The organism is Solibacillus daqui (assembly GCF_028747805.1).
Taxonomy (GTDB): Bacteria; Bacillota; Bacilli; order Bacillales_A; family Planococcaceae; genus Solibacillus; species Solibacillus daqui.
Map to the genome: position 1 here is coordinate 2,309,013 of NZ_CP114887.1, position 57,671 is coordinate 2,366,683.

60 protein-coding genes, 1 pseudogene and 1 riboswitch (1 of these 62 only partly in view) are annotated in these 57,671 nt (G+C 36.0%); of the genes and pseudogenes, 16 read left to right on the plus strand and 45 right to left on the minus strand.

Going from position 1 to position 57,671, the window contains the following annotated elements; translation table 11 throughout:
- The first annotated feature begins 60 nt into the window (after positions 1–60).
- A complete protein-coding gene (gene hmpA, locus O7776_RS11175; RefSeq protein WP_274307145.1) occupies positions 61–1,233 on the plus strand; it encodes an NO-inducible flavohemoprotein in 1,173 nt (390 codons plus the stop codon).
- 41 nt (positions 1,234–1,274) lie between these two features.
- On the opposite strand, the gene O7776_RS11180 is transcribed toward hmpA, so the two are convergent.
- The gene (locus tag O7776_RS11180; RefSeq protein ID WP_274307146.1) at positions 1,275–2,216 is read right to left on the minus strand and encodes an MBL fold metallo-hydrolase; all 942 of its coding nucleotides are present in this window, start codon (positions 2,214–2,216) and stop codon (positions 1,275–1,277) included.
- Between the two features lie 401 nt (positions 2,217–2,617).
- On the opposite strand from O7776_RS11180, the gene proC reads away from it, so the two are divergent.
- The gene (gene proC, locus O7776_RS11185; RefSeq protein WP_274307147.1) at positions 2,618–3,424 is read left to right on the plus strand and encodes a pyrroline-5-carboxylate reductase; all 807 of its coding nucleotides are present in this window, start codon (positions 2,618–2,620) and stop codon (positions 3,422–3,424) included.
- A gap of 53 nt (positions 3,425–3,477) precedes the next feature.
- Here the strand turns inward: proC and O7776_RS11190 are convergent, their stop codons facing one another.
- The 7 genes from O7776_RS11190 to O7776_RS11220 all read right to left on the minus strand — a co-directional run bounded on the left by O7776_RS11190 (position 3,478) and on the right by O7776_RS11220 (position 8,549).
- Positions 3,478–3,708 (minus strand): acyl-phosphate glycerol 3-phosphate acyltransferase, encoded by a 231-nt coding sequence (locus O7776_RS11190; protein ID WP_274307148.1) that lies wholly within the window; start codon positions 3,706–3,708, stop codon positions 3,478–3,480.
- Positions 3,709–3,817: 109 nt separating this feature from the next.
- A complete protein-coding gene (gene rnz / locus O7776_RS11195) occupies positions 3,818–4,756 on the minus strand; it encodes a ribonuclease Z (protein ID WP_274307149.1) in 939 nt (312 codons plus the stop codon).
- Positions 4,757–4,877: 121 nt separating this feature from the next.
- The gene (locus tag O7776_RS11200; protein ID WP_274307150.1) at positions 4,878–5,480 is read right to left on the minus strand and encodes an alpha/beta hydrolase; all 603 of its coding nucleotides are present in this window, start codon (positions 5,478–5,480) and stop codon (positions 4,878–4,880) included.
- A 49-nt stretch (positions 5,481–5,529) separates the two neighbouring features.
- Positions 5,530–6,513: a ring-cleaving dioxygenase gene (locus tag O7776_RS11205; RefSeq protein WP_420802115.1), complete on the minus strand. Its 984-nt coding sequence runs from the start codon at positions 6,511–6,513 to the stop codon at positions 5,530–5,532.
- A 51-nt stretch (positions 6,514–6,564) separates the two neighbouring features.
- Positions 6,565–6,999 (minus strand): MarR family winged helix-turn-helix transcriptional regulator, encoded by a 435-nt coding sequence (locus tag O7776_RS11210; protein ID WP_274307152.1) that lies wholly within the window; start codon positions 6,997–6,999, stop codon positions 6,565–6,567.
- A gap of 166 nt (positions 7,000–7,165) precedes the next feature.
- On the minus strand, positions 7,166–8,098 hold the full coding sequence (locus O7776_RS11215) for a TRM11 family SAM-dependent methyltransferase (RefSeq protein WP_274307153.1): 933 nt from the start codon (positions 8,096–8,098) through the stop codon (positions 7,166–7,168).
- Between the two features lies 1 nt (position 8,099).
- A complete protein-coding gene (locus O7776_RS11220) occupies positions 8,100–8,549 on the minus strand; it encodes a protoporphyrinogen oxidase (RefSeq protein ID WP_274307154.1) in 450 nt (149 codons plus the stop codon).
- 243 nt (positions 8,550–8,792) lie between these two features.
- Here O7776_RS11220 and O7776_RS11225 point away from each other — a divergent pair, with 243 nt between their 5' ends.
- Positions 8,793–10,535 (plus strand): protoglobin domain-containing protein, encoded by a 1,743-nt coding sequence (locus O7776_RS11225; RefSeq protein ID WP_274307155.1) that lies wholly within the window; start codon positions 8,793–8,795, stop codon positions 10,533–10,535.
- A 42-nt stretch (positions 10,536–10,577) separates the two neighbouring features.
- On the opposite strand, the gene O7776_RS11230 is transcribed toward O7776_RS11225, so the two are convergent.
- The 8 genes from O7776_RS11230 to O7776_RS11265 all read right to left on the minus strand — a co-directional run bounded on the left by O7776_RS11230 (position 10,578) and on the right by O7776_RS11265 (position 19,644).
- Positions 10,578–12,041 (minus strand): MFS transporter, encoded by a 1,464-nt coding sequence (locus O7776_RS11230; RefSeq protein WP_274307156.1) that lies wholly within the window; start codon positions 12,039–12,041, stop codon positions 10,578–10,580.
- 135 nt (positions 12,042–12,176) lie between these two features.
- A complete protein-coding gene (locus O7776_RS11235; protein ID WP_274307157.1) occupies positions 12,177–13,412 on the minus strand; it encodes a DNA polymerase IV in 1,236 nt (411 codons plus the stop codon).
- A 165-nt stretch (positions 13,413–13,577) separates the two neighbouring features.
- On the minus strand, positions 13,578–15,248 hold the full coding sequence (locus tag O7776_RS11240; RefSeq protein ID WP_274307158.1) for an FAD-binding protein: 1,671 nt from the start codon (positions 15,246–15,248) through the stop codon (positions 13,578–13,580).
- A gap of 220 nt (positions 15,249–15,468) precedes the next feature.
- A complete protein-coding gene (locus tag O7776_RS11245; protein WP_274307159.1) occupies positions 15,469–16,389 on the minus strand; it encodes a hypothetical protein in 921 nt (306 codons plus the stop codon).
- Complete coding sequence (locus tag O7776_RS11250; protein ID WP_274307160.1) at positions 16,382–16,882, minus strand: RNA polymerase sigma factor; 501 nt, start codon at positions 16,880–16,882, stop codon at positions 16,382–16,384. Before O7776_RS11250 ends, O7776_RS11245 begins: the two co-directional genes overlap by 8 nt.
- A gap of 168 nt (positions 16,883–17,050) precedes the next feature.
- Entirely contained in the window at positions 17,051–17,989 is a 939-nt protein-coding gene (locus O7776_RS11255) for an ABC transporter permease (RefSeq protein WP_274307161.1), read from the minus strand.
- Positions 17,976–18,881: an ABC transporter ATP-binding protein gene (locus O7776_RS11260; protein WP_274307162.1), complete on the minus strand. Its 906-nt coding sequence runs from the start codon at positions 18,879–18,881 to the stop codon at positions 17,976–17,978. Before O7776_RS11260 ends, O7776_RS11255 begins: the two co-directional genes overlap by 14 nt.
- A gap of 211 nt (positions 18,882–19,092) precedes the next feature.
- Positions 19,093–19,644: a GNAT family N-acetyltransferase gene (locus O7776_RS11265; protein ID WP_274307163.1), complete on the minus strand. Its 552-nt coding sequence runs from the start codon at positions 19,642–19,644 to the stop codon at positions 19,093–19,095.
- A gap of 211 nt (positions 19,645–19,855) precedes the next feature.
- On the opposite strand from O7776_RS11265, the gene O7776_RS11270 reads away from it, so the two are divergent.
- From O7776_RS11270 to O7776_RS11280, 3 genes are read left to right on the plus strand one after another with little or no spacing between them, the layout of a single operon-like run.
- Positions 19,856–21,127, plus strand: a complete 1,272-nt coding sequence (locus O7776_RS11270; RefSeq protein WP_274307164.1) for a helix-turn-helix domain-containing protein — start codon at positions 19,856–19,858, stop codon at positions 21,125–21,127.
- 9 nt (positions 21,128–21,136) lie between these two features.
- Positions 21,137–22,333: an MFS transporter gene (locus tag O7776_RS11275; RefSeq protein ID WP_274307165.1), complete on the plus strand. Its 1,197-nt coding sequence runs from the start codon at positions 21,137–21,139 to the stop codon at positions 22,331–22,333.
- 5 nt (positions 22,334–22,338) lie between these two features.
- Positions 22,339–22,512, plus strand: a complete 174-nt coding sequence (locus tag O7776_RS11280; protein ID WP_274307166.1) for a hypothetical protein — start codon at positions 22,339–22,341, stop codon at positions 22,510–22,512.
- A 70-nt stretch (positions 22,513–22,582) separates the two neighbouring features.
- On the opposite strand, the gene O7776_RS11285 is transcribed toward O7776_RS11280, so the two are convergent.
- The 4 genes from O7776_RS11285 to O7776_RS11300 form a co-directional block, all read right to left on the minus strand.
- Positions 22,583–23,464, minus strand: a complete 882-nt coding sequence (locus O7776_RS11285) for a DMT family transporter (protein ID WP_274307167.1) — start codon at positions 23,462–23,464, stop codon at positions 22,583–22,585.
- 505 nt (positions 23,465–23,969) lie between these two features.
- Complete coding sequence (locus O7776_RS11290) at positions 23,970–25,307, minus strand: amino acid permease (RefSeq protein WP_274307168.1); 1,338 nt, start codon at positions 25,305–25,307, stop codon at positions 23,970–23,972.
- 149 nt (positions 25,308–25,456) lie between these two features.
- Positions 25,457–25,533, minus strand: a riboswitch (glycine riboswitch).
- A gap of 882 nt (positions 25,534–26,415) precedes the next feature.
- Positions 26,416–26,943 carry a dehydrogenase gene (locus O7776_RS11295; protein ID WP_274307169.1) on the minus strand — a complete coding sequence of 176 codons (528 nt, stop codon included), beginning with the start codon at positions 26,941–26,943 and terminating at the stop codon, positions 26,416–26,418.
- 204 nt (positions 26,944–27,147) lie between these two features.
- Positions 27,148–27,903 carry a GNAT family N-acetyltransferase gene (locus tag O7776_RS11300; protein ID WP_274307170.1) on the minus strand — a complete coding sequence of 252 codons (756 nt, stop codon included), beginning with the start codon at positions 27,901–27,903 and terminating at the stop codon, positions 27,148–27,150.
- 381 nt (positions 27,904–28,284) lie between these two features.
- On the opposite strand from O7776_RS11300, the gene aspA reads away from it, so the two are divergent.
- A complete protein-coding gene (gene aspA, locus O7776_RS11305; protein ID WP_274307171.1) occupies positions 28,285–29,700 on the plus strand; it encodes an aspartate ammonia-lyase in 1,416 nt (471 codons plus the stop codon).
- A gap of 50 nt (positions 29,701–29,750) precedes the next feature.
- On the opposite strand, the gene O7776_RS11310 is transcribed toward aspA, so the two are convergent.
- The 3 genes from O7776_RS11310 to O7776_RS11320 all read right to left on the minus strand — a co-directional run bounded on the left by O7776_RS11310 (position 29,751) and on the right by O7776_RS11320 (position 31,281).
- Positions 29,751–30,053 (minus strand): DNA primase, encoded by a 303-nt coding sequence (locus tag O7776_RS11310; RefSeq protein ID WP_274307172.1) that lies wholly within the window; start codon positions 30,051–30,053, stop codon positions 29,751–29,753.
- Positions 30,050–30,175 carry a hypothetical protein gene (locus O7776_RS11315; protein ID WP_274307173.1) on the minus strand — a complete coding sequence of 42 codons (126 nt, stop codon included), beginning with the start codon at positions 30,173–30,175 and terminating at the stop codon, positions 30,050–30,052. The genes O7776_RS11310 and O7776_RS11315 overlap by 4 nt, the downstream gene beginning before the upstream one ends.
- 440 nt (positions 30,176–30,615) lie before the next feature.
- Positions 30,616–31,281, minus strand: a complete 666-nt coding sequence (locus O7776_RS11320) for a reverse transcriptase-like protein (protein WP_274307174.1) — start codon at positions 31,279–31,281, stop codon at positions 30,616–30,618.
- A 126-nt stretch (positions 31,282–31,407) separates the two neighbouring features.
- On the opposite strand from O7776_RS11320, the gene pgeF reads away from it, so the two are divergent.
- The gene (gene pgeF, locus O7776_RS11325; RefSeq protein ID WP_274307175.1) at positions 31,408–32,166 is read left to right on the plus strand and encodes a peptidoglycan editing factor PgeF; all 759 of its coding nucleotides are present in this window, start codon (positions 31,408–31,410) and stop codon (positions 32,164–32,166) included.
- A 58-nt stretch (positions 32,167–32,224) separates the two neighbouring features.
- On the opposite strand, the gene O7776_RS11330 is transcribed toward pgeF, so the two are convergent.
- The 5 genes from O7776_RS11330 to O7776_RS11350 all read right to left on the minus strand — a co-directional run bounded on the left by O7776_RS11330 (position 32,225) and on the right by O7776_RS11350 (position 36,752).
- Positions 32,225–34,624, minus strand: a complete 2,400-nt coding sequence (locus tag O7776_RS11330; protein ID WP_274307176.1) for a heavy metal translocating P-type ATPase — start codon at positions 34,622–34,624, stop codon at positions 32,225–32,227.
- Positions 34,625–34,756: 132 nt separating this feature from the next.
- Positions 34,757–34,963: a copper chaperone CopZ gene (gene copZ, locus O7776_RS11335; RefSeq protein ID WP_274307178.1), complete on the minus strand. Its 207-nt coding sequence runs from the start codon at positions 34,961–34,963 to the stop codon at positions 34,757–34,759.
- Positions 34,964–34,976: 13 nt separating this feature from the next.
- Entirely contained in the window at positions 34,977–35,300 is a 324-nt protein-coding gene (locus tag O7776_RS11340; RefSeq protein ID WP_241369037.1) for a metal-sensing transcriptional repressor, read from the minus strand.
- A gap of 247 nt (positions 35,301–35,547) precedes the next feature.
- Positions 35,548–36,333, minus strand: a complete 786-nt coding sequence (locus O7776_RS11345) for a class I SAM-dependent methyltransferase (protein WP_274307179.1) — start codon at positions 36,331–36,333, stop codon at positions 35,548–35,550.
- On the minus strand, positions 36,321–36,752 hold the full coding sequence (locus O7776_RS11350; protein WP_274307180.1) for a BrxA/BrxB family bacilliredoxin: 432 nt from the start codon (positions 36,750–36,752) through the stop codon (positions 36,321–36,323). The genes O7776_RS11345 and O7776_RS11350 overlap by 13 nt, the downstream gene beginning before the upstream one ends.
- Positions 36,753–37,178: 426 nt before the next feature.
- Here O7776_RS11350 and O7776_RS11355 point away from each other — a divergent pair, with 426 nt between their 5' ends.
- Positions 37,179–37,748 (plus strand): Ltp family lipoprotein, encoded by a 570-nt coding sequence (locus O7776_RS11355; protein WP_420802179.1) that lies wholly within the window; start codon positions 37,179–37,181, stop codon positions 37,746–37,748.
- Positions 37,749–37,791: 43 nt separating this feature from the next.
- Here the strand turns inward: O7776_RS11355 and O7776_RS11360 are convergent, their stop codons facing one another.
- From O7776_RS11360 to O7776_RS11370, 4 genes and pseudogenes are all read right to left on the minus strand, one after another.
- Positions 37,792–38,043: a hypothetical protein gene (locus tag O7776_RS11360; RefSeq protein WP_274307181.1), complete on the minus strand. Its 252-nt coding sequence runs from the start codon at positions 38,041–38,043 to the stop codon at positions 37,792–37,794.
- 336 nt (positions 38,044–38,379) lie between these two features.
- Positions 38,380–38,559 carry a DUF4083 family protein gene (locus O7776_RS11365; RefSeq protein WP_274307182.1) on the minus strand — a complete coding sequence of 60 codons (180 nt, stop codon included), beginning with the start codon at positions 38,557–38,559 and terminating at the stop codon, positions 38,380–38,382.
- Positions 38,560–38,823: 264 nt separating this feature from the next.
- Positions 38,824–39,000, minus strand: a pseudogene (locus tag O7776_RS20405) (YhjD family protein); the annotation flags it as partial.
- Between the two features lie 243 nt (positions 39,001–39,243).
- Complete coding sequence (locus O7776_RS11370; RefSeq protein ID WP_337999441.1) at positions 39,244–39,390, minus strand: hypothetical protein; 147 nt, start codon at positions 39,388–39,390, stop codon at positions 39,244–39,246.
- A 281-nt stretch (positions 39,391–39,671) separates the two neighbouring features.
- On the opposite strand from O7776_RS11370, the gene O7776_RS11375 reads away from it, so the two are divergent.
- The 3 genes from O7776_RS11375 (at position 39,672) to O7776_RS11385 (ending at position 40,595) form a co-directional block, all read left to right on the plus strand.
- Positions 39,672–39,950 carry a hypothetical protein gene (locus O7776_RS11375; protein WP_274307183.1) on the plus strand — a complete coding sequence of 93 codons (279 nt, stop codon included), beginning with the start codon at positions 39,672–39,674 and terminating at the stop codon, positions 39,948–39,950.
- 61 nt (positions 39,951–40,011) lie between these two features.
- On the plus strand, positions 40,012–40,230 hold the full coding sequence (locus O7776_RS11380) for a hypothetical protein (RefSeq protein WP_274307184.1): 219 nt from the start codon (positions 40,012–40,014) through the stop codon (positions 40,228–40,230).
- A gap of 65 nt (positions 40,231–40,295) precedes the next feature.
- Complete coding sequence (locus tag O7776_RS11385; RefSeq protein ID WP_274307185.1) at positions 40,296–40,595, plus strand: hypothetical protein; 300 nt, start codon at positions 40,296–40,298, stop codon at positions 40,593–40,595.
- Positions 40,596–41,401: 806 nt separating this feature from the next.
- Here the strand turns inward: O7776_RS11385 and O7776_RS11390 are convergent.
- The 3 genes from O7776_RS11390 to O7776_RS11400 all read right to left on the minus strand — a co-directional run bounded on the left by O7776_RS11390 (position 41,402) and on the right by O7776_RS11400 (position 43,008).
- On the minus strand, positions 41,402–41,587 hold the full coding sequence (locus O7776_RS11390; protein ID WP_274307186.1) for a hypothetical protein: 186 nt from the start codon (positions 41,585–41,587) through the stop codon (positions 41,402–41,404).
- Between the two features lie 334 nt (positions 41,588–41,921).
- Positions 41,922–42,482, minus strand: a complete 561-nt coding sequence (locus O7776_RS11395; RefSeq protein WP_274307187.1) for a hypothetical protein — start codon at positions 42,480–42,482, stop codon at positions 41,922–41,924.
- A gap of 238 nt (positions 42,483–42,720) precedes the next feature.
- Entirely contained in the window at positions 42,721–43,008 is a 288-nt protein-coding gene (locus O7776_RS11400; protein ID WP_274307188.1) for a hypothetical protein, read from the minus strand.
- Between the two features lie 353 nt (positions 43,009–43,361).
- On the opposite strand from O7776_RS11400, the gene O7776_RS11405 reads away from it, so the two are divergent.
- Positions 43,362–44,402, plus strand: coding sequence for a DUF418 domain-containing protein (locus O7776_RS11405; RefSeq protein ID WP_274307189.1), 1,041 nt, complete (start codon positions 43,362–43,364; stop codon positions 44,400–44,402).
- Between the two features lie 105 nt (positions 44,403–44,507).
- On the opposite strand, the gene O7776_RS11410 is transcribed toward O7776_RS11405, so the two are convergent.
- Positions 44,508–46,337, minus strand: a complete 1,830-nt coding sequence (locus O7776_RS11410) for a DNA ligase D (RefSeq protein ID WP_274307190.1) — start codon at positions 46,335–46,337, stop codon at positions 44,508–44,510.
- A 111-nt stretch (positions 46,338–46,448) separates the two neighbouring features.
- Between O7776_RS11410 and ku the strand changes: the two genes are divergently transcribed.
- Together ku and O7776_RS11420 are read left to right on the plus strand one after the other, a co-directional pair.
- On the plus strand, positions 46,449–47,267 hold the full coding sequence (gene ku / locus O7776_RS11415) for a non-homologous end joining protein Ku (RefSeq protein WP_274307191.1): 819 nt from the start codon (positions 46,449–46,451) through the stop codon (positions 47,265–47,267).
- Positions 47,268–47,673: 406 nt separating this feature from the next.
- A complete protein-coding gene (locus O7776_RS11420) occupies positions 47,674–47,817 on the plus strand; it encodes a YjcZ family sporulation protein (protein ID WP_274307192.1) in 144 nt (47 codons plus the stop codon).
- A 168-nt stretch (positions 47,818–47,985) separates the two neighbouring features.
- On the opposite strand, the gene O7776_RS11425 is transcribed toward O7776_RS11420, so the two are convergent.
- The 5 genes from O7776_RS11425 to O7776_RS11445 form a co-directional block, all read right to left on the minus strand.
- Positions 47,986–48,624, minus strand: coding sequence for an IucA/IucC family C-terminal-domain containing protein (locus tag O7776_RS11425; RefSeq protein WP_274307193.1), 639 nt, complete (start codon positions 48,622–48,624; stop codon positions 47,986–47,988).
- Positions 48,621–49,415, minus strand: coding sequence for an ABC transporter ATP-binding protein (locus tag O7776_RS11430; RefSeq protein WP_274307194.1), 795 nt, complete (start codon positions 49,413–49,415; stop codon positions 48,621–48,623). Before O7776_RS11430 ends, O7776_RS11425 begins: the two co-directional genes overlap by 4 nt.
- A 13-nt stretch (positions 49,416–49,428) precedes the next feature.
- Positions 49,429–50,463, minus strand: coding sequence for a FecCD family ABC transporter permease (locus O7776_RS11435; protein WP_274307195.1), 1,035 nt, complete (start codon positions 50,461–50,463; stop codon positions 49,429–49,431).
- Complete coding sequence (locus O7776_RS11440; RefSeq protein WP_274307196.1) at positions 50,460–51,464, minus strand: FecCD family ABC transporter permease; 1,005 nt, start codon at positions 51,462–51,464, stop codon at positions 50,460–50,462. Before O7776_RS11440 ends, O7776_RS11435 begins: the two co-directional genes overlap by 4 nt.
- Positions 51,465–51,534: 70 nt before the next feature.
- Positions 51,535–52,509 (minus strand): ABC transporter substrate-binding protein, encoded by a 975-nt coding sequence (locus tag O7776_RS11445; RefSeq protein WP_274307197.1) that lies wholly within the window; start codon positions 52,507–52,509, stop codon positions 51,535–51,537.
- A gap of 323 nt (positions 52,510–52,832) precedes the next feature.
- Between O7776_RS11445 and O7776_RS11450 the strand changes: the two genes are divergently transcribed.
- Positions 52,833–53,678: a DegV family protein gene (locus tag O7776_RS11450; protein WP_274307198.1), complete on the plus strand. Its 846-nt coding sequence runs from the start codon at positions 52,833–52,835 to the stop codon at positions 53,676–53,678.
- Positions 53,679–53,762: 84 nt separating this feature from the next.
- Here the strand turns inward: O7776_RS11450 and O7776_RS11455 are convergent, their stop codons facing one another.
- The 4 genes from O7776_RS11455 to O7776_RS11470 all read right to left on the minus strand — a co-directional run.
- A complete protein-coding gene (locus tag O7776_RS11455) occupies positions 53,763–55,691 on the minus strand; it encodes a GTP-binding protein (RefSeq protein WP_274307199.1) in 1,929 nt (642 codons plus the stop codon).
- 141 nt (positions 55,692–55,832) lie between these two features.
- Positions 55,833–56,459, minus strand: coding sequence for an ABC-2 transporter permease (locus O7776_RS11460; RefSeq protein ID WP_274307200.1), 627 nt, complete (start codon positions 56,457–56,459; stop codon positions 55,833–55,835).
- Positions 56,456–57,316 (minus strand): ABC transporter ATP-binding protein, encoded by an 861-nt coding sequence (locus O7776_RS11465; protein ID WP_274307201.1) that lies wholly within the window; start codon positions 57,314–57,316, stop codon positions 56,456–56,458. The genes O7776_RS11460 and O7776_RS11465 overlap by 4 nt, the downstream gene beginning before the upstream one ends.
- Positions 57,316–57,671 carry the 3' portion of a GntR family transcriptional regulator gene (locus tag O7776_RS11470; protein WP_274307202.1) on the minus strand. Its footprint extends 22 nt past the window's final position, so only the last 356 of its 378 coding nucleotides appear in the window; the start codon falls outside the window, past its right edge — the gene reads right to left on this strand; its stop codon occupies positions 57,316–57,318. The genes O7776_RS11465 and O7776_RS11470 overlap by 1 nt, the downstream gene beginning before the upstream one ends.

The following is a 57,671-nucleotide window of genomic DNA, read 5'->3' on the forward strand; positions in this document are numbered from 1 at the left end:
ATTCAGCAGCAGTATATTGAAATCACAAAGAACGTACAATAAGTTCTTGTAAATAGAAGGGTGGAATTCCTTATGTTAACGAAACAAACAATCGACACAATCAAAGCAACTGTACCAGTATTAGAAGTACACGGATTAGCGATTACTAAAACATTTTACAAAAACCTATTTAATGACAACCCACAATTATTAAACATTTTTAATCACACAAACCAAAAGAAAGACCGTCAACAAACAGCTTTAGCAAACACAGTATACGCAGCTGCAATTCATATTGAAAACTTAGAAGCAATCGTACCAGCAGTTGTACAAATTGCGCATAAGCACGTAAGTTTAGGTATTTTACCAGAGCATTACCCAATCGTAGGAAAATATTTATTAGCTGCAATTAAAGAAGTATTAGGTGACGCAGCAACAGACGAAATAATTGAAGCTTGGGGTCAAGCATACGGCGTAATTGCGGATGTATTCATTTCAGTAGAAGAAGATCTATACAAAGCTTCTGAAAATAATGGTGGCTGGCGCTTATTTAAAGACTTCGAAATTGCTAAAATTGTAGAAGAAAGCGATGTTGTTAAATCATTCTACTTAAAACCAGCTGATGGTTCAAAATTACCTGCATTCTCAGCAGGTCAATACATTTCAATTCGCGTTCAAGTTCCTGGACAAGAGTATTTAATGAATCGTCAATACACAGTTACAGAAGGTACTGAAGAATATTTCCGTATTTCTGTTAAACGTGAAAACGATGAAAATCCAAATGGCGTAGTTTCTAATTTCTTGCACGATTCGAACGTTGGCACACAAGTACAATTAAGTGCTCCAGCTGGTGTATTCACATTATCGGACAATAATAACCCTGTATTATTTATCGCGGGTGGTGTAGGTGTTACACCATTACAAAGTATGCTTCAATCAATCGATGATCGCAAAGCTTCGTTCCTTCAATGTGCACGTAGTAAGAATGTTGCAGCATTCACAGAAACAATCGAAGAAAAAGTTGACGCATTAGGTGGTATTTACACAGCAGTTTATAGTGATACAGAAGGCTATGTTACAAAGGAGCAAATTGCATCATTACTTGAAGACGGTACTGAAGTTTATGTATGTGGTCCAATCGCCTTCATGGAAGCAGTTATTTCAAACTTAGTTGAATTAAATGTTCCTTCAGAAAATATTCATTACGAATTCTTTGGCGCTGCCATGGCATTACAAATTCAAACAACTAGATAATATGTAATAAGCGTGTTGAGTCCTCACTCAACACGCTTTCTTTAAACCTTTTTATAATAATAAATACCATCGCGTATCTCAATTTCAGCTAAGCCTTCATCAACTAAGTAGTCCATTTGGCCGATTGTTTCTGAAAGTGTCAGCCCTAGCTGTTGCTGATAAATCCGTTCAAAGAGCAGCGTTGTTGCCTCATAATTTGTTTTCGGATGTTCAATCATGTCTCGTACCTTTAGCGCTCGTTGTTTTTGCTTTTCTAAGCGCTCGTCAATTAATTGAACGATATTCGTCACTTCTCCGCCATGCCCAGTATACATTTTTGTAACTTCTAAATCTCGCAACCTCTTTAATGAAGCATTATATTGAAGTAATGATTTTGGACGCTCCATTGTGAGTTCAACTGGAGGCTCAACTAATGGATTCGATGATGTGCGTTCTAATAATAGATCACCACCAATACATTCGCGCGTTTCTTCGTCTATAAAAATTAAATGACTTTGCGCATGCCCGAGTGTTTCATAGACTTTTAAGCCAGGGTGCCCCGGTACTTCATCCCCTTCTTGTAAAAATTGCGTTAGCGGGGTTGTCCCAAATAGCTCTACTTCACCCTTCACTTTTAAAATACGTGGAATATATTTTTCTGGAACCCCTTGCTCGATTAAATGCTTTGTGTAAAAGCGGTCGTAATACGCTAAGAATTCATGTGTTTTGCGCATCCAATGATCAACATAGCGATGCCCTAAAATTTCTGTACCAACAAAGGCATCTACCCAACCTGCATGATCGGGGTGATGATGCGTTAATACGACTTGCTCAACATCTTTCAACTCATAACCTGCACCGCGCAAACCCCATTTTAACGCTTCATATGCTTCCTCGGTTTTTGGTCCTGCGTCAAATAACGTCAATGTATCCCCTTTTACTAAAAATGCGTTTACATCTCCAACCGCATATGGAGTTGGAATAACTATTTTGTGTACTTCCATTACTGAATCCCCCTTATACTGCTCGTATATGTACAAATGAATGAATATTCATTTATTTTACACCTTTTTTTTATTTTCGTCACGTCTTTACTTGACAGTTTTTCATTACATAACTATAATTTTTGATAATTATAAATTTATATGCAATGAAAAAGCTAAGTACATTATTTTATGGTTATAGAGAGTGTCGTCTTTGCTGAAATCGGCATAGCCCGCTAAAATAATCGAACCTCCTTTTGAGCTGTTATGACAACATAACCGTCCCCTTCGCGATAAGAAGGTTGAAGCTGCACACAATATGTGTGAATTTAGGTGGTACCGCGGAAACTTGAAGCGTTTTCGTCCTTATATATAGGACGAGAGCGCTTTTTATTTTTGAAAAAAGATGTGGAGGAAGTACTATGCAAAAAATTATCTTTATTGGTGCGGGTTCAATTGCGGAAGCACTTATACATGGATGGGTAGAAAATAATGTCATTCAACCTGAGTGTGTCTATATATCTAATCGTTCCAATCAACAGCGATTACAACAATTATCATCAAAATACGGCGTTCAAAAATTAGTAGGCTATGAACAATTAACAGGGGCAGATTTAATTATCTTAGCGGTGAAGCCAAAAGATGCACGTCTTGCAATGGATGCTATAAAGCCATTTATTGAACCTAACGTTTCTATCCTTTCTGTTTTAGCTGGCATTAGTATTGCTACAATAGAAGAACATCTAGGTGAGCGTCCGATTGCTCGTGTCATGCCTAATACATCTGCAACTATAGGTATGTCAGCCTCTGGAATTGCGTTTAATAAATTAATCAATGATGAACAACATGCACAATATATTCAAATGCTCGAAGCGGTTGGCATTGTTATTGAAGTGGAAGAAGATAAACTACATGCAGTTACCGCACTTTCCGGTAGCGGTCCTGCTTATTTATACTATTTAGTTGAAGCATTTGAACGTGTAGGTGCTGAATTTGGTTTATCTAAAGAAATTGTTCGGGAGTTAATGATACAGACGATTGCTGGCTCTGCAGAAATGCTAAAATCCGTAAATGAAGAACCTGAGGTACTGCGCAAAAAAGTAACAAGTCCAGGAGGTACTACAGAAGCAGGTATAAAAGCGTTAGAAGCGATGGCATTTAATGATGCAATTGCCAACTGTATTCGTAGTGCCGAAAATCGCTCTCGTGAATTGGCACGTGGAGAATAGATAAGAAGGCTTCATTCACTCACATTTATTTGTGAATGAATGAAGCCTTCTTTTTATATAGAACCATTACGAATACGTTTAACAATACTATATGTAGTATAAATTGCAATTGGACCAAGCAATGCAGCAAATACTACCCACATTGTTAATCCGCCTGTTGCCTTTAAAAATTCTAAATTTGTTCGAATATAAATAACTACGCCAAATAGTAAAATATAGCTCATTACATTTGGAAAAATCACAAGTAGTCGTAAGAGCTTTGGTGTAATTGTTGGTTGTTGCATAATTCATCCCCCTTTTACTCATTATAACGTAATTTTACGCGATATTACTATAATTTTCTAAATATAAAAAGAGGTACTTCGCTATTGAAGCACCTCTATCCTTTATCTGTTATAGTTCAAGTAATTGATGTTGGCGCAATTCATATTGCGTTTGATCGTTGGCGATAAATGTATTTGGGAACTGCTCTTGTGCTTCCTTTAAAAACGGAATTAAATCACTTTTTAAAAAGCGCGCACTAATATGATTTAATATTAAATGTTTGGCATTTGCCAACTGCGCTACTTTTGCAGCCTCTGTATTCGTTGCATGACCATACTGTGCCGCAAGTTCAATGGTTGAATGGTCAAATGTTGCTTCATGAATAACGATATCAGCTTTTTCTGCTAATGTAATCGCATTGCTACAAAACTTCGTATCGCCTAAAATTGTCACGGTAAAGCCTTGCTTTAGTTCAGTCGTAACCTCTTTACTAAGGACAACTGAGCCGTCATCTAAAGTTATATCAACGCCGGCCTTTAGTTTTCCTAGTAACGGACCTTTTGGCACACCAAGTTGAATAGCTTTGTCGATTAACAGTTCACCTGGCAGTGCTTTTTGTTCTATACGATATCCAAAGCATTCAATAACATGCTCAAGCGGCATCGCACGAACGATAAATTGTGAATCTTCAAAAACGATTCCTTCTTCAACTTCAACAAACGCTATCGAATAAGTAACATGTGTTTTTGATAACTTCAACGTTTGCTCAACCCATTGCTGCAACCCTTTTGGCCCATAAATCGTTAGTAATTCTTCTCCGCCTAAAAAAGAGCGTGAACTTAAAAATCCAGGTAAGCCGAAAATATGATCTCCATGTAAATGCGTAATAAAAATTTTGTCAATTTTCCGTGGTTTTATCGTAGTGTGTAAAATTTGGTGTTGTGTTGCCTCACCACAATCAAACAGCCAAATTGAGCCACGTTCTTCTAATAATTTTACTGCTAGTGCACTTGTATTGCGGTCCTTTGACGGCATCCCTGCGCCAGTACCTAAAAATTGTAATTGCATTGTCGTCCTCCAATCACGAGAATACGTATTGTGCCTCATGAATGAAGCGATTATTGCTTTTTATTATAAGTGCGAATACTAAAAAAAGCTAATACGAATTAACAGTATTAGCTCTTTATTATTATGCAAAAGACTGTTCATACCAGGCTTTTGCTTTTTGTACTTCACTCATTGTTAGTTGATGACCATTGGATTCCCACTCCAGCGTTACATCGGCCCCCGCATTTGCAAGGATTGTTTGTAAATCAGTTGCCTCATGCTGAGGACAAATCGGATCGTTCACCCCTGCAGCGATAAATACCTTCGACTGTTGAGTTGGGATTTTCACATTTCGGTTAGGAACCATTGGATGATGCAAAATCGCACCTGTTAACGCATCTTCAAAATCAAATAACAAGTTTGCGGCAATATTCGCCCCATTTGAATAGCCAATGGCAATGACATTCTTTCGTTCAAATTCATAATTTGTAGCAGCTTCATCTAAAAATTCATATAGCTCTTTTGTGCGCGCAGCTAAATCTTCCATATCAAATACACCTTCTGCAATACGACGGAAAAATCTTGGCATGCCATGCTCTAATACATTTCCGCGGACACTTAATACAGAAGCTTCTTGGTCAATAATTTCAGCTAATGCAAGTAAGCTATTTTCGTCACCGCCTGTACCATGTAACAATAAGAATACTGGTTTTTGCTTGTTACCCTGTTTAAAAATGTGATGCACCTATAACCGCTCCTATCCAATATAAAATTTTTTACATTCACACTACGATTTATTCGTATTCTTTTTCAATTGTTTTTGTTGATCGTACTGTATCAATTGGTCGAACAACACTTTCGATATAGTCACGTTTTGATTCTAGGAACGGTGGTAATGATAAAATTTCACCGACTGTTTCATATGGCTCGTCTCCCATAAATCCAGGACCGTCTGTAGCCCATTCAAATAAAATGCCTGGTGCAACGCGTGCATATAACGATTCAAAGAAGAATCGATCTACATAACCTGATGTACCGAAGCCAAAGCTTTCCATACGGTCAATCCATTCATGTAATACTGCTGTATCTTCTACACGGAATGCCGCATGGTGTACTGTACCAAAACCTTGACGTCCTGGCGCTAATTTTGTATTTTCTTCGACGATAACCGATGCACCATTACCACCCTCGCCTACTTCGAATAAATGTAAATCGCCTTCTACTGCTACTTCACGCATAACCATTACTTTTTCAAGAACCTCTTTAAAATAATCGAAGCGAGAAATACGAATTTGAACTGGTCCTAAGCCTGTAATCGCAAATTCTAATGGAATCGGTCCTTTTTGCCAAGGTGTTCCAGATGCAATACCTTTATTGTTTTCATCAGAAATAAGCATATATTGTTGATCATCAAAATCTACAAAGGATAACGTTTGCTTTCCAAAATGCGTTTGAATTCCTTCATGTTCTACATTTAATCGATCAAAGCGTTTTACCCAATATTCAAGTGCAGCATCTGTTGGAACTCGGAATGCCGTTTTATATATTTCATCAGTTCCGTGTACCCCCTTTGGAATTCCTGGGAAATCAAAGAATGTCATGTCTGTCCCAGCAGAGCCTTTATCGTCGGCAAAGAATAGATGATATGTTTGAATGTCATCTTGGTTTACAGTTTTTTTTACAAGACGCATTCCTAATACATATGTGAAAAACTCATAATTTTTTTCTGCACTGCTTGTAATTGCTGTTACGTGGTGTATACCTTTAATATGGTTCATTTTTGTTTCCTCCATTTTTCTCGATTTCGAGATATTTAATCAAAAAATTTTTTATATGCTACTTGCATGATGTCCAATTCGTTTTAAAAGTATGATTAGTGTTTCCATTTCTTCGTTTGAAAGCACTTCGAATATTTCTGAAATTTTTTGTTCATGTGTTGGAAATATTTCTGCTATTTGTTGTTCACCTAAATCTGTCAATTCCGCATAGGTTACTCGTCGGTCATTTGCACATGATTTTCGATGTACAAAGCCTTTTTGTTCGAGCTTATCTACGACATACGTAATACTGCTACTAGCGATTAATACCTTTTTGCCGATAATTTGAATAGGTTGCTCACCTTTATGATAAAGAAACTCCAAAACTGCAAATTCTGTTAAATTTAAATTGCTTGCTAAAGCATGTTTTTTAGTTACTTCTTGACTTGCATTTGCAGCACGGTTCAAAACTGTAAATGCCTTTAACTGCAAATCATACTGGCTCATCACTGCCCCTCCTTTTAAATTAACTTCGATTTCATTTATCTTTAATTCGAGATAAATATATCATGGATTTAACATCATGTCAACCTATGTAAGATTAATTAGTGCTCGATTTATTAAAAAAAAAAGCACTTCATCCCATATTAAATTAGAATGAAGTGTTCTATTGTTATTCACAAATTAATACTTGGCGTTCAAATGTACCCTTTTTTAATATTGCCTGATCGGTAATCGTTAAATTAGCACGAGTAATTTTGTCGTCCATCGCTTCAATTGTCACGATAATGACACGTTTTGCAATGCGTCGTGCATTCGTAATAATGCTTTGCTGTAAATCTTCTGATATGTGCGTAAATAAATTATATGGCATATCAATAATGGCCACATCATAGCCTTCACTTGCTTCTTCAATTGGTCCAACTTCCACTCTTGGCTCATATCCGAAGTGTCGTAAATTAATGCGTGAACCCCAAACAACACGCTTATTAATGTCTCGCCCCTCTATAGGAATCCCCATGCTCATTGCTTCGACTAACACAGTACCAATACCACAGCATGGATCAATCACTTTTAACCCTTGTGGAAATGGAGCCGCAATATTTACAATTGCTCGTGCATCTCGTGTACTTAGTGCCGTTGAATACATTTCAGGCTTTTGCATATGGTGCAGCCACACTGCTTCGCCATGCACCAACTCACCTAAATAGTAGACATCCTTATACAGTACTAATCCAATTAATAGATCTGGATTATCTAAATCAGGCTCAGCATCAATAGCAAAACCAATTTTTCTCATCATATCGTTACGAACTGTACGTGTAAGCTTTGGTAAAATTGCATCTTCACTATTATTTAAAGCGTGAATTTTAAATGATTTGTCACCAAGCTGTATTTGTTTTGCAAAGCCAACCAACTGTTCAATTGTTGTACCTTGAGCCCAAATATCTAAACGCTCTCGCACAAACGGACTACGACTTGGTTCTATTTTTTGCTCGCTAATTAAAACATTGTCTTCCACGTCGAAGTTAAAAAACGTGCGCATTTCTAAACGTGAAATCTCAAATTCGTCCTTTTGCCAAGCAAAGCTATACAAATATTGCATATTAGACGTCAACTGTCGTTAATAATTGCGCAACAAAATGATACAGGAATTCACATACTTCCTCGATTGACATCGAATCATTAAATCCTTCAATGCAATCTACGGCTATATTTAATTCCCAAAGTCCTTCTTGACCAGAGAATGCCGCGCTGCTACTACCTAAAACTGATTTCACGTTGGCTTTTAAATATTTTCGGATTGCCTCGCTATGTTTCTTTTGTAGCTTCAATCCAAATAATGCGGTATATAGATTAAAGGCGTCATCAAATTCTAACGCAACTGCATCGATACGAATATCTAAAAATTGAGTGCATTCGACATAAATAAACTCACCTTGATTTTCCTTTAAATATGCAATTGGCGTTGATGCAAATGCTAATCCTTCTGCAGTAATTGTATCTTCAGTTTCTTTACTGCATCTTTCCAATACTTCTAAATGTAACTTCACCATGATTCTAAGTCCTTTCAGTTTGTTCAACGTTTCTAAATTTTCACCTTGTTTAGTATACACGACAATTCATTTCATTGCATTACAAACACAGGTGATAAATAGCATATATGAATTTGTCTTTTCATTGATAATTATGTCGTTTTGTCACAAATAATAAGTAGTGTTCACTAATTCCAGTAGCTTCCAAATATGATTTAAATTATAATATTTTATATATTATTCAAATGGAGCGTGAAGTTTTACATGTCCAACAAAATGAATTACTCCGATTATTTTACAACTGCAGATAATTCCGATATTCAATCAAATGAACGCTTCAAAGAAAAACTCGACTTTTTAGCTTTAACTCGGGAACGCCGGGAATCTGTTGGTATTTTAAAAGAAATATACATAGAAAATCGCGATTATATTTTAACGAGTTTTTATGATCGTTTGTTACAAACAGAAATTTTTCGCACAATTATTTCTGCAAATTCTACCGTTGAACGATTAAAAGTAACCTTTGATAAGCATTTTATGAGCTTATTTAATGATGATCTCGACATTGATTATGTATTTAAACGTCGCCAAATTGCATATACCCATGCACGAATAGGTGTATTACCAAACTGGATGATCGCTGCTTACACATTAATCAATCAATTAATTCGCCCTGCGATTGTAAAAAAACTCTATAAAAATCAAGCGAAAATGACTGATGTATTGCTTGCCTATGAAAGCTTAGTGACGATTGATCAACAAATCATAGTAGAAACTTATATCGAAATTCAAGCTAATTCAGTTGTCACAGGACTTGGTGACATTATTTCATATAATACTAAACTTGAATCGATAAAAGAGCTTGTTCATTTCCAACGTAATCAAAGTTACGAAATTTTAGAAACTGAACGTGCTATGCAGCAACTTGATATCAGTATCGAACAAATTGCATCCACTGTTAGTGATATTAACGAACAGACTGGTACGCAAATCTCGAAAATGGCAGAGCATCTATCAAAATTACAGCAAGTTTCCGAAATTTTAACGACCGCTGACAAAGGGCAAATAGCCATTCAACTTGAAATCGAGCAGCTTGTAAAACGTGTTCATAATGTAACTCGTCTAGCTGATACTATTAAAGCATTTGCTGAACAAACTAATCTTTTAGCGCTTAGTGCGTCGATTGAAGCAGCACGAGCTGGTGATGCCGGTCAAGGCTTCTCAATTGTTGCTTCAGATGTACGCCGCCTTTCAGATGATATTAAACAATCGATTACAACCATTACCTCTGATATTCAGCAGCTTTTAAAAATCACATTAACTATCCGTTCACTAACGACAAGTTTATCAGAGGATCTACATAAAGGTGTAGGTAACACCGTGCACATTTTTGAAACGCTACGCCAATTAAATGAATCCTTCCATATACAAGGTGAACGTTTAAACGAAATTGTAAAAAATACAAAGTCACAGTCAGTAGCGGCAAATACAATTACTGACAGCAACAAAAACGTTACGAAAAATATGGAGTTCAGCCAAACGATTGTACACGAAACCGGCTTAGCGATTTACCAACTAAGTAAAATGATTGACCATTTTCGTACGAATACAATTGCCAAAAATGCAATCATTAGTCAAGAAGATATTATAGAATTGGCAATTACGGATCATTTATTATGGCGCTGGCGCATTTATAACTTAATGCTCGGATTTGAAAAAATGACTGTCGATCAAGTAGAATCACCAAAGCAATCACGTCTCGGTGAATGGTACTATGGAAAAGGGAAAAGTTTACTTGGGAATGAACCTTCTTATCGTGAATTAGAACAGCCATTCATTCATATTCATGAGCTTGCCAAGAAAGCCGTACAAGCATTCCATAATAGCGAAGAATCACGCGCTCAGCAATATTTAGAAGAGATTACAAATAATTCACAAATCGTAATTGAAAAACTACGTGAATTACAACGGATTTTAATCAGCAAGAAACCAAATGTCATAAAATAAAGCGAAAAGAGGGCTACCAAATCATTGGGTGCCCTCTTTCGTTTATGTACGTGCTTTTAATAACGGTACTTTGGTTGCAATTAATGTAACCAATACAAACAAACTAAAAATAAATAACACTGCTCCGGTAAAAAGAAAACCTGGCTTTCCAACCAAATTGAGCGTCCCTAATATGGCAGATCCAGCAACCACACCTATTGAAAAGAATGCATAAAAATAGCCATATGCTTTTCCACGCGTTTTTTCAGTTGTAGCCTCAATTAAAACAGCATTAATCGATGGAAATAAAAATGCAAAGCCTACCCCATACATTGCTAACGTCCCATATAACCACAATATGTCTTCAGCGAATCCGATGCCAATTTGAGCAATCCCTAAAAGCACTACACCTATTAACAATGTGATTTGTGCATTGACAAAATCAAAAATTCGATTTGTTGGCAAAATGAATATTAACACAGCCACAATACCAAAAACACTTAATAATGTGCCGGACATTCGTGAACTATATCCTAAATTTTGAATATGAATGGGCAGTAAATATGCCAGAACACCTTGCGAAAACATTAAGAAAAATGCCCCACCATAAGCTTTCATAATACCTAAATTCCATTTCAGCTTTTCATTAACTCGTTTCTTTACACGCATTGGCAACGAAATTTTACGTAAAAGCAAGAACAAACCTATTAATAAAATGATGCCATAAACTGCCACAAAGCTTAAAACATTCGGAACTGAAATTTTACTTGCTAAAATGCCGCCTGTAGCCGGACCAATAATTGCGGCGATGCCCACAAATGCCCCTGTAACAGCACTACCACTTCCTTGCTCATCTGCACGTCGAATATTGGCAAGTAATGTAAACGCAGCGGGTGTAATAAAGCCACTACTAAAGCCGTGAATACAACGGACAAATAACAATATTTCAGGACTATCAACAAATTGGTAGCAAAAAAGGGAAATTGATGAAGTAAATAAGCCAAAAACTAAAATACGAATCGCCCCAATTTTATCCGTAAATACACCTGAAAAAATATTGCCAAACGTATTCATAAACGAATACAACCCAACAACTATACCTGCAATAAATGTTGTCGCACCAACAGACAACGCATATGTACTCATAATCGGTAATTGAACAAATAAATCAAAAAACGAAAAGAATATTATCGCATAAACTAACCAGTGTGTAGGAAATGGTTTGACACGCATTGTTTTTTCCATTTTTCTTAGCTTAACATCTAAAACAAAATTGCCAAATGGAATAAAGGCAGCTAAAACGGAAAGTAACGACCAGCTAACTCCCCACTGAATACGCAGTTGTACAATTGCAATTGCCAAAACATACAACATGAATATGCCACCATGAACACTTCCGTTCACTGTAACAAATAACGGTAAATCAGCAAAATATTTTAAGGGCATTGATATAAATAATAATGTAATAAGTGAGAGTCCATCAAGTACACCTATTATGCGTAAAATTCGTAGCGGATGAATCTTCATTTTCTCCTCCTGATACGTAAAGATCCTTTCTATTATAGCATGCTGTTTTGCCAGTTCTCTACTCAAATGATAGTAATTCTCACAAAGATCAATTTTCTATTACAAAAAGAGCACAAATGCAATATTGCACGGTGCTCATTTTTGATGATGATCTTCTAAAAAATCTTTACTAAAGCTTGTATTTGACGCATAGCTTTTCTTTTTAACACGAACGCCGCGCTGAATTACCCCTTTACCAAACTTTTTCTCCATATTATCTACTAATGTCACAATTGGCTCATCTTTAATATGTTGTTCAAAATTAAATAAATTTAGCTGCTTTGTTAAATCCGCCTGATCCACAACATTAGAAACTGTAATCCCTATTAAATGCACCGGCGTTTCATCCCAGTGCTCTAAAAATAGACTCCATGCGATTTCAAAAATTTCATCCGCGTGCTGTAAAGCCGTTTTTAACGATTTACTACGAGTTTGGTTTTGCCATTCAAAATTACGAATTTGAATGCTTACGGTAGTACCTGCTAAATATTTTACTTTCAAACGTTCCGCAACACTACGACTAAGTTTTTCAAATGTTTCTTTTAAAATATAATATTCCGTTTCATCACGTGGTAAAGTTGTGGAGTTTCCGACACTTTTTGTATCAAAAATTGCGTTGGGATCTACTTCACGCCCATCTTCTCCATTTGCGCGTTTATGCAGCCGTACACCGTTTTTTCCGAATTCTTTTTGTAATACTCGTTCCTGTGCATTTGCCAAGTCACCTATTGTATAAATACCGAGTGCTTGTAATTTTTTTGACGTGCTTTCCCCAACCCCATGCATTTCTAATACAGGTAGCGGCCATAAAAGTTCAGTAATTTGACGCTTTCTAAGTACTGTAATTCCTCTTGGTTTTTTCATATTTGATGCTGTTTTTGCTAAAAATTTATTCGGTGCAATTCCAATTGAACACGGTAAATCGAGCTCATGAAATATTCGTTGTTGAATTTCCTCAGCAAGTTGCATAGGGTGCTTTTTTTTCGCGCTTTCTGTTACGTCTAAGTAACCTTCATCAATTGAAACTGGTTCTACTAAATGCGTGTAGCTACGTAAAATCGCAAACATTGCCGCACTCGCCACTCGGTATTTCGCAAAATCTGGTGGTAATAGAATAATGTCTGGACATTTTCGTTTTGCTTCTCCTACATTCATCGTCGTATATATGCCTTTAGCACGTGCTTCATACGAACTCGTCACAATAATGCCTCGCCTCTCTTTTTCATTGCCAGCTACTGCTACTGGCTTCCCTTTCAGCGACGGGTCATGTGCTTGCTCCACTGAAGCATAAAAGCTATTCATATCAATATGAAAAATAACTCGTCCTGCCATCTTACCACCTCCGTTAGCTCTATTTTAATATGAACGAAGCCAACATTCAAAATAAACTATTGGTGGTGTGATGGGGGTCAATTGTAAGCCTAGCTGCGTGCTAGCCATCATCCCGGACAAAAAGGACTTGCCCAGAAATCACTCTCCAGACAAGCCCATAATTGATTATTTTTTCACCAATGCAGCTTGTGGCACTGCTAAATGATTATGAATATGATTTGCCGAAATATACCCAAATACTGTCGTCGGTCCTAATGTCGAACCTGGTCCAGCATATACACGCCCCATAACTGAAGCTGAACAGTTACCTGTAGCATATAGACCTTCTACAATTTGACCATTTTTCAATGCTTGCCCATGTTCATTTGTCACGATTCCACCTTTTGTGCCTAAATCACCTGGGAAAATCTTGACCGCATAATATGGTGGCTTTTCAAGCTTTCCTAAATTTGGATTTTTGTAGTTCGGATCACCGTAATAGTTATCATACGCTGAATTACCACGTCCAAATTCTTCGTCAATCCCTCTTTCAGCAAAATCATTAAAGCGAGCGATTGTCAGTTGAAGCCCTTCCAACTCAACCCCACAAATTTCCGCTAATTCTTCAATTGTTTCTGCCTTTTTAATATAGCCTTTTTCAATCGCCTCTTTCGGTGTCATACGTGGTAGCATATCGCCGAAAATATATTTATTGCGATGACGGCTTTCCATAATGAGCCAAGAAGGAATTGCTTTCCCAGTTTCCAGTTGACGCTCTAAAATGGCATGCCCGGCATCTGTGTAACTTTGTGATTCATTGAAGTAGCGCTGTCCTGTCTGATCCACAATGATACTATGTGGCATTGAACGTTCATAAACTAAAAACTTCCTCGCACCGTTATGGTCAAGCGTTGCAGGGCCCCACCATGCATCATCTAACAAATCTGTATCAAAACCATATTTTTGTGCAATAAGCAAAATATCCCCCGTATTATCTGGACTTGCAGAAGTCCAGTCTGTTCCAATATTATGATACTTTTTTCGTAACTCAGGGTTGCGCTCAAAACCACCGCTCGCTAAAATGACGGCCTTCGCCTGAATATAGCTAGTTTCTTCATTGTGCTCAATCTCTACACCTACGACTTGATTATCTTCAAAAATTAAATCTTTTAATGGAGTAGCTAATCGTAATTTAACCCCTTGCTCTAACGCTATTTTTAATAAACCTGCTACTAAGCCGGCACCAATTGAAATCGCACGCTCGCCCTTTAATTTATGCTTAAAACCCGTTGCAAACATACCAATAACCGTGCCGAAATCTTTCGCATTCGTAAACGCCTTTGGTAACGAGGCAACTTTTCCTGAATACAGCGGAATTGGTGGATCAATTTCGCCTGCTCGCAGTGTCCGTTCTAAAGCACCTATTTTTTTCGCATCGAATATGGCACCTTCAATTGAACGACCAATTTTGCCACCTGGTTGCTCTGGATAATAATCAGGATACTGCGAACCTGCAACCCATTTCATCCCTAAGTCCTCCAAATACTGCACCATTTTATGCCCATTTTGAACGTATGCAATTTTACGTTCACGTGTTGCCCCTGGTCCATCATGCGTAATCACAGTATCCATATACAATAGTGCCTCTTCTTCACTATCTTGTAAGCCGACCTTTTTTGAAACATGATTATTCGGGATCCAGAGCCCACCACCAGAAAGTGCTGATGAACCGCCCCAAGATGTTCCTTTTTCAATTAATAGCGTCTTTAATCCTTTGTTGGCAGCTGTAATCGCAGCAACGATTCCTCCAGCTCCTGAACCCACTACGACAACATCAAATTGTTCATTCCATTCCACCAAAACACCCCATATTCTCTGTTTTTTACCTTTATTATATTTTACAATAAATTGGAATATAGTTAACAAATTATAATGAAAATAGCTATTATTACAATGTATGAAAGCTTGCAAAAATTCATTCGAAAAAACGCCTGCTCACACTAGGTGAACAGGCGTTTTATTAAATGAAAACTATAGATTTTTCGTCTGTGATATATACAAAGTGAACTACAGGGAGTTAGGTAAATATGAAAATATAACAACCTATAACAAATGCTATTATCAGAAGTACCCACGTAGATATTTGATAATTACTTTTCCCAAATTGTCTCCAATGATATAGCACAAATGGCAGGAATAATAAAACTCCAAAAAATAACGCGTTTAATGCGCCAAAATAATAGAGACTAAGCCCCTGTACGATCACGACATACATATAAGCCCCTAAGCCCATTACAAATTTCTTCCAAACTTTCATTGATGTTTGCTTTTTTGTATTTCCTAGTAAATTAAATCGCAAGCACACAGATAGTGCCACAGTGATTACTAGCACAAAAGTAACTAGCTTTACTAAATTTACAAAAATATTTGAACCTCGCGTTATCTTTTGCAACTGCACACTTTCAGTTGATGTTAGTTCATACATTTTTTTCGTAGCTGCATCCATCACAAACTGTTCATGTCGGTCATTGATAATCGTTGTCCAATATTGCAAATAACGCTTTGTGCCATCGTCATAAAGCAATATAAAATCTCGATAGGCTGACGGTAACTTTTGTTCATCATATAATTGTTTTGACTGACTTACTTGCTTTGCCAGTTGTACTAGCAAATCTAAATCTTTGTTTGCTATTTTAGATTTTGAGGTGTAATACCATTTATCAATATTGACAACTGGCTGTTCCGAATGATTAGAAAAATAATAGGCTTTTTGTAATGACGCTGATGCGGCCGCTTGATTTGAAAGTGGCTCACTTTTAGTTGTAAACAACGTCATTAAAATAAAAATAAGTGCTATTGCTGTAAAACTCGTTCCAATCAGTTGCAGTTTTTGAAAGCGTTGTCGATGTTTGATCTTTCCTTTGATTTGATTTAGGCTGTGCATTTGTTGTTCTGATGTTCTTATAGGTGCTTGCAAAATTTTGAATTGTTCATCCATCAAGTTCACCCCTCATCCACTTTTGTAACTCCTTCATGCCACGTTCCGTATTATTGCGCACTTTCGCCTCATTCCATCCTAATATATCTGCAGTATCTTTAATACTCAGTTCTTCAATTTTCCGTAGAACAATCGCTGCACGGTACTCAAACTTCAAATTCGCAATTCCTTCATACAACATTCGAATATCTTCTTTTGTATGTAATAACTGTTCTGGTGTTAATGCCAATTGCAAAGGCTGATGCTGTTTTTGAAAGGTGATAAAGCGTATTATTTTTTTACGTTTCATAGCGTCGTACACTAAATTTCTTGCAATTGTTCTTAGCCATGTTAAGGTATTAGATTGTTGACGAAAGGATTGTCTTCCGTTAAACGCACGAATGAATGTCTCTTGCATTAAATCTTCGGCAAGTGATGCATCTAACGTCAGAAAATAAATAAACCGAAAAATATTGTCATGATAACGTGCATAATCTTGTTCCAAATCAAACATACTGCGCCTCCTTCCTTAATACTTAGACGACTGAACAATTCATTTTACTCAAACATTGTAAAATATTTTTCCAATAAAAAGGAGCCCTTACAAATTTACATTGTAAGAACTCCTGCTATTTATCCCGCATTAAAGGACCATAAATATCCCACTTATCAAAGTATCATTTTATGCTGTGACATCACGTTTCATAAAGTAACCAAATGTAATGGCTAGGAAAAGGATGGCATACACAATATTCACTACGACCGAGTAGCCAAGTGTTAACCCTTCAATCATCGGGCTACTTCCAGGTATATAGTACGATAAATCATTCGCAAACCAAATGTATTTTGCAAAATCGTATTTCGATAAAAACATTGTCGCTGTTTGGCCCATTAATAATATGAATAGCGATAAACTTACTGCTAATGTACTTGAACCAAATAATGAACCAACCATAAACGCAAAAATCGTTGTCATTAAAATCGAAGCTAGTGAATAGCCAATTATTGCAAAATATTCGCTTTCCATTGCTTGCTCTACTACTTGGCCGTTAACGATAGATAGTGTAATGGCGTTATCATTATTAAATAATAGGAAGCCAAGCACTGCTGTAAATGTACAGGCAATCACTAATAACGTAAGGCCATAAAGTAATGAAGCAACCAATTTTGACAACAAGATTTTCCAACGTGCCACTGGACGCGTTAATAACATTTTTATCGTCCCTGTACCAAATTCATTCGAAACAATCCCTGCTGCAATTACCGTTGTAAAAATACTAATCATCATAATCGATATACTTAAAGTAAAATTCAAATGCTCATTTAGGCTCATTGATTGTGCAGATGGTAAATCTTTTGCGATACGGTATTCTATTTTTGCAATTTCCTCATTGTAATAGGATAGATCTTCACCATTAGCTTGTGCAGCTGATGCCAACTCTTTATATTCTGCTAAATGAACCTCGTTCGCCTTGAGACGTTCAGCTTCAGTACCAGAAGGTTCTTCATAATATTTATTAATCCCTGTCACCAATGCTAATAACCCTAATACAATAACAAGCATAATCCAGGCGTTTTTTTGCGACCACATTTTAATCCATTCATTTTTAACGTATTGCATCGATCGCACCTCCACCTGTCATTTCAATAAATTGATCTTCTAAACGTTTTTGTACAGGCTGAATCGAGTATAAATCAATGCCCGCTTCCACTAGTTGACGCACAATTGCTGGCACTTCTTCTTTCGTTAAATCAAGTAAGAAGCCTGTATTTTGCTTTGTTAGCTTGTCACCAAACAGCGCAATTGCCTGCTCTTGCTGACCAACTTCTATCAAGTACTGTGTTGCAGCCTGTTGCTCTAGCTCGCGTAAATCGATTAATTCGCCATTTTGAATAACAGCTATTCGGTCAACCATCAGCTCAATTTCTGATAATAGGTGACTTGATACAACGATCGCCACATTATCCTCAGTAGCAATTCGTCGTAAGTACATACGAAATTCGCGAATACCTGCTGGATCTAGTCCGTTTGTTGGCTCATCTAAAATCAAAAATTTCGGACGGTGTAGCATTGCTTGTGCCAAACCAAGTCGTTGACGCATCCCCAGTGAATACGTTTTTACTTTTTCATGAATACGGTTTTCTAAGCCCACTTGAGCAACGACCTCATCAATGCGCTCTTTCGTAACCCCTTTATGCATACGGGCAAAGTGCTGCAAGTTTTTATAGCCCGTCATATACTTATACATTTCAGGATTTTCTACAATTACCCCTACATGACTAATCGCCTCCTCGTACTTCTTAGAAAGCGAATGACCATCGATAATTACTTCCCCTTCAGACGGATGCATCAGACCCGTCATCATTCGAATGGTTGTTGTTTTCCCTGCACCATTTGGCCCTAAAAATCCGGTAATTTGACCAGGGTAAAACGTTAAATTCAAGTTTTTAATAATATGCTTGCCTTTAATCGTTTTGTTCAAATTCTTAATTTCTACAATTGGTTGTGTCACCTATTCCACCTACTCTTTCTTTCGTAAAACGTATAATAGCTATTACCATTCCCTTCATACATACGTATTAAAAGGAAAATAGTTTCAAAAAAGATGAAATTTCCATTTTTCATTCTTTTATAATTACTCATTTCTGTAAATGTGACGAGTAATTCACCGTTTCACAACAAACAAAAAGCCCCGTCAAATTCTTTTTTCGACGAGGCAAAAATTATTTATATTCACCAATCCATTCATCTGCAAGTAACCCATACACCGCATGATCTACATAATGGTCATATAGCCATTCAGCATTGCGAATTGTTCCTTCAAACATAAAGCCTAAACGCTCCGCAATGTGACGGCTTTTTTTATTGCCCTCTGCAGCACGGATTTCTACTTTTTCCAATTTATATTCATGAAAGGCAATATCAATCATTCCTTTTGCCGCGCGTGTCATAATGCCTTCTCCCTGGAAGTTTTCATCTAAAAAGTATCCGATTTCGCATTTTTTTAACGACCAATTGATTGTGTTGATAGAGATTTTGCCAACAAATTGTCCTTTATAGTAAATTGCTGTATCGAGCCCTTCACGTTTAGCAAAACGTTCTAGATTATACCCAGCAAATTTGCGTGATTCTTCTACCGTTTTTGTATTGTCTACCCAGCCTAGCCATTCGCGTAAATAATCACGAGAACGGTCTACAAATGCAAAGATTTCCTCTGCATCTTGTTGCGTTACAAGCTTTAATTGAATCTCATTATCGACCTCATAAAAAAACATACATGCTCTCCCCTAATCTAAAAACAAAGAATTCTATAGTATTTTTCTAATCATATAGAGCGATTGTTTTTTATGCAATAGTTTAACATGATTCTTTTGTTCGAATTGTGTAAGTATTCTTCGAATAATGACTTGAGCTCATCTTATTTTCTAGAATTTCACAATTTTTCCCGAGAATATTTTGGTAAAATAATTCCAAGGGGTGAACACAATGGAAACACTTGAGCAACAATGGGGAAAATTAATCAAATATACACGCCAGCAAAAAAAGCTTAAGCAGGATGATGTCGCATTCGGCATTTGTACACCGTCCTATTTAAGTCGTATCGAAAATGGGATTGTCATTGCCGAATATGCTTTGTACGAGCAATTATTCAATCGACTTAGCATTAGTTTAACCGAAACGATGCATCAAGAGCAGCACTTCTTACAGGCGTATGAAGTCATTTACGAAAAGCTTTTATCAAACGATTCGCTTTCTGACGAAGAAATCAAACTGCTTCAAGAATACGAGCAAACATTCCAGCTATTTGATCATCAGCTAATTGCTAAGCTCATTTATTGCCGTTATTTACTCTCGATTAAGCAAGATAAAATGGCTAGCTCTATTTTAAACGAGCTAGAGCCGTTTATTCCATATAATACTGACCGTATGACATCACTTTATATCGCGATAACAGCATTTGCACACCTGTCCTTTTTAGAGTTTAAACAGTTAGCCGATCGAGAACAAAATAACTTCAACGCACAGCTCTTGATACGGGCAAGTGATTTTGAGCAGGCAAATTATCATTATCATGTTGCATTTGCCAATCACCGAAGCTATCAATTTCAAAAAGCACTAGATCATATTGAATTGGCGACAAATCATATCAGTCATTTATTTAAACCACTATTTCAACTAAAGCTTTATTCTATGAAAGGTGTCATTTTCAATGATTTAAATCGCTTTAACGAAGCATTAAACGAATATAACGCTGGATTAAATTTACTGAACCATGTGCCATCTATTCAAACACCTATGCAATTTAGTTCAATATATAACAATATTGCGTATTGCTATGAATGCCAAAAGGATTTCGAAAAAGCCTGTAAGCATTATGCACTAGCGCAGCACTATGAGCACGATTTACATTCCGTCATTAATTGGATGCGCACATGTTATCAGTTGCAAGATTTTACACAGCTAAATCACTTATTAAATAAGTACGACAAAGCCCAATTTTCTGTTCCACACCATTTACACCAACGCGCACTCCTTGCCTATGCATGTGAAAAAGAATGTTCAATATCCGACCTCAAACAATTAGAGGAACAAGCATTTCCGCATTTTGAACAGCAACAATATTTTGCACTCACTCTTTTTTACGCACCACTTTGGGCAGGATTTTATGAAAACTTACATGCATATAAACAAGCAAGTAATTGCTATCAATTAGCGCTACAGGCTAGTGAAAAAATTCGCGAACGAATGAGCAAATAGAGGTGATGTATGAACTATAAAAAAGAGTATTTTCTATTGTGGATTGGTCAAGGTATTTCAAGACTTGGCAGTTGGATTTATTTAATTGCATTGAATTTAACAGTCTGGCATATGACCGAATCCCCCACTATGGTTGCTGGTTTGTATATGATTGGCCCAATTGCTCGAATTGTTGCAAGCTTCTTTGTTGGCTCAATTGTAGATCGCTCAAATAAACGTATTATTCTTATATTGAGCGATGTGTTTCGAGCAATAGTTGTATTTATGATACCTTTTGCACCATCTATATGGATAATTTTTAGCTTTGTATTTTTAACAAATATTTCCGCAAGTTTTGCACAACCAAGCAGTACTTATATGATTACTAAATTGGTTACCGAGCAGGACCGACCGCGTTTCAATGCGATTAATAGTATTTTAAGTTCAGGTAGTTTTATGATTGGTCCTGCACTTAGTGGCATAATTATTGCAATGACAAATACATCTATCACGATTTGGGTGAACAGTTGTATGTTATTAATTAGTGCCTATTTTATGTACTTGTTACCTAATATCTCACAGCGTGTTACGGACGGACAAAAAATCATTTCTCCAACCGTTCTACGTAAAGATTTTCAGGTTGTATGGCAGGTGATGTCACAGCATCGAAGCTTGTTACAATTTTTCGTGTTGTATAGCTGCGTCTTGATGATTGCCCATGCACTTGATTCACAGGAGATGTCATTTTTAAAAGATTTCCACCATGTTTCTGATGCATCTTATGGTGTCATTGTTGGGGTTACTGGGATTGGCTCTATTGTTGGGGGCATTGCAGCGGCAAGCTTTGTCAGGAAGCTATCAATCTCAACTTATATTGGAGCTGGGCTATTATTGACTTTAGCTTGCTATACGATATTTTATGGTTCACCCAATCTAATACTTGCGATTATTGCTTTCATCCTACTTGGCTTTTTCATGTCGTTTAGCAATACCGGGTATGCGACTATCTATCAAAATAGGGTTCCAACTGAAATTTTGGGGAGATTTACAAGTGCACTTTCGCTATTTGAGAGCATATTACAAATTATTATAACGCTAATAATCGGATTATGTGCACAATGGTTTTCAATCCAACTGGCGACAAGCATGTTCTCCTTAATAGCGTTTACTTTAGCTTGTGTGCTATATCGCTTTATAAGCGTTAACAAAAATAGGATAGGGGTATAAAAACTATGTTTCGATACGAAACGATTTGTTATTGTTGTAAAAAGGTTTTTTTCGTTGAAGAAGGCTCGAACAAATATCGATTATTTAAGCAAAATATGCAAGGAAAATATTCATGCGAGCAATGTGATGCAAAAGTATATCAAGAGGCTCGCGCACAATTATTTAGTAAATTAACTTAAAAAACGGGGTGTGCTTCGTCAAATAACCTTCAGCACACCCCTATTAAATCAAAAGCCATAAAACACGGTCTTAATTCTGCATATTAACTTGAAGCTTCCTTACCTTTGGCGGTGTATAGTTCGCTGCTAACACACCCACAAAAATAAAGAGTGCCCCTAGCATTTCTTGTCCGTTCATTCTCTCATTTAAAAATACAAAGGCAAACATGGCCGCAAAGATTGGTTCAAGCGAAAAGATGAACCCTGTCGACACTGCGTTTGTGTACTTTTGTGCAATAGACTGTAATATAATTGCAAAGGCTGAACAAAAAATCGCTAACATAAACAACGAGCCCCACCCATTTGCAGTTTGTGGTAATACGAGCGGTTCATTTAACAATGCTCCAATTAAGCTAAAGAAACCTGTGAAAAATAATTGAAACACACCAAGCTGTAAACTATCATGCTTTAGAACGAAATGATTATTCAAAATAATATGTACAGCATATAAAAACGCCGTTATTAAACATAGCGCCATGCCAAAGCTAATCGAAAACGAACCCTTTAACGATAAAAGCCCTAAGCCAACTAATGTGATTATTCCCCCTGTTATGACTTGTCGAGTTGGTAATTTACGTGTTATACCAATCATTAATAATGGAATAATAATAACTGTCGTTGCTATTAAAAATCCTGCAACAGAGGCATCTGTAATTCTTAGTGCATAGCCAAATAATATACAAACTAATGCCATAATAGAACCAAGTAAGCTACTCGCCAAAATAGTTTGTGCTGTAACCTGTTTAATTCGTTTCCAAAATACGATTGCCGTAATGACAAACGCTATTAAAAAACGGTAGGCAATCAATGTAAATGGCTCTAGCTCCATCACAGCTGTTTTTGTAAATAAATACGATGCTCCCCACGCTACCGTAACTAGTACTAATAAAAAATTCGCTTTTTTAATACTCACTGATAAAACTCCTTTTAGAAATGAACAAGCTGCTACATTTTGCAAACTGTTATTATTTCAAATAAACAAAACTGTTACCATCATAACAAGAATTTCGATAGCCGAAAAAAATTTTTTTCTGTATATTTAGTTATTCAGTAGCTTTTATCCGCAATCAACTGAAACTATCCAATTTCGAGCGAAAACTGGACAACTATTTTTCACTATTGATTTGATCTAAAACAAAATCTACGAATAACATTTTGTTTTTCTTTTTGCATATTCAAATGTTAGGGACGTAATCTAAATAAAGATCAACCCGAAAAGTATATACTTTTCGGGCTGACCATCGTTCATGTGTTAAATAAACCGCTTAAGGGCAGTGCTTCTGCGGTGGTTAGAAGGAAAGAGCGAATGCTAAAAGCGTCAAATCCTTTGACAACGCATCCATGACTAGCTTCGCGCTAGCCTCCAACCTCGGCGCAAGGATTTGTCCCAGAAATACTTCTAGGACAAATCCTTCTAACTATTTTTTACGCATAAAATAAATCACGAATAGCATGACAAACCAAACAGGTGTTAATAATAACGCTGTGCGTGTTGATTCAGAAATGGCCATTACTACTAGTAGAAATACGAAAAATGCCAAGACTACATAGTTCACAAATGGCGTTAAAGGCGCTTTAAAAATCGATGCTTTATGCAATTCAGGATGACGTTTTTTATACAGTATATGTGAGATTAAAATGATACCCCATACCCAGATAAAGCAAATCGCGCTAATTGTTGTCACGACATTAAATGCATTTTCAGGCATTAAATAGCTTAGTAATGCACCGATCGAAACGACGATTGAAGATAACAACAATCCATTTTGCGGCACGTGATTTCTATTTAGCTTACCAAATGCTTTCGGTGCTTGATTGTTATTACCTAAGCTAAATAGCATTCGGCTTGTAGAGAATAACCCACTGTTTCCTGCTGATGCAGCAGATGTTAACACAACAAAGTTAATTAAGCCTGCTGCAACAGGAATGCCGACTAATGCAAACACTTGCACGAATGGCGAGCTTGCTGCGCTTAAAGTATCCCATGGATTAATCGTTAAAATAACGAATAACGCACCTACGTAGAATAATAAAATACGTACTGGAATTTTGTTAATGGCAGAAGGAATATTTTTTTGTGGATTTGCTGTTTCTGCTGCAGAAACACCCACTAGCTCTACACCTACAAATGCAAAGACAACCATTTGGAATGCCATTAAGAAGCCAAATGCTCCGTTCGGAAATAGCCCACCATGCTCCCAAAGATTCGATACGGCTACCTTGCCTGATTCTGTTTCAAAACCAATAACAAGTAACACTATTCCGATCGCAATTAATGCAACAATCGTAATGATTTTAATTAACGCAAACCAAAACTCTAATTCTCCAAATAATTTAACGGTTAATAGGTTCAGGGCTAATAACACAACTAAACATACAATTGCCGGCACCCATTGAGGTACATCAAACCAATATTGTGTATACATACCAACCGCAATAATATCGGCCATCGCTGTCATGATCCAGCAAAACCAATACGTCCAGCCTGTTACATAGCCTGCCCAATCACCTAAATATTCAGTGGCAAATTCAGTAAATGATGAATAGCCACCTTTCGAAAGTAGTAATTCTCCCAACGCACGCATAACAAAAAACAAGGCAATACCAACGATTAAGTAGGCAAAAATAATGGATGGTCCTGCTAGTGCGATCGCTTTCCCTGACCCTAAAAATAACCCCGTTCCGATCGTTCCACCAATCGCAATCAATTGTACATGGCGATTTTTAAGGTCGCGCTTTAATTCTGGTTGTTCCAAGACGATTTCCTCCAAAAGATATATTTGCATACCACTTTTGTGGCTCAAATAATAGTTATCTTCGCGGTCATCAAGTAATTTTTCTGAAAATTAGAAAAGGGACTAGTATATTGACTAGTCCCTGTTTACGTAAGAATAATAACGTCTCTCATTACTCTTCTGTCCTTTTGCCTGAGATAGTGAACCCTTCGGCGACGCTTCATGCGCTCTCTCCAGAAACTGCTCCCGTCTGTAGTGTTATCCACAGCGATCATTGCTTGATAATATTCAATTGTACAATTCGCTTCCGGCATCTTCCATCCACAGAATTGTTCGCGCCAATACTATTATTGTACAATAACTAATACTAGCAGTAATCTTTCATTATTACAATAACCTCGACTAACACGACGACTAGAGAATTAGCAAATACATCGATTTTTCAACAAATTCAACTCAAATAAAAGCAATATTACATGCAAAAAAATGTTACATTGAAAATAATTATTGAGTTTTCAGTGAAACCTTTCAATGTCATTAATGATAATGAGCAAATTTACTAACAAAAAATGGATTAAGTGCAGTGTTACTTAATTTTGGCGGGCTACGGCATGACAGCATTATGGTCACGTGGTACGTGTCCATACTACTGTCTTTAATGCCGCATGCAAGGCCCGCAAAACTAAAATGTTACTTTTTCCTATATAGTTAATAGCGCAAAATGCTGCCGCTTGCGCTATCGCGAGGCGGCGGTGATGGATAAAGTAGTACGTTTTTTATAACATTTTCTCTATAATTAAAAATTAGCTCTGTAAATAAAATCATTTTTAGACGAATGTAGACTATATTTCAATTACAAAGTTCAATTCAGCACACTTAATTCAAACACTTTGTAATAATAACCAACTCTAGTTTTATAGTAGAGTGCCGCGAAGAGAAGGGGCGGACTCCTTGGGGATTAAGCGTGTGCGGAAAATCCACTATATACTTGCCGCCGTAGTGGCAAGCATATAGTTAGTTGTAGCCACGCCCCCAGGAAAGCATGCCCCGTAGCGTAGCAGAACGAATTATATTATCTGAGTGTCCTTAATTCTAAATTTTGTATTGAAAAATACTCATTGTGAGGTCATTAAATTTCTATATTTACATTTTCTAATCGAATGGCGTACGGATCTTCTAATGTACCTTTTGTCGCATTTGTCTTTTTTAGTTTGATTACATATGAATTTGGCATTGCTATATCATTACATGCAATTGATTTTTGTGTACGAATTTCTTCAGGGAAATTTAACTTCACATGAAGCGTATCTTCTTTTTGCGTTAACGTATCAAAAACTAGCCCGCAGCCATTTGAATATTCTGTCACAAATAATACTTCTTCTGTTGCAAAATCAATAACAGGTGTCTCATCAAAGTGGAATATCTCTGCCCAGCTTTGATATAGCTTTTCATCTTGAATTAATGTCATAGAAGTCCCTACTTCATGTGGTATAAATTCCAAGTGCATTAGTAATTCATAATTTAGTTCATTTATATCTATAGGCTGTTCAATTGGAGATGATACATCTTCATCTGTATCAGGTTCTTTCTGTTTTTCTGTACATCCTACTAAAAAAGTTCCCAGTAATATGCTTAATAATAAGAAATAGTTCTTCAATAAAAATCAACTCCTTTTCTAGTAATGGATTAGTAGCATGAACGGCAAAAAAGTTCAGCCTTCCTCTGTTCTTATCTAAACAATTCAATAAAATGTATCGTTTTATTCGAACTTGAACACCTTATACATGTAAGTTTCATCAGAGAATTTATCCTTTTTCGTAAAAAATGTGCTTGAGAATTAAAGTTATCTCAAGCACATTTATTAACCCAATAATGTTTTTAATGCACTAAATCGCTTTCCTATATAGGAATAGCCTTGTTTTGTGTACATTTCGCGCGGTGTATCGTCCCCATCAGCAACTAAAATAATTATTTTTTCCGAGTAATGTTTCATAACAAATTGCTGAAGTTTTGTACCTATCCCTTTCTTTTGATGGGCTGGCAAAACGAACAAATTATCAATTTCTGCTGTAGTTGCTGATTCAATAACATCAAGCGATCCTACAACCTTTCCATTATATGTTGCGACAATTTGAGCTGTTCGCTTTAGTTCAAAGTCCCTTTTTAACATAGCACTTTTAGCTTGAGCGTAACTTTCACCCCATTGTAATGCATCTTTATAATGAATCTCTAAATAGCCTTCTAACGTTCTAGGAGACACAAATTCGATTGTCACTTCAGGACAAATCGGTTCTCGCGTAAAAACATTCGGATTTATGGAATACATTTCCAAACTAGCAATATCAAATTGATCCGATAATAAATATTGATGCAATTCAATTGGAATTTCTTCATCTTGTGGAAATACAGCCTTTAAAAACTGTCGTCCACTTTGGAGATGTTTATGTTGCAAGTAGACCAAAGCTGCCTGCAGTTCGGATAACGTAGGAGTTGATAAAAATTCGATAAAATTACTATCGTAGCGGTCTTTCACTTCATCAAGCTGATAATGCCGATAAAGTTCCGTTTCTCGTTCAAGTTGCGCAAATATATTTATATTTTGAAAAGATAAAGTCATAAATAATCCCTGCTTTCTATTACAAAATTAGTCAAACTACTTTCTAATGTAATATTACCAAAAAATTTACAAAAAGATATTAAATAAAATAAGGGGAAATAATAAGTAATAAAATGGTTTCTTAAAAAAACACATATAGCTACGTCATGCAAATTTGTAATTTGAAATTTAAACAACATATTATTTTTTGTCTAAAAAAGTGAAAATTCACGATAATAAGAGCATATCTCACCATTTTAAAGTGAATATTTAAAACTTCCGTACTTTACATGAATACGTCAAATAATCTAATAATTCAGCAATTATGATTTTGGTGGAATTTGACGTATAATAGGATTGTTTATACAACTATTACACCATTCTCTTGGAGGGTTCGTACAAATGAGTACACGTATTGAAAAAGACTTTTTAGGCACATTAGAAATTCCAAAGGACGTTTATTATGGAGTTCAAACAACTCGTGCATTAGAAAACTTCCCAATTACAAAAATGACAATGCATCCTGAATTAATCCGTGCATTTGCCATTGTAAAGAAAAGTTCAGCTTTAGCTAATGCTGCTATCGGCAAATTAGACGAAAAAATTGCAAATGCTATTGCCCATGCTGCTGATGATATTATCGCTGGTAAACTACATGATCAATTCGTAGTAGATCCAATTCAAGGTGGCGCTGGTACTTCGATGAACATGAATGCCAACGAAGTAATTGCTAACCGCGCATTAGAAATTTTAGGGGAAGAAAAAGGGTCATATTCAATCATTAGTCCAAACAGCCACGTAAACATGGCACAATCGACAAATGACGCTTTCCCATCAGCAATTCACATTGCAACGGTTACAACTTTAGATAATTTAATTATGGCGATGGAAATCATGCGTGATAGCTTCATCCAAAAATCAGTTGAATTTGACGGTATCGTGAAAATGGGCCGTACACACTTACAAGACGCTGTTCCTATTCGTTTAGGTCAAGAGTTCGGGGCATATGCTGCAGTAGTTGCTCGTGATATTGCACGTGTGAAGAAAGCACAACAAGCAATGCTTCAAATCAACATCGGTGCTACAGCAATTGGTACTGGCTTAAATGCTGACCCAGAATACATGAACTTGGCGGTAGAAAATATTGCGAAGTACAGCAACTTCCCATTCGTAAAAGTGGAAAACTTAATCGATGGGACGCAAAACACAGATACGTACGCTGAAGTGTCTTCAATGTTAAAAATTTCAATGATGAACATGTCTAAAATTGCTAATGACTTACGCTTAATGGCTTCAGGTCCAAAAGCAGGTTTTGCTGAAATTCGTTTACCAGAACGTCAACCTGGTTCTTCAATTATGCCAGGTAAAGTTAACCCAGTAATGCCTGAAGTAATTAACCAAATTGCATTCCAAGTTATCGGAAATGACGTAACAATTTCACTAGCTTCTGAAGCAGGTCAATTCGAATTAAACGTAATGGAGCCTGTTCTTGTGTTCAATTTATTACAATCTATTGAAATTATGACAAACGGCTTCACTGTATTTACAAAACTTTGCTTAGATCACATCGAAGCAAACGAAGAGCGTATGCATGACTTTGTTGAGCGATCAATTGGTGTCGTTACTGCATTAGCACCACACTTAGGCTATGAACGTTCAAGTCAAATTGCACGTGAAGCTTTACACAGTGGCAAATCAGTACGTGAATTATGCTTACAATACGAATACTTTACAAAAGAACAATTAGATATTATTTTAAATCCTTTTGAATTAACACAACCAGGTATTGCTGGTGAAAAAAAATTAGCGAAAAACTAATTTCAAATTGAAAAACGCTAGTCCTTATAATAGAGGACTAGCGTTTTTCATTATCCAAAAAGCATATCTTTTGCCAATGTAATAGCACGTTTACTTACTTCTAATCGGTCACCATCTGCATTTAATTTTACAACACTCGTCGTTTCATCAAAAATAGATTTTAACTGTGACTTGGGCTTCACCCCGACCATCATCGTTTGTGATTCTTGTCTTATTTTAGCAGGTTGCTCTTGTGTAGTGTCGACTTGACCGCCACTACCTACCTTTGGAAATGGAATGCTCACTTCAGGCTGAGCTTTTCGTCGCGTTTGATTATTAAGCCCCGTACTGCCTGCTCCAACTGAACGAATCATTCATGTCCCCCCTTTTGTTGCTGTTCTTTTTTGATTTTATCTGCACGTCGAAACGTCATTTCCGCTTGAACAAACATAAAAATAACTGCTACCACAATTAATATTACTACCCATTTCCCCAACAGAATTCCTCATTTCTTGCACAATGTTTACTTTACTAAACTGTCTTTTAAAATCAAGTTCACAAAGTGCTATTTTTGATTTAGTACCTATAAATTTCTCAAACCTAGCAAATAATTATGTTTTTTCGCTTAAAACAACACCAAAAACTGCATAACTTTTTAACCATTATTTCTAAAAAACTATTTATTATCATTTTAGTATGTATCTTTAACAGATGGGATAAGAAAATATGTAGAGCTAATATAACGGTTAATTTTCAATAGCCTACCCGTTTGAAGACTTGTATGAAAATTCTCTCGTTATTAAATCGGTTAATTCTTTTCACTACCTTACAATTGCTTAAAGCGAACAAGCACTTCTTGATCATGTAGATTGTAGTGGCGGATTTATCAATTGTGGAAATGATTTAGATTAAGAGTGAGTTCGCAAATTAGCGAACTCACTTTTTTCGTTTTACTTGTTGCTTTGCAAATATCTCTGTACCAGATAGTGCTTGGTTTGCTAATTGATCTGCTTCGTCATTTTGCTTTCGTTCTACATATTGATAGATAGCGGTTAAACCTAATTTTTGTAACTTGGCATCGACTTTATCAGCCCAGCTAGCAAGTGCATTATCCGAAACTGCCCATTCCCCGTTCATTTCATTGATAACTACTTGTGAATCACCAAATACTTCAATTGCTTGATGATGAACACCAAGCTCCTCTAATTGCTCGATTGCAAATAGTAGCGCTGCATATTCAGCCTCATTATTTGAAATTAAATAGTGTGCTTGTTGATTAAGACGCAAGCGATAGTGTTGATTGTTTTGCTCGAAATAGATAACAACACCTAGTCCCGCTAATTTTTCCTCTCGATTAAAACCACCGTCAAAATAAAGCTGTACGTTATGCGGCTCGATTTCAAGCTCCTGTAAATACTTTTTCAATTCTTTCATTGTCCATTCGCTATCATGTTCATCCGTTAATGAATATGTTTTCATCCGACCTGTTTTTTTCATATCTTCTATTAGTAAAAAAGCATGTGCTGCTGGTATCGACTCACTTCTATACGTAATTTGCTGTTTTGTTGGTGTTTCGTAAATCCACTCAATCGATAGATTCAATTAGTTCCCCCCTTTTGAAATAATAAAAACACTGCAAACGGCTCCACACATTTTCCCATAATTATACCAAACAACAGATGGCTATACAAAAATCCGCCAATACGTTATAGTACAAGTGGTGATAATATGAATGTAAAATTTTATGAAAACAATGAAAAACGCCTGCTCGGTATTACTTTAAAGGATGCCCGTTTACATGAAAATAATAATATGGCTTTACATGTATGCCAGAATGCAGCGCAAATCGTCCACAACCGTAAAACACTCGCACATTTGCTAAATACTGATGTGAATAATTTTGTTTGTGCCAATCAAACACATAGTGCAAATTTCGTACAGATTACAGAAAAGCTAATCGGTAATGGTGCGCTAGATAGCTCAACAGCAATTCCCGAAACAGACGGGCTTTATACTTATGAGCCGAATGTTGTGATTTCAAGCTTTACCGCTGATTGCGTACCCGTATTATTTTATAACGATAAAACAAACTTAATCGGTGCCATTCATTCGGGTTGGCAAGGAACAATTAAAGAAATAACACTAAAGATGCTACAGCATTTGCAAGCGCACGAAGATTGTCGGCTTGAAGATGTGCATGTCATAATCGGTCCGGCAATTAGTCAGGAAAGATTTGAAGTTGATGCAGATGTCTATGAAAAATTCAAAGCGCTCGGCTATGCAGATGAATTTATGTACTTCAATGATCGTACGGATAAATACCATATTGATAATCAGCTAACTGTGAAAAAACAATGTGAAATTGCCGGCGTCCCAAGTGCCAATATTATGACTGACCCGATGTGTACATTTAACAGTGAAGACGGCTTTTCATACCGCCAAGATCGTGGAACTGGTCGTCACTTAAGTTTTATTATGCGTAAATAGCTCCTTAAATTGAAATGGGGACGTCCTAGAATTAATTCTGGAACGTCCCCCCTTTCATCTATAATTTTATTCGCTGTAATCGCAGTGCATTTAATACAACCGACACGGAGCTAAATGCCATCGCTGCTCCGGCAACCCAAGGCGCTAATAACCCGAGAGCGGCAATTGGAATACCAATAACATTGTAGGCAAATGCCCAGAACAGATTTTGTTTAATATTCGTCATGGTTTTACGACTCATTAAAATCGCATCGGCAATACTGTTTAAATCGCCGCGAATTAATGTAATATCTGCAGCTTCCATCGCTACATCAGTCCCTGTTCCGACAGCCATTCCGATATCAGCCATTGCTAAAGCTGGTGCATCATTAATCCCATCTCCAACCATCGCTACCTTTTTCCCTTGCTGCTGCAATTTTTCAATTTGCTGGGCTTTCTGCTCTGGTAATACTTCTGCAATTACTTCATCAATCCCGACTTCCGTTGCAATTTTTTGTGCAGTACGTTCATTATCTCCTGTCAGCATCACAACTTTTATACCAAGCTCATGTAATCTTGCTACTGCCTCTTTCGATGTTGCCTTTACAGTATCTGCAACCGCTACAATTCCAGCGAGCTGTTCGTTAATGGCAATAAGCATGGCTGTTTTTCCATCACGCTCAAAGCTTACTAATTGCTGCTCCACTATGTCTAATATCGTAACATTCTGTGAATTCATAAACTTTCTCGTTCCTACGAGTACATGTTTACCCGAAACCTTTGCCTCTATCCCAAACCCTGGAATTGCTTGGAAATCCGTTGCCTGTTCAATTGTAATGCCCCGTTCTTTCACACCCTGCACAATTGCTTCTGCTAATGGATGCTCCGATGCATTTTCAGCGGCTGCTACTTTTTCGAGTATATCGGTTTCACTAAAGTTATCAAAAACGATAACATCTGTTAGCACAGGTTGCCCATTTGTGACAGTTCCTGTTTTGTCAACAACAACCGTGTCAATAAAGCCCGTTTGCTCTAAATGTTCGCCGCCTTTAAATAATATACCAAACTGCGCCGCTCGACCTGATCCTGCCATAATCGATGTAGGCGTTGCTAAGCCCAGTGCACATGGACATGCAATTACAAGAACTGCAATTGTAGCTTCAAATGCTGCTGTAAAATCTTTACTTACTAACCACCAAATAATGAATGTTAAAACTGCAATCCCCACAACTATCGGGACGAAAATACTTGAAATTTTATCTGCTAAACGTTGAATTGGCGCTTTTGAACCTTGAGCTGCTTCGACGATTTTTATTATTTGAGCAAGTGCTGTTTCATGCCCAACTTTTAGAGCCTTCATTTCAAGTGCACCGTTTTTATTAATCGTTGCACCATATACGAAATCGCCTGCCTTTTTATCAACGGGTAGGCTTTCACCTGTTAGCATCGATTCGTCAACGGCTGAAACACCACTTAGTACTTCCCCATCAACTGGTATTTTTTCACCTGGCTTAATACGTAAAATCTCACCAATTTGTACTTGCTCTAACGCAATTTGTTGCTCTATGCCATCTCGTACGACAGTTGCCACTTTTGCTTGCATGCCCATTAACTGTTTAATCGCCTGTGACGATTTCCCCTTCGCACGGGCTTCGAATAATTTACCAAGTATAATTAATGTAATTAGCACCGCACTCGTTTCAAAATACAAATGAGGCATATGATTCGTACCTGCATGCAAAAGTGTTTGATAAATACTATAGAAGTATGCGGCACTCGTCCCCATCACAACGAGTACATCCATATTAGCAGAGCCACTGCGTAGTGATTTATAAGCCCCTACGTAAAACTGCCATCCAATAATGAATTGCACAGGTGTTGCTAATACAAGCTGTACCCAAGGATTCATTAAAAAGTCAGGTACATATAAAAAACTAGTCCATGAAAAGTGCCCTACCATCGTCCATAGCAGTGGTAATGACAAAATCGCTGCGACAATAAACTTCCATTGCTGTTTTTTTATCGCTAGTTCACGATGGTCGACTGGATCACCTTCTAGTACTTTTTCTGCACCATAACCGATTTTTTCAATTCGATTCATAATATCCAATATCGATATTTGAGATGGATTAAATTCAATTGTTGCTTTTTCAAGTGCTAAGTTGACATTTGCAGTTGAAATTCCGTCCACTTTACTAAGCACTTTTTCGATACGAGCCGAACACGCCGAACACGTCATTCCTGTAATATTTAGCTCTGCTTTTTCCTTTACTACATCATAGCCAAGCCCTTGAATTTTTTGCTCAATTTGTTCAGGTTTAAGCGTTTCATTATTATAGGAAATCGTTGCTTTTTCCAGTGCTAAATTTACATTGGCATCTTCCACACCGTCCATACGTTTCAAACCTTTTTCAATACGTGCTGAACACGCTGCACAGGTCATTCCTGTAACCTGCATTGTTATTTCTTTTTTTGTCATCTCACTTCACCTCTCATATACCTACATGGGGTATAAAAATATTTAAAAAGATAGGCTCCCTTTTCACAGAATGGATAGAGAACCTTCGCAAAATTAACTTCCTTTATTGGGTGTTTGAGTACCCATAAAAAGTTACACGACGTCGTAGCCTTGCTCGTCGATTGTTTCTTTAATTTGATCAACTGTAACTGAAGATTCATCAAAAGCAACAATTACTTTCGCATCTGCTAAATCAACTTTTACTTCTTGAACACCTGCTAAAGCACCAACACTTGTTTCTACAGCTTTCACACAGTGACCACATGACATACCCTGTACATTTAATGTTACATTTTCCATCTTAAATCGCTCCTTATTTTTTCATTAGTTTTTGAATTGTGACAATAAGTTCATCGAGCACTTCATCGTCACCTTCATTTAATCGATCGACAACACAGCCTTTTAAATGACCTTCAAGCAAAATTTTTGCCACACTATTTAAAGCGGATTGCGTAGCGGATAATTGTGTAATAATATCATCACAATAAACATCTTTTTCAATCATGCCCTTAATACCACGAATTTGGCCTTCTACTCGGTTGAGCCTTGTCGTTAAATCTTTTTTTATCTTCTCAGGATGATGACTCTTGCGACAGCTAACTTCATGCGTTTCTTGTACATCATCATTACTTTGCATGTAAATCAATCCTCCTAACTTAAGTTCACTTTAACATACCTTAAGGGGGTATGTAAAGCGAAGAGTTTTTTTATTTTTTCACAAATTTCCAGAATGGAATTTGATGAGTAAGACTACAGCAAATCAACTCGATGAAACATTAGAATAAATTCTACACTGTGCGCCAATGATTAAAAAATTATTCTCAGCAGATGATTTAGCTTCGAAAATATAAAAATAACCGTGATGTCCGAATTGGACGTCACGGTTATTTTTGTATAATACCATAATGAAATTTTGACGTTAAGCGTATATCCCGTTTAAAACCGTAAAGCTCAAACCATTCTGATTGATAATGTGCTTTTAATACAACACGCTTTTTTGCCACACGTATTGCTTCATCTACCCAAGCTGCTGATAATGCAATATGACTGCCTGCATGACGAAGAGCCTCAAAATTTGAAGATTCTTCAATTACTTGTTCAAACATCGGGTCCATATAGACAACATCATAGCTATTGGAAGGTTGCTGCTGTAAAAATTCTAATGCATTTGCGTGAATTACTTCAATATTACGCATGCATTTAGTTAAAGGCAGCTCGGTAGTATCATACGTTTGCATGCCGTTCTTCACGATAAATGCGACGTTTCGATCTGCTTCAAGCCCGGTAACTTTCCCCTGCTCTCCTACTACAAAAGCAGCGAGTAAGGAATCAGAACCAATGCCAAGCGTGCAGTCTAAAAACGAATCACCTTGCTGTAAATCGCAAGCAGTAAGGAATGGCTCCTGTTCACCGCGTGCCACACGCTTTAATCGAAAGGCCGATGAATTCGGATGAAAAAAGAAAGGCGCCTCAGCACCTTTCGCATAATATTCATAACGGTTCTTACCCGCTACTATGACATTCGCATCATAGTTATCTGCAAGGTTTTTCACAGATCGTTTTTGACGTGGAACAATTTCCGCTTCTAGTTCGTTACGTGCAAAATCGGCAAGCTGTAGCGACGCATCATCTGGTCGCCCTGCTGTTGTGACGATGGTTACTCGGCACATACTTGCTTTAATACATCTGCTAAATGATCTCGAATTTGCTCCATTGGGAAGCCTTCGATTTGTTCACGTGGAATAAAGTACGCTAATTGACCATCTTTTAAAATTGCCATCGATGGTGAGCTTGCTGGTACTTCATCGAAATAACCACGCATTGCTGCTGTTGCTTCTGGGTCTTGACCTGCAAACACCGTTATTAATTGATCTGGCTTCACTTCCGCCACTGCTTCACGCGCTGCTGGACGTGCTAAACCTGCTGCACAGCCACAAACAGAGTTAATCACGACAAGTGAAGTCCCCTTCGTTTCTGCCATAAATTCATGCACGCTATCTGCAGTCGTTAATTGTGTAAAACCCGCATTTTCAAGCTCTGCACGCATTGGCTGGGTTACCTGACGCATGTATTCATCGTAAGCGTTCATATTTTCGCCTTCTTTCATTTATATTAACAATGCCCATTATAACAGGGTTTTTACGGGTTGTACAAAGATTGGATTTTCATATATTTTCGGATTGTTTCGGGATTTATGTTACCTTTTGGTTACCTTTTTGTTTTTAAAAAAATTTGGATTCTTTAAAACGCAACGGTTGCGTTTTTTGGAATGGATTCAATTTTTCAAAGACGACAAATAAAGTTGTCTGTTTTTTATTATGTACTTACCATTCTATTTCCAATAAAATGGATTCAAAGGGAGTTGATAATAATGGATAATCTATTTATGATTTTATTTTTATTAAGCGTGGTAGCTATCCCGATATTCATCGTTTTATCGATAGTCGCTTTTATCAAAAAAAATGGATTAAAAGGTAAAAAACAAATTAAATTCGCAGGTTTCTCGCTTGTAGTTATGATTGTATCTTTGATGGGTGTTGGTGCAACAGGAGATACATCGGACTCTGCCGCTGATGCAGACAACGAAAAAGTGGAAACAGTAGCTAAAGTCGAAGAGGAAAAAACTAAAGAAGAAACACCGGAAGAAAAGGCTGCACGTGAAGCTAAAGAAGTCGAAGAAAAGGTTTTAGCGGAACAAAAGGCCAAAGAGGAAGCAGAGGCGAAAGCTAAAGCTGAAGAAGAAGCCAAAGCGATTGCAGAAGCTAAAGCAAAAGAGGCTAGTATTCCCCGTGAACATAAATCAGCTTTGAAAAAAGCAGAACAATACGCTCAAACTATGCACATGTCAAAAGCAGGGATTTACGACCAACTAACATCCGAATACGGTGAGAATTTCCCGGTAGAAGCTGCACAATATGCAATCGATAACATCCAATGGGACTGGAACGCGAACGCCTTAAAAAAAGCAAAATCATACGCTGATATGATGGATATGTCGAATGCGGCTATTTACGATCAATTAATTTCTGAATACGGGGAGAAGTTTACAAAAGAAGAAGCACAATACGCTATTGATAATTTATAAAAACAAGCCCTCCACAAACCATTGTGGAAGGCTTTATTTATGACTATACATGATGTTTTTTCCTTTCTGACTTAACTACTTTCCAAGTCTTTCCTCCGCCTACAGGCACTTTACCAACCATTATAAACCCTTTTACATCGTGCCCTACTTGTTTTTTAATCTCATTCGTTAAAATATTCGCGATAATATTTGGGTCTACAATATTATGACTGTGCTTTGGTGATTCATACTCTGACGCTTTATCTTCACCGTTTTCGTGATAATAATAAACGCAATGAAAATGATCTTTACCCACTTTATTCACCCCCTCCTCACCAACTTACAATAATTAACATTACATGTCTACAAAATATGGCAAACTGTCTGTTTGGAGGTATTTTATAATTTTTCGTCGACTATAGGCATAAGTAATATACACGATTTTATACGAAAAAAAGGGCCAGTAAAAAAGAAAAATGCTGAAACAACATACGTTGTTCTCATTGTATAAAAACGTTTATTGGGTTTATATTGTATGCTTTATAAATCAAGAATGAACCAAGGTAATATTGAGTTTGATAAAAATCGAGACGCTTTTTCAACAATCGTGTCAGTGAAGTTGTTACATATAGATATAAGAAAATTATAGTAATCACTCTTTTTTTTCTTTATTAAGAAGTTCAATTATTTTATCAAGTTTATGTTCAATATCTTTAGAATTGGAATTTCTAAATTGTTTTAGAATTGAGCGAACTACATAATACACCGCAAATAATAGTACAAATAGTATAACTAAAATATTCAATTGAGAAACTAAATCTCCGATACGCATTTTCTTCACCTCGAAAACAAAATGTTTTGTTTAATTTTACCATAAATTTCTCGATAAATATACATGGATATAGCCTGATTGTTGAATGTTGTAAACTCACCCAAAGCAGTGTTTGGGAACAATTCGTTCCTTATTTTTGTAAATCCGCATAAATCTGACGAGACCCCTATAATGACTCGTATTTTCACTCGTCCTGGTGCTCGACAATAATTTAATTATTGTAAATATAAATTAAGAGTGAAGTTGAAAAGATGTCATAAAAACTCACCCCGTCGCAATCAATGAATGCAGCATTTTTTTAAATTCATTTTTTAATTGCTTGTTATTGTATTTCAAAATCTCTTCATTTCCCTGCATCATGTAATGATAATTGCTATGTTCATCATCTACACGTTTCCATTGACCTACTTGTATCTTATTTAATCTTAAAAGCCGTTGTAAGTTGTAATAATCGGATGGATTGCAAGTAACTTATTAATTAAGTCTTGCAATTTTGGTGTTTTAATACGATCTGGAAATTTTTCGATTTGTTCTTTGTCACTTATTAAAGATCTATGCGCCATATTTCTATTAGAATGAATTGGTGTAGAAGTTGCTGTTGTTCTTCTGTCATACGATACCACGCTCTTTATAAACGACTGGTGCAATTGCTAACACATTGTATATGATAAAAGTATGTTTTGCTTATTTGATAAAACAGTAAGCCTGCATATTGTCTCCGATGATTTTAACAAGCTTAATACGACGTTTTGTAATCTTGCCGTCTTTAGCCATATACATAATATCCACCGTTTGATATCGCTGCATTGCACGTACTAATTGTTCTTTCATAATAATTAAATCCTTCAGCAAAAAAGAACATTTGTTCTTGTTTTTGATTATTATAGAACTTTTGTTTCTATTTTAAAACAGAAAAAATTTTATTTTATTGGTAAATATATGATTAAACGTAAAAAAGCCAGCTCCCTAATTACGGTCCCTAGATTTATGCGGATTTACAACGTTAAGGTAAGAATAGTCCCCAATCGAAAAATTTTAGGAAGGTTTAAGTTTTATCGTAAAAATGGAACATTTTGTAATTGTGTTATAATAGTCTTAAAGGTGGGATTTTCATGGATTTTTATATTGTTATTGTTTTGATATTATTTATTTGTATTTATTTACTCTCTACTGTCAGTAAACTTAATAGTCGTGTGAAAGGTTTGGAATATACGTTGGAACAGATTACCAAACAAGTTGGTGTACCTGAATACCCAATAAATAACGAATTACGACAACTCTTAAAAGAAGGTAATGATGTCAAGGCGGTAAAAAGAGCGAGAAAAACATTAGGGCTTTCATTAATAGAAGCCAAACAGTATATTGATATTTTAAAACTTGAAGTCAAATAATTTTCTAACACGGAAATTTAAGATTTTATATACGGTTGTATAATAAAGAGGGGGGATAAAAATGAATTTTCCGATGATTTCTCAAATACGTTTCCCAAAATTAATATTACACTCATTGTTATTAATCTTTGTTTTGACACTGATATTTATATTTAGCATAGGCATAATTAATTGGATATTTGATACAAATATTTCTACAGAAAATGGACCTACTACATTCTTAGTTATGATTTGGATTTTCTTTGCTATCCAGAATAAAAAATATCAGAAAAAAGCTTAGTTTAAATAGATGTAACGTTATAATTTTACGAATAGCCTCTAGACTTGCAAAAAAGGGGAATTGTAATGATTGGAAATATTTTATTAGGCTTATTTTTGATTTTTTCAATTAGGAAATTTTATAAAAATAGAGCAATTTTTAAGAAGCTTTCAAAAAAAGAATGGTTACAGTATATCGTAGGACTTTTAATTGCGTGGGCTGTAGCTATGATAATAATTATTGGTGGTTCCAATCTAACGGAAATTATTCAAATAACTTGGTTAAATAAAGTTTTGGCAATTATATTTATTTTGATTGGATTGTCTTTTGCAGGATTCATTATAAATAAAACCTTGCCAGAAAAATTAAAAGAATTATACTCGTGATATAAGGATATAATAGTGACTTAATTGCATTGTTATACACTTAAAGTAAAAATAACGTTCCCAAACGGAAGTTTGTTTACTCTACTAGGAAAGCTTTCCCGACGAGGGTTTGGGAGGCTTTGTACTTTGTCTAATTATCAAACTCGATACATATAAAACTTAATAGTTAAAAGGAGAAAATGAAATGAATATTTATTTAATAATATTACCAATGATTAGTATGTTGTTAGGTTTATATTTAGTATGTCTGTCACTCTGGGAATTAAGAGTTGGTATAGATAGAAAAAGGTTTATAACCTTCTCGTTTACAGGGCTATTTTTGATCTTTATTTTCCCAAATATGTTTGGTTATTTTCAATTATTTACAAATAACTTTCAATAAATATCTGCTACCCTTATAAACGAAAAAAGCCCACTACCTTTATTGGTAATGGGCTTCGTTTTATACAAAATGAAATTTAATTCTAATATGTGAAAAGACTGCATTATCAACAATTTACGCCATTTGTATAAAATGATGTATAAACTTTTATCATAAGAAAATTCACCAAACGTTGTTTTAACAACACTCGTGACTTTTTAATGTATACGCAGGAATGTATGATCTTGACATCCAAAGGTATTTCTTCTCCGCAATTTGAACATACAGGTACTTTTTCTTCATTCATGGAATCCACCATTTCAATTCGACAAAAGAATAGGATTCCCTTCTAATAATCGACAACTTTTAAGTATAAGAAATTAGGATACTCGTTATTGCCCAATATAAAAGACCTCCACAACGATGCGGAAGGCCTTAATATTTATCATTTTCTCGCAAAACGTTGCATGCCATCTAAATTAGCTTGCCAATTCATCATTTTCATAAACTTTATAAAATTTATACTTGGGCTATTACTTGCGTTCCAAGCTGCTTCTGTATGCCAACCTCTTCGTTTTATTGACACTAAACCTAGTGCCTCGCAATAGTCAAATTTTTGTTTTGTACTCATTAATACTCCTCCTTATTTATAAACCTATATACTTATACGTTTTAGGTTTGAAATTTTAAAATCAGATGGAGTAAAAACGAAAGAAAAATCATTAAATATGTCGATTTTGTGAACAAAAAACATTTATCGCCTAACCTTACCACTAATCTGACTCAATTCCTGCTTAATCTTCTGAATCAAAGTAGGCCTGTTATTGCCGAAAGTAGCCTTGGTACTAAAGCCATTTGTTTCATAAATCTCTTTTACGTCAGTGATTCGGGCATCCATCGTAATGCCCCAAACTTTATTATTGATGCATTTAGTTTGATTCAAACGATGAAAAGGTAATTTTTACTCAATGCTCAATCACTTTCCAAACTACACTATCATCATCTGATATCCAATAAGATAAAAGTTCCACTATTTTACCCTTTGGCACATTTTGATAATGAGCTAAAAAATTTTCTACTTCATCAGCTGCAAAATATTTTTCTCTTATAAATGCTAAGAAAAATTTTGTAGCTTCACCTTTAAATTTGTTTACATAGGCTATTGTTTTATCGACATCATCCATAAATATTTGATCTTTGGCATACTTCCCTTTATATTTCATTTCTACCACTGCTACTACTTCATCAATACAATTACCTAAGTATTCATTTTGCGCTTTCTCTACATCTAGCCTTACAACAACTAGGTCAATTTTTTGTTTGGTATCAATGTAATACTCCGTAAAAATAGCCAATTGATTTTCCCTAAGAAATGAATCACCTAACCTATTTCTTAAATGAAAATAAAATGCGTTTTTTAAAGTATCTTCTTTTAATAAAAAGGAGTTTTCATAATCATCTTTAATATCATAGATCCAGATATCCTTAATCGCTGAATGAACCTTATAATAAATACTCTTTTCCATCGATCATCCCTCCAACAACAATATAGAACTTATTGTTAAGGATTTCTGTAGAAAAGTCATTAATAATTTTCTTATAATATATAACGCTAGTCGTTTGACTACGTTTAAATATATTTTTGCTATTGAAACAATTATTGAGTTACTACACATTTTGTGACAAGTGAGTAGTTGCCCATTTCGAATCGTCTGAAAATGCAATATAAAAAGCACCTTCGAGTGAGAGTGCTTAATAACCAATTTATCTATTATCAATTTTCGGGCTTTTATCAGATAGGTTTTCCCAACCCTCTATTTTAGCTTTAGCCATTAATAATTCTACATGAGCCAAACTAGGGATTCTTGCTTGTCCCCTTGCAGCTTGCAAATTCCCATCATCACGTCGCCAAATAAAACGGTAACCAAAGGAATGTGTACCATCATCATAGTTATATTTGCACCATTGAAGACATAAAACCCAATCCTTTTTCAATTTAGAGTCATCTGTGGTTACCTCTTTGATAACGTCTATATTTGCACTAATTGCCATATAATCGCTCCTCCCTTTAATCTACTAAATTCGACAAAAGGATCAAAGTACCTTTAACAACTTTTTGATAAAAAAGCAATGTTAGTTACTACGCATAATGCGACGATTGTATAAAAAGAAACCCCACCAAATGGTGAGGTTTAAATCATTATTACTCATGTGGAAATATAATTAAAAGTCTCTATAAATAATAGGAAGTGATTCTTCTCCTGTTTTAGTGAAAAAAGGCATTAAATAATGAGACACACCTATAAATTTAAGGTTCCTGTAAGCTTTTCAAAAAGTTACTGTAAGAATGAGAGGTTAAGATAGCCATAGAGCAATAAATTGTGAAAGATAAGGAGATTGTAAGAATGAATTCGTTAGTTACTCAGAAAGAAAGAATCGTTTCCTTAGATATTATTCGTGGGATAGCGTTATTTGGCATTTTGTTTATAAATGTAGCAGCCTTCAAGGTATTACTAGAGGCACCGCCTGAATATAGCGGAATCAACGGTATTATTGAAACGCTCATTGATATTTTTATTGAGAAGAAATTCTTTTCGATTTTTTCATTCCTCTTTGGTGTAGGTTTTTATATTTTTACTTCACGTGCAGAAGCACGTGGCGATAAGCCAAGATGGCGTTTTGCAAGACGTTTACTAGCTTTATTATTAATTGGTATCGTCCATATATTTGTTTTTTGGGGCTCAATCCTTTCTATCTATGCAGTTATAGGTTTTTTCCTCATTCCATTCTATAGTGCAAAGATTTCAACGATTAGTAAATGGCTATTTGCTATTATTACTATTCATGTACTTTGCATTCTCGGACAATTATTTATGCCAAATCAAGGAGCCTTTTCAACTGTTTTTGGAATATTAGGAAATGATGTAGTTACTATTTTCATCATGTTTTTAACTGGGTTTTTAGTAGCAAAAGCTGATTGGATTAGTCATATTAGTGAATACTCAAAACAACTAAAGTGGATTCAATTTGTGACATTCCCCATTTTTGTAGGGATCTCTCTATGGATTTGGTTTGCCCCAAAAGGAGATTATCAAAATCTACAATTAATTATGGGTTTAGGTGTAATTCCGACAACGTATTTTTATTTAACTTGTCTATTTGTTATGTTGGAGAATAAAAGCATCGCGAAGTTTCTTAAGCCAATTGGACGAGTTGGTCAAATGGCATTCACAAATTATTTGGCGCAAAGCTTTATTGGCCTAGCTATTATTTCTTTAATGGGGCTTGAAGTTGTTTCGCCTTCTTATGTGGTTATCATTGCAATCTTAATTTATGCCATTCAAATTATCTTTAGTGTTATCTGGTTCAAATTCTTTAAAATGGGACCATTTGAAAAGCTATGGCGCTTTATGACCTATGGAAGAAAAGCAATGCCAAAGAAATAAACTATTACGCGCGAAACTCCCTGTGGTGAATGATTCCAATCCGCCAGGGAGTTTTTCGATTATAGGATTTTCTAGTTGAAGTAACGGGGGCATTGGAGGTAATTTTTATAATATCCCTTTTAGCTGATCAAGAACTGATTTAAAGTCCTGCAATTCCCCAATATCTCGGAAGTTTCTAAATGGATTCCCTACAACTCTTACTCGTTCCAACACATTGTGTATAGTAAACTTGTCTGGTCTTAAGAAATCATTCACCTCATCCCAATATAATGGTGTAGCTATTAACCCTTTTTCATTTCCCCTTGCTGAATAAGGTGCAATAATCGTTTTCCCTTCACGGTGTTGTACATAATCCAAATATAATTTATTGTTCCGATTCTTTTTCAATCGTTCTGTGGTAAACCATTGAGGATACTGCTCTATTAAAAACTTGCACACAAATTCCGTAAAAACACTTGTCTCTTCATATGAAAAGGTGTTGAAAGGTAATGGAATATAAATTTGCATTCCCTTCCCACCTGATGTTTTGATGAATGATTTTAAATTGAACTGGTCAAAAATAGCCTTCATTTTTAATGCTGCATCTATTGCTAAATGAAATTCATTAACAGAAGGTGGATCTAAGTCAAAAACAATTTCAGTAGGCTTTTCTGTATGAATCGGTTGAAATGGAATGTGTAACTCTATTGCAAGCTGATTTCCTAGCCACATAAGTGTTTCGATGTTATTACAAATAACAAAGTTCGTATCATCAATTGTTTGAGTTGAAACAAAGTCAGGTGTATTTTCTGGGGAGTTTTTCTGATAAAAATTTTCACCTGGTACCCCATGGGGATAACGAATAACAGTTAATAACCGCTCTTTTAAAAAAGGCATCATATATGGAGCAATGGTTTGCAAATACAACAAGTAATGATTTTTATCGATACCTATGACTGGCCATACAGGTTTTTCAGGATGTGTTATAGATACCGATTCCGGTATTGGCTGAAGTTGTCGTTGCAATTGTTGCCAATTACATTGATCCGGATTTATATCAAACCTAAATGAATTAAACCTTGGCTCTCTTAATTTACTGCCATCAAAATCAATGCATGCAATATCGACACAAATTGATGGTTCAATTGACCATGTTCCATTGATTTTATTTCCATTAGCTTCAAAGAAAGTAACAAGTGTTTTCATCTCTTCTCCCTGCAACCCTTGTTTAAATGTGACAACTTCAATCAAACTATCCCCTTGGTAAACACCACCACTAAAATAACCGTTTCCTGTATCATACTTGTACACAATTACCGAAATGAATCGCCAATTTTTTATCTTCAACCAACTTTTTGACCTAGTATCACTTAGCCATTTACTCGTCTCTTTCTTAGCTATGACTCCTTCGCCATTGTAAACTTTAATCTTTGACCATAATTCATCGCCATCCTCAAATACATCAATTGCTTGAATTCTTTTTGTCTCTTCATAACTAACTGAAACAGGAAGTTCTAAACCACTAAGAACTTTTACAAGCATCTGTTTACGAGTCGTTAACTGACGATTGGATTGATCTTTCCCTCGATATTTTAAAATGTCGAATACTATATAGTGACAAGGAAATATTTTTGCGTGTTCTAAAATGACTTCCTTATTCCGCATACGTCCTCTTTGTTGGACAATTGTAAAATTACTTTGAAAATCATTTGCTAAGTAGACCAATTCCCCATCTAAAATTAAAGGTAGATGAGCTTTAATCGATATATATATTTCACTACAAAAGTCAATAATTTCAGGAAACATTTTATTCAACACATTTCCGTTTCTACTTTTTAGGATTGGTGCTTTTTCTAACCACTCTAACGTACATCGAAAGCCGTCGTATTTGGTTTCATAAAGCCATTCATTACCCACAGGGATTTCATCGGTATCAGTTAACAGCATAGGTTTCATTTGTGTAAACCTCTTTTTTCTTTAGTTTTTGATTAATAACTATTACTAATACATAAAAACTTAAGAAAACTTAATAATAAGAAGATTAAATAATAAAAAAGTGGGTGTACTATGCATACAGTTTGGAAAGGTAGTATTAGTTTTGGTCTAGTAAATATTCCTATTAAACTTCACACAGCAACAGAAAGTAAAGATATTAAATTAAGACAGCTTCATAAAGAGTGCAATACACCAATTAGTTATAAAAAAGTATGCGAAGGTTGTCAAAAAGAAGTGAATGAAGAAGATATAGTTAAGGCCTATGAGTATTCAAAAAATAAATTTGTGGTATTAGACGCAGAGGAGTTAGAAAACTTACGCAAAGAAAATGAGGACAAAGCTGTAGAAATTATTGATTTTGTTAAATTAGAAGAGATTGATCCTATTTACTTTGAAAAGACTTACTTTTTGTCACCCGATACAACAGGCACAAAAGCATATGCATTATTGCGTAAAACTCTAGAGGACTCAGGAAAAATCGGTGTAGCAAAAATTGTTATTCGTTCTAAAGAACAATTAGCTGTGGTTCGTGTTTATAAGGATGCCTTGGTAATGGAGACCATTCATTATCCGGATGAAGTTAGAAGTGTTAGTGATGTTCCTAATATACCGAGTGTAGATGTAGTCGTACAAAAAGAACTTGATACAGCTCTAATGTTAGTAGAACAGCTAACAACAGTCTTTGAGCCAACAAAATACACCGATGAATATAGAACAGCATTAATGGAACTGATAGAAGATAAAAAAGCTAGTAGTACAGTTACTGCAACCGATAAGAAACCATTACCTGATAATGTGACCGACCTTATGTCTGCTCTTCAAGCTTCGCTGGAGAAAACTAAGAAACCAGCCACAAGAAAGCGTACAACCAAAACTAAGAAAAACGCTTAGAAGTATTACAATAAAAACAAAAAAGCCCATCAATACTGCATTTATCAGTAATGATGGGTTTTAATTTATTTAGTAGTACGCTCAATATAAATGAGTGCATACTCTAATAATTGACTTGTTGTGTACTTATCAACTTCTGCATGCGGTGATGTAAATACTCCATCTACTACCGCTTTTCGGATTAGAAATAATAACGCTAGCTTATGCTGCGTTATTTTAGAAATTTGTTGTTTGATTAATTATCGAGTTACTACGCATAAGGGAACGGTTATTCAACAAAAAAGCTAACAAATTGTTTACTTGTTAAACTACTCCCCCCCATTGTAACTCCCAACCCCGAAAATGTTCTTTCGCCCTACCATCTCTTCCTTTTTTGAATAGGATAACGAGGAAGGAGGTGATTTTCATGGGATACGGAGGATACCAAGGTAGTAATAATTACTATGGAGACTGCGGTTATGGCAAAGGTGGCGGATATGGTTCAACATTCGTTCTTATCGTTGTCCTATTCATTCTTCTAATTATTGTTGGCGCAACTTTCGCTTATTAAAATCCAAAAAAATTTGTTGCAAACCGTGATAGATAGGCATTTAAATATTATTGCTTGATTTTTGGTTTAGGGTCACTTCCCCCTTGAGTGGCCCATTTTACATTTACTTTCATTAAAAGAATTTAAGGGATTGTTCTACTAGAGTGTGGTTTTATCCCAGACATACAGTTATTTTTTTAATGGACAAACTAAACAATAAGGAACGCCTTCTTCTTTTTTAGTCAATTGATAGTAGCGACAGCATGTTGTACGAACTTTTTCTTCGTTTGGGTGAACAATATATGCAGCAAAAGGATTGTTTTGATTTTGAAACCAATTGGGTTGTTTTTCTTGAAGTGCTTCCACTTGTAGTTGAATGTCGTCTTCAGCATAATGCCCTACACTTCTTTTCAAAACTCTATTTAATCGAACCGCTACATTTTCCCACAAAATTTTACTCGGTATTTTAAATTCTTGCGCTAAAAATTGACAAATTGGATGTAAATGATCCAGAAACAATACTTTTCGCCAATCTTCTTCCAATTGAATATTACTTTTTTGTACATTTATCGTAAAGGTGTTTATATCAAAATTTGCATCCTTTAACCAATTGTGCGTTCCCTTTTGAAACCCATAATAATCAAGGGCTGCTGCAGCTGTTATCACTGCATATCGTTTGAAAAATAAAGATGCACTAATTGCCATAGAATTCGTTTCTAAATACTCGGCATATTGTTTGACGATTTCTGTTAGTGTATCGTGATCTACTAATTTTTCAAGCGGGATTCCCTTTTGTCCCATATTTACGCCATACATCGTTAAATTCATGTAATAATGCGCCCCTTCCCTTTCGGTATACATAAAGGTGTACCGAAGAAAGGATCCTTTGTAATAAGGGCTTCCATACTAAAAATTTGTTGGACAACTTCCTCTGTTAAAATTTCTTCAGGTGGACCTTCAATCGCAACCGTCCTATTATGAACTGCCACTAAATGATCAGCATAGCGACAAGCTAAATTTAAGTCATGTAGTACCATGACAATCGTACGCTTTTCGATACGATTTAAATCGAATAAAAAATCGAGCAATTCAATTTGATGGGTCATATCTAAATAGGTTGTCGGTTCGTCTAGTAAAATGATGGGGGTTGATTGCGCTAATGTCATCGCAATCCACGCACGTTGACGTTGCCCTCCAGATAATGCTTCAACAGGTAAATCCTTCATCTCTATTAAATGAGTAGCAGCAAGTGCCTTCTCAACATGATCCTCATCCTCTTTTGACCATTGCTGGTACCACTTTTGATGTGGAAAACGTCCTTGCTTAACTAACTGATAGACCGTCATCCCTTCCGGTGCAATCGGTCCTTGAGGTAATATGGCTAATTCTTTAGCGATTTCCTTTGATGAAGTCGTTTGTAATGACTTCTCATGTAAAATAATTTCACCATCAGCAGGTTTTAATAAACGGGCTAATGAGCGTAATAATGTTGACTTTCCACTTCCATTTGCTCCTACTAACACGGTAATTTTTTCAGACGGAATCGCAAAATCAAGATTTTCAATAACCGGTTTATCTCCATAGTTTAATGTTAAGTTTTTCGTCTGTAATCCGTTCATCTTATCTCATCTCCTAGCGATTTCTGTTTGAAAATAATAAGTATATAAAGAATGGTGCTCCAATTGCTGCTGTAAATACCCCCGTTGGAATATCAAGCGGTAAAAATGCTGTACGCGCAATTAAATCCGCCACTAACACTAACGTAGCACCAATACATGCTGTTAGTGGAACTAGCCCTACAAATGAGCGTCCTACAAACTTACGTGCAATATGTGGCGCCATTAATCCAACAAATTCAATGCCTCCAGCATGAGCTGCTGCGGTTCCAGCTAAAATGACACTACATAATAGGAATAATAATCGTTGTACTTGGACATTGATTCCAACACTTGTCGCTAGATCATCCCCTAATTCGGAAACATTTAATGTCCTACCTAGAACGAGCAAGATTGGTAAAGGGATTAGCATCCAATAAAACATGGAAGTCACATCACTCCATTTAGTAGCGTATAAACTTCCTGTTAGCCAAATATATGCTTTTGATGTGATGTAGGTATCACTATAAACTAACATAAACGTTACGCCAGCTTTTAAAATTGCTGATATTCCAATACCAATTAATACAAGTCGAATTGGTGTTACCCCTTTATTCCATGACAGCAAATAAATGATAATGGCAGTAATAAAGCCACCAACAATTGCGGCAAATGGTAAATAACTCATGCTAAAGACACCCGTACCTAGACTAATGAAAAGTACCGCACCAAAGGACGCACCACTTGTAATCCCGATTATATCAGGCGATGCAAGAGGATTGCGAATAATACTTTGTAAGATCAAGCCCGAAACCCCTAATGCAGCACCTACTAATAATGCCAATAATGCGCGTGGTAAGCGTAATGTCTCTACAACAAACGCATATTCATCGGTATAACCAAAAATCTGGCTAAGAACATTAAGCGGAGAAATCCAACTACTTCCCGCACTCAAATTTAAAATAAATAAACTAAAAACTAAGAGTCCACTAATTGCAACTGCCACTACCCAGCGTCGATTAATTTGTAACGAAATACGTTCTTTAAACAGCCGTATTGTCCAATATTTCATTGTTTCGCCACTCCTTTTTTCGCTAAATAAATAAAGAATGGACCACCAATGAACGCAGTCATCACACCAATTGGAACTTCCATTGGGCTAATAATAAATCTAGCTGCAACATCCGCAGCAATCAACAAAGCAGAACCGATGAGCGCACTATAAGGAATAATCCATCGATAATCTATACCGACTAAAGCTTTGGCCATATGTGGTACTATTAATCCTATAAACCCTACAGAGCCCACTACTGCAACAGAACCACCTGCAAGAATAATTATGATTAAACCTATTAATAGCTTAATCAACACCACGTTTTGACCTAAACTTTTCGCAATGTCCTCTCCAGCACTAAAGACATTGACTGATTTACCAAGAAAAAGGCAAATAATAAGCGCAAGAATTAACAAAGGCAATACCGAAAATAACATATCTAAATCTCTACCTGCAATCGAACCAGCTAACCAAAATAGAACCGTTTGCATCGATTGTTCATCAATTACAAGCATGCCTTGAGTAAATGACATAAACAATGCAGATAGTGCTGTACCCGCTATAATTACTTTTAATGGTGTCACACCATCTCGACCAAAATTACTTAATAAAAAAACACTAAAACCTGATATTGCTGCACCTAAAAAAGCAAACCACATATAGCCTACTAAGGAATGAATGTTAAGCCATGTGATAGCAAAAACGATAAAGAATATTGCCCCTGCGTTAATACCAAGTAAGTCAGGCGATGCTAATGGGTTTCTCGTTAATGCTTGAATAAGCACTCCCGCAATTGCTAGTGACATACCAATACATAATGCAATAACGGCACGTGATAACCTACTTGTTGCTACAACTAAATGTTCGGTATTCGAAGGGTCATAATTTGTGAGAACTTCCAATGCGAGCTTGAAAGAAATCGTTGTTTGACCCATTGCTAAACTACAAAAAAATAAGCTGATTACAAGTAGCACTAACAATATAAAGCCAAAAGATTTTGAGAATCGTGATTTTAACATTTTGCTCCCTCTTCAATAAATGAAAAAAGGGAATGCACAAGATTCCCTCTTTCCTAAATCAATTTTTTGGTTATTTTTCAAGTTTAAAATGCGTATATAAATCGTCTAGCATTAAGTTTGCAGATTTTAAACCACCTGCAAAGTTCCATGTAATTTCATTAACTGTGTAAACTTGATTATTTTTCACTGCATCTAAATTTTGATAAAGCGGATGTGCTGTCCATTCAGCATGCGTTTTTTTAACCGCCTCATTATCCTCCATGAATTGGAATATAACATCTGCATTCATTTGTGGAATTGCTTCCTTATCACTTAATTTAACAATCTCTAAATTATCACCTTGTAGATCTTTAGGACCGTTAAAACCTAACTCTGATAAAATTGAACCCGCGAATCCTGTTACATAAATACGTGCATGATCTTCACGATAGTTTAATACAGAAACACTGAACGGATAATTTTCATTTGATGCAATTTTTTCTTTAAAGTCGGCTACACGGCTCTCCCATGCTGCAATTAATTCATTTGCTTTTTCTTCCTCACCTAATGCCTGTCCAAGTAATGAAGTTGTTTCATGAATATCGTATAAAGTTGTATTGACAACTGTTGGTGCAATTTGTGAAAGCTGTTCATAGATTTCCTCATGACGAACCTGAGTTGCAATAATTAAATCTGGCTCTAATGCTGCAATTTCTTCTAAATTCGGCTGTGTTTCTAAACCTACATAAGTGACATCTTTTAAATCTTCTTTAAGGTAATCGTACATTGGTTGTTGCGCCCAAGACTCAACCACTCCAACCGGCTTTACACCAAACTCTAAAATTGTATCAGTAGCACCTTGATATAAAGTAACAACGCGCTTAGGTTTTCCTTTAATTTCTGTCGTACCTAAAACATGATTTATTGTAATAGTCTCATCGCTTGAAGATTCTGAATTAGAATTTTCATTTGCAGATGATTCCTTTACTTCTTCTTTGTTACCACAAGCTGCTAATACTGCTACTAAAGCGATTAACATAACCATAAAGCTAAAAACTTTTTTCATTTCCACATCTCCTAATTGATAATGATTTTCAAAATCATTATATTATTGAAAATGATAAATTACAATATTTTTTTTGAAAAATTTATCATTTTAGAAATCTATTGCTTAAAAACCCTTATCATTCAAGGTTTTCAAAGTAATTAAATTAGCTAATTTCCTCTTCAGGGTTTGAACCCCTACTTATAGTAGTAAGGGACTTCAGCTGAATCAAGTTAAATTTTACCTTTTATCTTTTTGCTAATAAAATTGTCTTACTTATCCCTTACACTGTTAAATTATTCCATGATACAATTAAGAGAAATTTAAATTAGGGGTGATTTTTCATGATAAAAATAACTGCAGATAGTACGTGCGACTTATCTCCAGAACTACTTGCCAAATATGATATTTCATTAGCACCACTACATGTGCTAATCAATGAAGAGGATTATTTAGATGGTGTCAATATTACACCAAAAGACATTTTTCATTATGTAAGTGTTGAGAATAAATCATGCTCGACTGCTGCCATCAATACATACGAGTACGAGCAGTTTTTCAAACCCTATACAAATCAATTTGAGGCAATCATTCACATTAGTTTAGGTAGCGAGTTTTCTTCTTGCTATCAAAATGCTTGTCTAGCCGCCCAAAACTTTGAAAATATTATCGTCATTAATTCACAAAATTTATCGACGGGTAGCGGCCTACTCGTTTTGGAAGCAGCTGAACTTGCCGCGCAAGGTTACACAGCGAAGGAAATCGAAGCGCGAATTTTAGCGCTAGTACCTGAAATTGAAGCGAGCTTTGTCATTGATAAAATGGATTACTTAAAGCGTGGTGGACGTTGCTCAAGCCTTGAGGCATTTGGTGCAACATTACTAAAAATTAAACCATCAATTGAGGTTACTCACGGTAAAATGGAAGTTGGTAAAAAATATCGCGGTCAATTTGCAAGTTGTCTCGAAAAATACGTAAAAGATCGTCTTGTAAATCGTACAGACATTGATTTATCACGCATTTTCATCACACATCCTGATTGCCCTGATGAACTCGTTGAGCAAGTAAAAACAATGATACAACGTCAAATGCAATTTGATGAAATTCTAGTAACAAATGCTGGTTGTACCGTTTCTACACATTGTGGTCCAAGTACATTAGGAATATTATTTAAACGCACAATTAAATAATTTTAATGAGTGAGCTTGAATTAGCAGCAACCATCCAATAAATACGAAAACGAACGTGCTTCATTGGGCACGTCCGTTTTTTTTTCACTCTATATCGCAATGCATTGCAGCCTTAGCTTCATACCATGGAACACTATAGCCCTTCCCCTTCGCACAAAAGATACTGGAAGATGTATAAGTAGGGTCTGCGTCCTTATTATAAGCAATTTGCTCAATGATCCCTTCTGCATTATGGCAAACATCGTACCCATCAAATTGCAGTGTCAATGCCCCTTTACCGTTTGTAAATGTCGCAAATTGCGTACTGTAATCCATGAATGTCGCGACTGGTGCGCGACCATAAATTGTTACACTTTGCTCGGTTAATATAGGCGCGTCAAATGTACCGCTCGCTTGCTGAATATCACTCATCATACGACCAATATGCTCGTTGCTCGCCTTCATTTTAAAACGGTAATATGGCTCTAATAGGATGTTGTCAACTTGTTCGACCCCTTGTCTTAGCCCACGTAATGTTGCCTCACGAAAATCCCCGCCAGCTGTATGCTTATTGTGTGCTCTCCCTGTAAGAAGTGTTACATGAATATCGGTTATTGGAAAGCCCGTTAATAACCCATGATGATCACGCTCGAATAGATGCTGCTCTATTAAACGTTGATGTCCTACAGTTAGATCATCAGAATGACAAGCATTTGAAAACGTAATCCCCTTTCCACGTGGATTTGGTTCTAGCTTTATATGCACCTCCGCATAATGCTTTAAAGGCTCAAAATGACCATAACCAATTGCAGAATCTTTAATTGTTTCTTTATATAAAATTTGTGGCTTACCGAATGTCACATCAATTGAAAAACGTTCTTTTAATACTTCAATTAATACCTCAAGTTGAATAACACCCATCACATGAACCAATATTTCTTGAAACTGCTCATTCCACACAACGCGAAGGCTCGGTTCCTCTGCCTCTAGCTCACGGAAAATACGTGTTAATTCCTTTACGTGTAATGGTCCATCATAATTTACCTTTGCCTGCAAGGTTGGCACCATATCAAAGGCTGCTTTTTCATGTTCATTTCCTAAAACATCACCTATAACCGGCGTAGATAATCCTTTCACTGCAAAAATATCACCTGCTCCAACTTGCTGTACGGATGTATAGTTAGAGCCATTGTAAAGACGGATTTCAGTTATTTTTTCAGTTGAGTCACCAATCGTAAGTTCATCGCGTACCCTTAAAATGCCTGCAGTTGATTTCATAAATGTTAGACGCTGCTGCTGATCGTGGCGAATTTTAAATACCGTCGCTTCAAAGGTGTCGTTGTTATCAAAATGTATCGTTGTCAGCTTATCTACAACATTAAAAAATTCGAATATACCTTCATCCTTTAATGCTGAACCCGACATACAAACAATCGCTCTCCTCTGTTGTACGAGTTCACGTAAAACCGATAAACTTTGCTCATCATTTAATTCGTCGTTAAAAAATAATTCCATTAACGCTTCATCACGCTCTGCTAGCCACTCTATTACTGTAGAATCAATACCTTCTGTAAACAGTATCGCATCGGGTGAAAGTTCCTGGTGAATCGACTGCATGACTTTTTCAACATCCGCCCCTTCACGATCGACTTTGTTAATAAATATAAAGGTTGGGACCGCATGCTGCTCAAGTAACTGCCACACAGTTTCTGTATGTCCCTCAATGCCATCAACCGCGCTTACAATGATAATTGCCGCATCCATCACATGAATCGATCGCTCCATTTCTGGTGCAAAATCGACGTGACCGGGTGTATCGATTAAATTATATGTATGTCCTTTAAATTGAAATCGCCCCTGCTCAGCAAAGATGGTAATGCCGCGCGCTCGTTCAATCGCATGATTATCTAAATGGGCATCCTGATGATCGACTCGCCCACGTTTTTTGATTGCCTGTGTATGATAAAGTAATTGCTCACAAAATGTTGTTTTTCCAGCATCTACATGTGCTAGCACGCCTATTGTTTTATACAAAAAAATCACCGCTTTCGTTGCCATTTCAAGTCAGTATAGCATAATTTCAAACAACGAAAAAAGAGCGCCTACAATGTGACGCTCGACTCGTTAAAAGTAAAATCATTAAATTTAGCAGGAGTAAATTAAAGCCTTCAAAAATTAAAAATCTTTATTATCATAGATATTATGAGAAATAAAGTAAGAAATCGTAAAAACAACGAGCGCAATAACTGGAATAATATAGGTAACATTTTGCCAATCTATGTTACTTGGAATAGTAACACCTAAGTTAGATAATAGTAGTAACGCGATTATCGGAATTGAGCTAATGGCCAGTAGCATTATTCGGCTTTTCTCTACCCCGAATTTATAAATTAGGGGTAGCATAACTGCTAGTAAAATTAAACCAACAGAAGCGACCATACTGTTTGAGGCAAATAACCCAATAACTTCTACAGAGCTTTCTTTAATAAAAGTAACCGTGATTGTTATGATAAGTGATATTACTAAGCCAATTACAATAAATAATAATGCAACAACGTATTTACTTTGAACCATTTGCTTCCGTGTAACAGGTAATGTGTGACCAAAAACATCCCATTTTGCTTGCTGATCATAAGTAAATGAAGATATAGGAATCATCGCAAATAAAATAATGAGCATCCCAGCCACAAAACTAACGTCATCCATTGTAAAACTCAAAATACTATAAAATACAACAAATACGATGATTGTTTTTAAATAGCTTTGTAAATTTAATAAGTCTTTCAATACTAAACTCATCATTTCTTGTCACCTCTTACATAATACAGCATAATATCGTCAATCGTTGGTGCATCAATAACTAGCTCTGGATACATATGCTGTACTGCCTGTTTGTTATTTACTAATGCCTGCACTGCAAATTGCCCCTTTTCATACCCAATGATATGTGTTAAATCCAATGAATTAAATTGCTGCTCGCTACATTTTACGACACCGTAATTGTAAATTAAATCATCCTTCATATCGTTTAAAATCACTTCACCGTTATGGATAAACGTAATATAGTCCGCAATTTTTTCTAAGTCGGCTGTAATATGCGAGGACAATAAAATGGCACGCTCCTCATCAATTATAAAATCTTGGAATATATTTAAAATTTCATTGCGAACAACTGGGTCTAGCCCACTTGTTGGTTCATCTAAAATAAGCAACTTTGCATCATACGACAGTGCAATTGCAATAGACAACTTCATACGCATACCTTTAGAAAATTCTTTCAGTTTTTTTGTTGCGGGTACATTGAATTGCCGTAAATAACTGTTAAATGTTGCATCATTCCACTTTTTATACAAACCTTTCAACACTTTCACCATTTGCCTTGGTGAAAGCTCTTCATGAAAGGAGCTCCCTTCCATCACGATCGCGATTTGCTGCATCACCTCTTTATTCGTTGTGTGAAATGGTCGACCAAATAACTTAATTTCCCCACCATCTTTCTGAATTGCACCAATAATTGCTTTAATAGTCGTCGTTTTACCTGCGCCATTTTCACCAATTAGTCCCACAATACTTCCTTTTGGGATTGTTAAATTTACTTTATTTAATGAAAATGAATTGTAGTGCTTGGATAAATTTTTCACTTCCAAAATTGCGTCCATTAGTCTTCTCCTTTATAAATTAATATCAACATCTCACTTAATTCTTCGAACGAAATATCACTCATTTTGGCGATTTCCACTGACTTTTGTAATAGTTGTTCTATGTTTTTTAGCTGTTCTTCACGAATAAAATCCATATTGCGTGAAGCAACAAAGCTTCCTTTTCCTTGAACGACTTCGATAAAACCATCACGTTCAAGATCTGCATATGCTCTTTTTGTCGTAATCACACTTACCTTTAACTCTTTAGCTATGACACGAATCGAAGGTAAAAGTTCACCTTCCTGCAGCTGACCGTTCATAATTTGCGCTTTTATTTGCAAGGAAATTTGCTCATAAATTGGTTTATCACTCG

Coding starts and splice junctions, on each gene's coding strand:
- O7776_RS11180 (WP_274307146.1), bottom strand. CDS start 2,216: ATGGAAGTACACAAAATAGTTATTCCAACTCCATATGCGGTTGGAGAT.
- proC (WP_274307147.1), top strand. CDS start 2,618: ATGCAAAAAATTATCTTTATTGGTGCGGGTTCAATTGCGGAAGCACTT.
- O7776_RS11190 (WP_274307148.1), bottom strand. CDS start 3,708: ATGCAACAACCAACAATTACACCAAAGCTCTTACGACTACTTGTGATT.
- rnz (WP_274307149.1), bottom strand. CDS start 4,756: ATGCAATTACAATTTTTAGGTACTGGCGCAGGGATGCCGTCAAAGGAC.
- O7776_RS11205 (WP_420802115.1), bottom strand. CDS start 6,513: ATGAACCATATTAAAGGTATACACCACGTAACAGCAATTACAAGCAGT.
- O7776_RS11210 (WP_274307152.1), bottom strand. CDS start 6,999: ATGAGCCAGTATGATTTGCAGTTAAAGGCATTTACAGTTTTGAACCGT.
- O7776_RS11215 (WP_274307153.1), bottom strand. CDS start 8,098: ATGCAATATTTGTATAGCTTTGCTTGGCAAAAGGACGAATTTGAGATT.
- O7776_RS11220 (WP_274307154.1), bottom strand. CDS start 8,549: ATGGTGAAGTTACATTTAGAAGTATTGGAAAGATGCAGTAAAGAAACT.
- O7776_RS11225 (WP_274307155.1), top strand. CDS start 8,793: ATGTCCAACAAAATGAATTACTCCGATTATTTTACAACTGCAGATAAT.
- O7776_RS11230 (WP_274307156.1), bottom strand. CDS start 12,041: ATGAAGATTCATCCGCTACGAATTTTACGCATAATAGGTGTACTTGAT.
- O7776_RS11235 (WP_274307157.1), bottom strand. CDS start 13,412: ATGGCAGGACGAGTTATTTTTCATATTGATATGAATAGCTTTTATGCT.
- O7776_RS11245 (WP_274307159.1), bottom strand. CDS start 16,389: ATGGATGAACAATTCAAAATTTTGCAAGCACCTATAAGAACATCAGAA.
- O7776_RS11250 (WP_274307160.1), bottom strand. CDS start 16,882: ATGTTTGATTTGGAACAAGATTATGCACGTTATCATGACAATATTTTT.
- O7776_RS11255 (WP_274307161.1), bottom strand. CDS start 17,989: ATGCAATACGTTAAAAATGAATGGATTAAAATGTGGTCGCAAAAAAAC.
- O7776_RS11265 (WP_274307163.1), bottom strand. CDS start 19,644: ATGTTTTTTTATGAGGTCGATAATGAGATTCAATTAAAGCTTGTAACG.
- O7776_RS11270 (WP_274307164.1), top strand. CDS start 19,856: ATGGAAACACTTGAGCAACAATGGGGAAAATTAATCAAATATACACGC.
- O7776_RS11275 (WP_274307165.1), top strand. CDS start 21,137: ATGAACTATAAAAAAGAGTATTTTCTATTGTGGATTGGTCAAGGTATT.
- O7776_RS11280 (WP_274307166.1), top strand. CDS start 22,339: ATGTTTCGATACGAAACGATTTGTTATTGTTGTAAAAAGGTTTTTTTC.
- O7776_RS11300 (WP_274307170.1), bottom strand. CDS start 27,903: ATGACTTTATCTTTTCAAAATATAAATATATTTGCGCAACTTGAACGA.
- aspA (WP_274307171.1), top strand. CDS start 28,285: ATGAGTACACGTATTGAAAAAGACTTTTTAGGCACATTAGAAATTCCA.
- O7776_RS11310 (WP_274307172.1), bottom strand. CDS start 30,053: ATGATTCGTTCAGTTGGAGCAGGCAGTACGGGGCTTAATAATCAAACG.
- pgeF (WP_274307175.1), top strand. CDS start 31,408: ATGAATGTAAAATTTTATGAAAACAATGAAAAACGCCTGCTCGGTATT.
- O7776_RS11330 (WP_274307176.1), bottom strand. CDS start 34,624: ATGACAAAAAAAGAAATAACAATGCAGGTTACAGGAATGACCTGTGCA.
- copZ (WP_274307178.1), bottom strand. CDS start 34,963: ATGGAAAATGTAACATTAAATGTACAGGGTATGTCATGTGGTCACTGT.
- O7776_RS11340 (WP_241369037.1), bottom strand. CDS start 35,300: ATGCAAAGTAATGATGATGTACAAGAAACGCATGAAGTTAGCTGTCGC.
- O7776_RS11345 (WP_274307179.1), bottom strand. CDS start 36,333: ATGTGCCGAGTAACCATCGTCACAACAGCAGGGCGACCAGATGATGCG.
- O7776_RS11350 (WP_274307180.1), bottom strand. CDS start 36,752: ATGAACGCTTACGATGAATACATGCGTCAGGTAACCCAGCCAATGCGT.
- O7776_RS11355 (WP_420802179.1), top strand. CDS start 37,179: ATGATTGTATCTTTGATGGGTGTTGGTGCAACAGGAGATACATCGGAC.
- O7776_RS11365 (WP_274307182.1), bottom strand. CDS start 38,559: ATGCGTATCGGAGATTTAGTTTCTCAATTGAATATTTTAGTTATACTA.
- O7776_RS11370 (WP_337999441.1), bottom strand. CDS start 39,390: ATGAAAGAACAATTAGTACGTGCAATGCAGCGATATCAAACGGTGGAT.
- O7776_RS11375 (WP_274307183.1), top strand. CDS start 39,672: ATGGATTTTTATATTGTTATTGTTTTGATATTATTTATTTGTATTTAT.
- O7776_RS11380 (WP_274307184.1), top strand. CDS start 40,012: ATGAATTTTCCGATGATTTCTCAAATACGTTTCCCAAAATTAATATTA.
- O7776_RS11385 (WP_274307185.1), top strand. CDS start 40,296: ATGATTGGAAATATTTTATTAGGCTTATTTTTGATTTTTTCAATTAGG.
- O7776_RS11390 (WP_274307186.1), bottom strand. CDS start 41,587: ATGAGTACAAAACAAAAATTTGACTATTGCGAGGCACTAGGTTTAGTG.
- O7776_RS11395 (WP_274307187.1), bottom strand. CDS start 42,482: ATGGAAAAGAGTATTTATTATAAGGTTCATTCAGCGATTAAGGATATC.
- O7776_RS11400 (WP_274307188.1), bottom strand. CDS start 43,008: ATGGCAATTAGTGCAAATATAGACGTTATCAAAGAGGTAACCACAGAT.
- O7776_RS11405 (WP_274307189.1), top strand. CDS start 43,362: ATGAATTCGTTAGTTACTCAGAAAGAAAGAATCGTTTCCTTAGATATT.
- O7776_RS11410 (WP_274307190.1), bottom strand. CDS start 46,337: ATGAAACCTATGCTGTTAACTGATACCGATGAAATCCCTGTGGGTAAT.
- ku (WP_274307191.1), top strand. CDS start 46,449: ATGCATACAGTTTGGAAAGGTAGTATTAGTTTTGGTCTAGTAAATATT.
- O7776_RS11420 (WP_274307192.1), top strand. CDS start 47,674: ATGGGATACGGAGGATACCAAGGTAGTAATAATTACTATGGAGACTGC.
- O7776_RS11425 (WP_274307193.1), bottom strand. CDS start 48,624: ATGAATTTAACGATGTATGGCGTAAATATGGGACAAAAGGGAATCCCG.
- O7776_RS11430 (WP_274307194.1), bottom strand. CDS start 49,415: ATGAACGGATTACAGACGAAAAACTTAACATTAAACTATGGAGATAAA.
- O7776_RS11435 (WP_274307195.1), bottom strand. CDS start 50,463: ATGAAATATTGGACAATACGGCTGTTTAAAGAACGTATTTCGTTACAA.
- O7776_RS11440 (WP_274307196.1), bottom strand. CDS start 51,464: ATGTTAAAATCACGATTCTCAAAATCTTTTGGCTTTATATTGTTAGTG.
- O7776_RS11445 (WP_274307197.1), bottom strand. CDS start 52,509: ATGAAAAAAGTTTTTAGCTTTATGGTTATGTTAATCGCTTTAGTAGCA.
- O7776_RS11450 (WP_274307198.1), top strand. CDS start 52,833: ATGATAAAAATAACTGCAGATAGTACGTGCGACTTATCTCCAGAACTA.
- O7776_RS11460 (WP_274307200.1), bottom strand. CDS start 56,459: ATGATGAGTTTAGTATTGAAAGACTTATTAAATTTACAAAGCTATTTA.
- O7776_RS11465 (WP_274307201.1), bottom strand. CDS start 57,316: ATGGACGCAATTTTGGAAGTGAAAAATTTATCCAAGCACTACAATTCA.